We start from the raw sequence: 57,671 nt of genomic DNA, 5'->3' as shown, positions 1-57,671 counted from the left end.
TTGGCGAATTGACGGCGGCATACTTCGACAACGGACGCCGTCGAAAGCCACATTTATCACCAAGGTTACCTCGGAGCATGACCCTATGACCACCCCATCAACCAATTTGGGCGATTTGATCGACCGTTCCCTCCCGCAGGATCGTATCGCCATTGTCGATTTGCGCGATCCGCAAAGCCCGCGCGAATATACCCACCGGCAGATCGATGAGCTGGCGGGCGGCGTCGCGCGCTATCTGCAATCGCAAGGCTATCGGCCCGGCACGGCGATAGCCATTGCCGCCCTCAACCGCGCCGAATATATTGCCGCCTATTTTGGCATCATGCGCGCCGGAATGGTGGCGGTACCGTTAAATATCAAAGTTCCCGAGGAGACGCTGCGCTATTTTCTCAGCGATAGCGATATACGCCTGGCTTTCGTGGATGATGCGCGTTATGCATTATTGAAAGATGATGTTCCGCTTATCAATTTTGACGATCCGGGCGAGCGGGGCTTTGCCAGCGTCATTACCCCAAGCGCCTTCGTGACCGTTGAGCCCACGCCCGACGACATCGCCATGACGCTTTATACCTCGGGCTCCACCGGCCGGCCGAAAGGCGTCCCGCTTACCCATGCCGGGCAACGCTGGGCGCTGCAATCCGCGCTTATGAATGAGGCGGTGAGCGATGTACCGGGTCGTTATCTGGTGGCGCAACCGCTGTTTCATATGAACGGCCTGTTTCTGACAAAACGTGTTTTTGCCGCTAACGGGCTGCTGGTGGTTATGCCGGCCTTTAATGAGCAGCGTTATCTGCGCGCCCTATCCGACTATAAAATCAACTTTGTCACCGTGGTGCCTACCATGTTCGCCAAGCTATTACGCGATAGTCAGTGGCTGGCGCAGCATGATTTCAGCGCGCTTAAGAAGATCGTGTTGAGTTCCGCGCCCACCACGCTAGCGCTGGTGGACAGAATTAAGGCCGCCTTCCCGGGGGTGCAATTGGGCAACAGCTACGGCACCACCGAAGCCGGGCCGACGGTATTCGGCCCTCACCCTCAGGGCATCCCTACCCCGCCTTTGGCGCTGGGCTATCCGCTGCCCCAGAGCGAAGTGGCGCTAGTGGGAGGTGAAAGCGCCGACCAAGGCGTGCTGCGGATGCGCAACCCTGCCGTGACGCCGGGCTATCACCGCCTGCCGGAAAAAAGCGCGCAAGTTCTACAGGATGGCTGGTATGACAGCGGTGACGTCATGCGCCGCGATGCTCAAGGTTTTTACTATTTCGTTGGTCGCGCAGACGACATGTTTATTTGCTCTGGCGAAAACATCTATCCGGTGGAAGTGGAAAAAACGCTGGAGTCTCACCCGCAGGTGCGCCAGGCGTGTGTGGTGCCGCTGCCGGATGAGGAGCGCGGCCAGGTACCGGTGGCGTTTGTGGTGCTGCGGCCGGGCAGTGTTCTGGACGATGCGGCGTTGAAGCAGCATGCCTTGCGCCATGCGCCCGCCTATCAGCATCCGCGACGGATTGCGTTTGTCAGCGAATTGCCTTGGGCCGGCACGAATAAAGTGGACCGTAACGCCCTGCTGGCCCTTGCCCGACAGTTGGAGCTGCAACAGCGTTGGCATCAGCCGGAAGACGGGGTGGTCGAACATGGCTAGCGGACACGTCGCGCGCAGGCGCCAGCGCGCCACGATACCGCGCAGAGATCGCTACCGCGTCGATCGGGGTCGGCTAATGCCCACAGCGCATCGGTGGGTAACGGGGAGAGCGGGCCGATGAGCGATATATCTTTGCTGTCGCGTCTGCGCCAGGCGCGCGCCGGGCGGTTCAGCCACGTCGGACAACCCCTGACGCTGAGCGGCGGAGCGTTGCTGTCATTGGGCGTGCTGGCCTTGCTGGAGGATTTCGCCGCCCGGGCGCACTGGATCAATGAGGTGAAATTTCCACCGGCGGGAGAGATCCTGCTGGAAACCGGGCACCTGCTGCACCAGGGCCAACTCCTGACGCCGCTCGCCGATACATTATCCCATTGGTTGATGGCACTCCTTATCGCCATTGCCTTGGGGTTTGCCCTCGGTGTGGCCATCGGGACCCAACGCTGGTTGTCATTTTGGCTAACGCCGCTCATTGAGTTCATCCGGCCGGTGCCCTCGACGGCGCTGATCCCCCTGGTCATTCTTTCCATCGGCGCCGATGCGGCAGGAGCCGTTTTCCTAACGGTTTTCGGCACCTTATGGCAAGTATTGCCGCTGTTCATCGACGGTAGCCGGCGCCTGGATCCGATGGCGCTGGACGTCGCCCGCGCCTACCGCCTGCCGCGTCTGACGTTCTTTCTGTATATCCGGCTGCCGACGCTTTGGGCTACGTTGAAAACCGCCATCCGTATCGGCGGTGCCGCCGCGCTGGTGCTGTGCATCAGTATGGAATATCTGGCCGGCATTAACGGCATCGGCAAAGAAGTGTCCGTCGCCTACAGCGGTGAAAACTACCTGCGCATGTACGCCTGCGTTGTGGTGACCTTACTGCTGTCGGTGGGAATGAATCTGGCGCTCTCTCTTTGGCGCGCCAAAGGTCAATCGGGAGCGTCATGATGAACCGATTACTGCGTCTTTCCGGCGAAACGGGGGTGATCCTGCTTGCGTTTCTCTTGTGGTGGCGTCTCAGTGACCGCTCGGAAAGCCTGTTTTTCCCGGCGCTGCGGGACATGCTGACCGACGCCTGGTCGTATTGGACCTCCCCGGCGGGCTGGGCGGATATGGCAAGCACGCTGGGCAATATCATCGCCGGCTTCGTCGACGGCCTGGCGGCGGGCATTGGCGGCGCGTTATTGCTGGGACGGTTGCGCGCGCTAATGGTGATGCTGATTCCGCTTATCGAGCTGTTACGCGCGACACCCAACGTGATTTTGTTGCCGATTACCATTTCCATGCTCGGCATCGGCAACGAAATGAAACAGCTCAATATCGCCATTGCCGTGTTCTGCCCGGTGTTCATCACCACCCTTGATGGCTATCGGCACATTCCTTCGCCGTTGCGCGAGACGGCACGGGCGTTTTTACTGCGCCCCTGGATCCAGTTCCTTTATGTGACGCTCCCGGCGCTGCTGCCGGCGATGTTGACCGGTATCCATATCGCTATTCCACTGTCGCTGATTACCAGCATCACCAGCGAAATGGTAGGGGAAACGCGCGGTATCGGTTCGGTGATCCTCAGCGCGCAATACCGTTTCGATATCACACGCATGTGGTCAGGCGTGCTGCTTCTCGCGCTGCTGGGGTTTAGCGTCAATAAGGTTTTCAGCGTCATGAAAACCGCCATTATCAGAAGGCTGCATTGACATGCTCACTGTTGCGCAACTACACAAAGTTTACCCCTCTGCACAGGGAAACCACGAAGCGATACGCGCGATTTCGTTCACCCTGCACGAAGGGGAGTTTCTCAGTATCGTCGGCCCCTCTGGCGCGGGGAAAAGTACGCTGCTGCGCGCCATTACCGGGCTAGAACGCGCCACCCGCGGCGATGTGCTGTATCAGGGCAACGCGGTACGTTCGCCGCAAGCGGATTTCAGTATCGTCTTTCAGGATTACCGACGTTCGCTTTACCCCTGGCTGACGCTTGAAAGTAATATCACGCTGCCGCTGCGCCATCGTGTGCGGTCCAGCGGCGAGCGCAGCGCCATCGCCCACGACATGTTGGCCCGGGTGGGGTTGGCCGGTATGGAAGGACGTTTTCCGGGGCAATTGTCCGGCGGACAGCAGCAACGTGTCGCCATTGCGCGCGCCCTGGCCTGCCGGCCGCGGCTATTGATTTTAGATGAACCCTTCGCCTCGGTGGACGCCCAGACCCGCTTTGAGCTGGAGGACCTTGTCTTGAACCTGAAGCGGGAAAGCGGCGTAAGCGTGATTCTGGTAACGCACGACATTGACGAGGCAACCTATATGAGCGATCGCGTACTGGTGCTCAGCCATGCTCCCGCCACGGTTATTGATGAGGTGGCGGTATCGCTACCGCAGCCGCGACACCAGCTCACCACGCGGGCGCTCGCGGATTTCGCCACGATACGATCCCGGCTGTTGACCCAATTGCTGGTCACGCGGACGGATTTATACCAACGTTAAGCAACCAAGAGAGTCTCAAGATGGCATTACTTCATTTTTCCAGGGTGATAAAAGTCTCGCTGCTGCTCAGCGCCTTTGGCCTGGCCAGCGGCGCACGGGCGGAACAAACCAAAGTCAATGTGGCGATTATTCCCACGCTGGAGGCCGCCCCGCTGGTGATCGCGAAAGAAAAAGGCCTGTTTGCGCATAACGGGTTGGACGTCACGATTCAGATAGGCACCAGCGGCGCGACCATTTTGCCGGGCGTTTTGAGCGGTCAATACGACATTGGCTATGCCAACGTGGTGAGCGATTTGCAGGCGATCGATCGCAAGCTGCCGATCTTGCTTATCCATGCGACCTACAGCCATCCCACCGATGCGGCAAGCGATCCCTATAAGATTTACGTGGCACCGGACAGCAAATTTACCGACCCGCGCCAATTGGCTACGGCGAATATCGGTACGCCCTACATCAATAACATTTCCGAATGGACCACTAAAAAAGCGCTGGAAAATTTACAGGTCACCGATTTTAGCCGCTTGCGCTGGACCAAAGTCTCGGGCGAGGACGCCTATAGCAGCGTGAAGTCAGGCACCATTGATGCCGTTTGGCTGGCGCAGCCGGCGGGGGCGGCCGCGGTGAAAGCAGGATTGAAACCGCTGCTCGCCGTTAATGCCGGCTCCATGCCCGGCGCGGTTGGCGGCTATTTTATTACCAGCCAACGCTATGCCCTGGCTAATCCTGAGGTGATCCGCCGTTTTAACCAGGTTATATCGCAAGCCAACGATTATGTCACCCAGCATCAAAATGAGGGCCGGGATGCCGTTATCACGCATTTTCATTTCGATCGGGACCTGGTTTATGCGGCGCCGTTGAATAACTTTACCAACGATCCCGGCATCGATAATTTACGCATCATCGCCAACGACCTGGCGCGTTATGGTTTAATCAAAAAAGCACCCGACGTGAATAGCGTGTTCTGGCGGAATTGATAACGCGCCGCGCCGCGAATCGCGGCTTGGCTTGGCTTGCCCCGGGCAGAATAAACCCCCTGCGCCGAATTTCCAGCGGGTAAGGCTCAAACAGCGCGACGGCGTGATGGCAGATAACGAGCAACCCGCGCCGAGACGCGAACGGGCGGTGCACCAAGTCCCTATCGCCCGTCGCAAACGACGCCTATGCGCATTAAAGCTGGGCGATTAGCGCCATCGATAACAATACCAGGAGTGAACATGACGGCACCTTATCGGGTGAATGGAGAACGGCTATGGCAAAGCCTGCAAACGCTGGCAACCATCGGCGCGACCCCGGGAGGCGGCGTGACCCGTCTGGCGCTCAGCGCCGAGGACGGCCGCGGGCGCGACCTCCTGCGCGAGTGGGCGCAGGAAGCGGGGTTTAGCTGTGAGGTTGATGAGCTGGGCAATATGTTTATGCGCCGCGCCGGCAACAATCCGGCGCTGGCTCCCGTGCTCACCGGCTCCCACGGCGACTCTCAGCCGCTTGGCGGCAACTACGACGGCATTTACGGCGTCCTGGCCGGACTGGAGGCCCTGCGCACCTTGAACGATCGCCAGATCAGCACCGAACGCGATATTGTGCTGGTCAATTGGACCAACGAGGAAGGCGCACGTTTCGCCCCCGCCATGCTGGGTTCCGGCGTCTGGAGCGGCGTGTTCGAGAAAGATTATGCCTTGACGCGTCAGGACCAGACGGGCGTGAGCGTTGGCGATGCCCTTGCGGCTATCCAATATGCCGGCGCACGCCCGGCAAAGGCTATCTCGCTGCACGCCAGCTATGAAATACACATAGAACAAGGTCCCATTCTCGAAGCGGAACACATCGATATCGGCGTAGTGCATGCCGCGATGGGGCTGCGCTGGTATGACGCCACGATCCGCGGTTTCGCCACCCACGCCGGCACCACCCCCCTATCCGCGCGGCGGGATGCACTTTGCGGCTTTGCGCAACTGACGCTGGCGGTAGAGCAAATAGGACACCGTTTCGCCCCCGATGGCCGCGCAACTGTCGGCATGGCGCAGATAGCCCCCAACTCGCGCAACGTCGTGCCGGGCCAGGTCAACTGTAGCGTGGAATTGCGGCACCCGGATGCGGCGAAGCTGGCAGAGATGGAAACGGCGCTTCGCCTCGCCGTGGAAGGCCTGGCGCAGCGGCAACTGGAGGGCACCCTTGACAAGATTTTCGAGTATACGCCGGTCGCCTTCCACAGCGCCTGCGTGGCGGAAATTGAACGGGCGGCGCAGGCGCTCGGTTACTCGCACCGGCGCATGGTGTCCGGCGCGGGTCACGACGCCTGCTACGTTAATCGGGTAGCGCCAACGGCGATGATCTTCATACCCTGCGAGAAAGGGATTAGCCATAATGAAGCGGAAAATATTTTGCCGGCGTGGGCAGAACGCGGCGCCAATGTGCTGCTGAATACTCTGCTCGCTTCCGCCGGTTGACGCCGATCGAAATGGCTGCCCGCGCGTACGCCGCGGGCTTGATGATCAATGACGGTTAAACACGTCGCTAAAACGGGTTAGAAACGCTTTGGAGGCCTCTCCGCCAATTTCCACATCGCCCCCTTCCGGATTCAAGCTGGCAAGCTTCGGCAAATGGTCGGGCGCATCGGCCGCAGGATGGGTCGGCCAGTAAGCCCCTGCCGCCGCCACCACCTGTTGCCCTTCCACGCTCGCCAGCGTTTCCATTAATAGCTTAGCGCTGGCGGGGTGAGGTGACCCGGCGAACACCCCCACCGGCTGCATCACCAATATGGCGCCCTCATCGAGCACGTAGAAATCGATCGGTTGCCCTTTTTCCCGCGCGGTGATGACATTCTGCGACGATACCATCGGCGACAGCACGCGTTCGCCGGTGGCGATAAGCCGTGCCGAATCCGAGTTGCCGCGGGTAAACAGGATATCCTGACGGGCCAGCCCTTGCAGGGTATCCCAATTCAGCTTGCCGTTATTGAGCAACGCCAGGAAAAACGCCTGGTTGGAGGCCGCGACTTTCGGATCGCCTAATAACATCTTGCCCTTCCATTTAGGATCGGTAAAAGCGGGCAGATTTTTGGGCAATTGCGCTTTGTCAGGAAATGCGTTGGTATTGTACGCCGCGGTCAGCAGACTGACGCCGGTGACATACCAAGCGCCATCAGGATCGCGATATTGCGTTGGGAATTGGTCAAAATCGCTGACTTTATAGGGTGCAAACCAGCCCTTTTTCTTCCATTCGTTAGCCACGAAAGGTTCGTTTATCATGACCACATCCGCCAGGGTTTTGCCGGCGGCCTTTTCCGATTCCACCGTCGGGATCAAATCCAGCGACTGCTTTTGCACGATTTTCAGCGCAATATCGGGGAAATTTTCCCGCCAGTAGCTGACCAGTTTGCGGTTGGTGTCTTGGCGGAAGGTGTTATAGAACACCACTTCTTTTTCCGGCTTTGCCGCCGCGTACAGGGTGGCAAAACGTTGGTTCAGCGGCTCCGCATGGGCGGTGGTCAACGCCAGCGCCCCCAGCATTAACGCCGCGATAAATGTTCGACGATTCGACATAGCTAAATGATTTCCCAGGTTATTTTAGTAAATTTTCATCTAAAGTGGCATGCGGGTCGCGCCGCGCCGCATCCGCCAGCAGCGGTTGCCCTTGAAATTGCGTGCGCCACATGACGCGCCGTTGCTTTTCATCGATAAGCGTGCGGTGGTGCAGACAGTAGCGGTTGTCCCAGACCAAGACATCTCCCGGCGTCCAGCGGTGGGTCCATGTCAGGCTGGCGTCAGTCGCGGCCGCCCACAGTTGGTCCAGTAGGGCTTCGCTGCGCGCCAGGGGCAGCCCTGCGATAAACTGTGAAGGAAACGCCCGGCGACGCCCCAGATACAGCGCGCGGCGGCCGTTCTCAGGATTGCGGATCACCAGCGGATGGAAAGGACCGGGAACCTCTTCCGGGCGCGTCGGTAGTGCAATCCCCGGCCGCAATAAACCAGCGCTATTGCGGCTGGCGTCATGTTTGGCCCATAGGCCGTTAATCTCTTGCCGCAGATCCTCTGGCAGACGCTCCCAGGCCAAATACTGATTGGCGAAAGAGGTGTGGCCGCTGTCCGATGGGGCTTCCAGGGCGTAAAGCATGCTGCCTATCGGCGGCTGTTCTATGTAGGAATTATCGGAATGCCACACCACTTCCAAACTGCCCAAACCGTCGTTTTCCCGCGTGGGTTGACCATCCGGTCCGAGGTTGGTGTTGAGCATAATTTCCGGGTAATCGTCGTCTTGCGCCACGCCCGCGGCGCGAATGTAGCGGCGGTTGGCGCCTTCCTGCGGTTTGCCGAAAATTTCCGCCGCGCGCAAAAACGCCCCCGGCTGTAACGACTGGCCGGGGAACAACAGTACCAGATGCTGCTGCCAGGCCTGGCGCAGCGCCTGCGCAATTGCGCCGTCGATGGGCCGCGATAAATCCACGCCGGTGACGATGGCGCCCAGGGCATTGCCGGTCGGCCGCACCGTCAAACCACCGAGCGTGCCGTTCTGTGCCGGGGGCGCGCCGGCTGAAGTCGAAGCTGCTTGTTGAGTCATTTTGTCTCCCAGGGTGAAAGCCCAGCGGCGTGCGTACCTGCCACCTGGCCGGTGATAAAACATTCGGCCAGGTTGCCCGCGCCGAGATAGAGGTATCCCCAAATACTGCCCAGTTCACCCGCGGTATAGAGGCGGGGTATGGGTTCTTTGAACGGATTGATTACCCGAAGGTGTGCATCGTGCGCCGGACCGCCCTGGGTGTTATTCACCAACGGCCACAGCTGCCCGACATAGAACGGCGGGGTCTTCACCGGCAACATGCTGCTGGCCGGGCGCGCGAAATCGTCATCGCGGCCCTGCTCGCATTGCCGGTTCCAGCGCGCCAGGGTTTCGCGCAGCGCGTCGGGCTCCGCGCCAATCAACGTCGCAAGCGCCTCCACCGACTCCGCGCGTTGCAGGATGCCGTTCTCCACCTCTTTGAGATTATCATCGCTCCAGACATAGGGCTCCGTCGCGCGATCGTTCAGTACCGCCTGGCCGAGGGGGTAACGCTGGCGACCTTCCTCATCTACCACCAAAAAGGCCGGAATATGCGGAAAACGCTGCGTCACCGGATCAAACTGATCCAGCGGGCGGTGCCCGGTGTCCTGCACATAGGGCTGATATTCATTCATGAAACGTTGCCCGCGCCTGTTGAGCACAATCCATGACATCGCCACTTCCGGCGCCGACACCTGCGGTGTCCAGTCGGGGAGGCGTTTGACGCGCAGCGCGTAGGGGTAACTGGCGTCCACGTGGCGAAAGCCGTAAGAGCCGTGGAAATGCCACATATGCCAAAGATCGGCGCCCACCGCCTGCGCCATGCGGATCCCGTCGCCGGTATTAGCGCGCGTAGCCGCCGGCATCACCGGGCGGATTTGCCAGTATTTGCGCTGCATTTCCGGTGCCGCCTCGAAGCCGCCGGTCGCCAATATCACCCCGCGGCGCGCACCGATATGGCGTTGTTCATCCCGCTGATTAACCCTAAGCCCCAGCACGGCCCCGGCCGCATCGGTGATGAGGCGTTCAGCGGCGGTTTCCAGCCAGATGTCGATACCCCGGGCGCGAATATTGTCGTGCAACAGTTTAAACACGTTGGGTCCCAGTAGCCGTCCGCGGGCATGAGGATACTCTTTCCGGGCGTCGAACCCCGGGATGGCCGCCACCTCCACAATCCCCAGCGCATCGTGGCCAGGGAAGGGGTAGTTCCCGCCGCGGTCGCGCAGCTGAATGGTGGCATTATTGATTTTCGCCAGTTCGCGGAAATACGCCTCTAACCCCGCCATACCGTCGGTCATCATATCAATCACATCGTCCGGCACATCCGGCCCTGCGGTCTCACGCAGATAGGCGCGTCCCTGTGCTCTGTCCGTGACCGTGCGTACCCCGCCCCCCGCGCAAATGGAAATACCGCCGGGATCGGGCATTTTTTCAATCAAAAGCACGCGCGCGCCGGCGTCATGGGCGGCCAGCGCGGCGGCGCCCCCGGCAAAACCAAAACCGACCACCACGACATCGTAAAAGGTGTCGAAGGCGGCTGGGCGTGATGGGACGACAGACATAGTAACGTTCACTCTTGGTTATTATTCATGATGGGAAAGCGTACTGCCCGAGGCCTTCCAAACCAGGCCCAGCGCCAGTACGCTGATGGCGACAATCAAGACCGACAAGGTCGCCGCCTGATCGATGGCGCCATCGGAAATGTTTTGCATGATGACCGTCGACATCACCTGCGAATCGGTTTGCGCCAGCATGACCGACATGGAGAGTTCGCGGATACTGAGGGAAAACACCAGCACCCAGCCAATGCCTACCGACGCCTTAAGCAGCGGTAGGGTAATATCCAGCATGATACGCAGCCAGCCCGCTCCCGCGATCCGCGCAGCCTCCTCCAGCTCGACAACGATTTGGCGCAGCGCGGTGCGCACCAGGACGAAGGCGACCGGCAGCTGCTTGGCGGTATAGGCGATGAGCAACAAGGTCAGCGTACCGTACAAGATATTGATGTAGCCCAGCATGATGCCGACGCCGAAGGCAATGGACGGAAAGCCATAGGCGATCATAATCAGCACGGTAATGACGCCCCGCCCGGCGATTTGCGTGCGTTCTACCACCCAGGCGCAAATAACCGCCAGGCTGGCGCACAGGGTGGCGGTCGCGAAGGCCAGCGTCAGGCTGTTTTTCAGCGCCCCGAAGGCGACGTCGCTTTGGTCTAGCAGGTGGCGGTAATTGTCCAGCGCCAGATTGGCCACGTTAATCTCCATGCCCAGCACCTTTATCACCGATAGCAATAGCAGCGCGGCCAGCGGCAGTACCACGCTCACCAGCACTACCAGTACTACAATCCCCATCGTCAGCCAGCGCCAGGGCCCAAGCGCCAATGCCTGCCCCGGGCCCGCTTTGCCATTCAAGGTGCGAAAATCATCGCGGCCGATGAATAGCCGCTGCACCGCCAGGCACAAGAGGGTGTACAGCACGATGGGCACCGCAATCGCCGCCGCCATATTCAGCCGCGGGGGAAAAGACATTAAATCGTAGAGCTTGGTGGTCAGCACCGAGAAATTGGCCATCGTGCCGATCACCGCCGGCGCGCCGAATGAAGACAAGGTATCCAGCATGACCAGGATGGTACTGGCGAGGATCGCCGGCAGCACCAGCGGCAGCGTAATGGTCATGGTACTGCGCCAGCGACCGGCGCCGAGCATCCGCGCCGCCTGCTCATAGCTGGCATCGACGTTATGCAGTGCCGACAACACGGAAAAAAACACCAGCGGATACAGGTGGATGGTCTCAATCAACACCAGTCCGTTAAAACCGATCACGTTAAACGGCGGCGAGCTTAAATGCAGCCACGCCATCAGCAGGCGATTCAAGTAACCCGAATTCGGCGCGGCGAGAAAAATCCAGGCGATAACCGTGATAAAGGTCGGGATGACGAAAGTGATACCCACCGCGCCCACCACCAGATTTCTCCCCGGCGTGTCGGTCCGCGCCACAATCCACGCCAACAGCGTCCCGATGACGGTACTGCACACCACGACGCTTATCACCAGCCGCAGTGAGTTCCAGGCGGCCTCAAGCATGCCCGGTTCAGTGATAACCGTGCGGAACGTCGCCAGCGTAAAATGCCCGTCTTCAGACGTCAGGCTAAATTTAAACAGCCAGGCCAGCGGCCAGGCGACGCTGCCCAGTAGCACAACGATAGCCGCGCCAATGATAAGCCACTTGACGATTTGCGCCGGGGAGCCGTACCCCCGACGTGCGGGCAGCGTTAACAGGGTCTCCATCCGACTCATGGCAGCACCCAAGCACGATCGTCTTCCACCGCCACCGTCAGTCGTCCCGGGTGCGCGGGGGCATCGCGAAACTCCGCCGATACCGGCTCGCCGTCCCATTGCAGCGTCATATCATAATGGTTGCCGAGGAACACGCTATGGGTCACCGGCAATGCGACGCCGTCGTCACGCACGACGAAATCCTGCGGGCGGATCATCAGGCGCCGCGACGTGCCGATCCAGGCGGCGCGCGGGCTACGCTCGTCCACCCGGGCCCAAAAGCGCAACCCCGCCCGTTCTACTTTCACGCGCGGTTGGCGGGCATCCACCTCAATGACTTTGCCCGTTAAGATATTGGCTTTACCGATAAAGCGAGCGACGAATTCACTTTGCGGCCGCTGCCAGATCGCCTGCGGCGTGCCGGTTTGCTCAATCCGGCCGGCGTTCATCACCACAATGCGGTCCGCCAGCACCAGCGCCTCTTCCTGATCATGGGTGACGTGTAACATCGCAACGCCCATGCGCGCCTGCAACGCCCGCAATTCCCCACGCAGCACCTGGCGCATGGCCGCATCAAGATTCGACAGTGGTTCATCCAGCAGCAGCAACGAGGGTTCCGTGACCAACGCGCGCGCCAGCGCCACCCGCTGCTGCTGGCCGCCGCTCAGATCCGCCGGCTTACGCTCGGCATAGCCGCTCAGATTGACCACCGCCAGCATGCGGTTGACGCGCCGCGCGACCTCCTCGCGAGCCAGGCCCGCGATTTGCAGGCCATAAGCCACATTATTAAAAACGGTCTTATGCGGCCAGATCGCATAGTTTTGAAACATCATACCCAGTTGCCGTTTTTCGGGCGGCAGCATAAAACGCGCGCTGGCCGCCAAACGGCCGTTGAGATGAATTTCGCCCGCGTCCGGCTTGAGAAAACCGGCTACCATCCGCAACGTGGTAGTTTTACCGCAACCGCTCGGTCCCAGCAGAACTAAGCGTTCACCGGGGGCAATGGTCAGATCGATACCCGCTACGGCACGATGATCGCCCATGGATTTGGCCAGCCCATGTAACGCCAGCCGTGCGAGCGGGATGTGCTCAACATCCCGTGAAGGGGCTAATACCGCAGTCAACGTTTTACTCCTGACCATAAAAGAGGGTCATACTTGCTAGTTATTACACTCACTATAAGCAAGCTCTTCGTGAGTCCTAACCACCAATACCGGCAAAGGTAAGCCAAAAAACGCATAACGCGGTCAGGAATGCACATCCTGGGTAAACCACTCATCGGGCAGTTCGCGGCCACGGCCGGCAACGCGGGCTTTCTCCAATAGCAGCGCCCCGGCGGCGGCAAACTGATACCCCAGCCCGTGGTAATTGAGAAAAGCGGTCAATTCGCCGTCTCCCGTACGCCCCGCCGCCCGGCCCGACACCAGTTCGGCCAGCGAAGGCGCTGCCGCCAGGGTAGTGGGTAGCGGCGACGTTTTTTCCCGGTGGTCAATACCCTCCGCCACCACCAGGTGATCGTCACGCATATTGCCGCGATCGTGGACCACAACCCGATCAAATGCCGTCAGCGTTCGGGTATCTATTTCCCCCACGCGCAGGGAACCGACATGCATGCCGGGACGCAGCCACTGCGGCGACAACACCGGTTGCAGGCTATTGGTGGCGCACAGTACAATATCCGCGTCCTTCACCGCCTGCTCGGCGCTTGCCGCGGGCTGAACGGGAAGCATTAACTGGCGCTCAAGCTCGCCGGCAAAGGCGGTACGTCTTGCAACATCGGGGCTGTATACCACCAGCCGTTCAACATCACGCGTCGCCGCCAGCGCCTGCGCCTGGGCACCCGCCTGCCAGCCGCTGCCGAGAATGGCAGCGCGGCGCGCGTCCGGTCGCGCCAGGTAACGCACCCCCAAGCCGCTTGTCGCCCCAACCCGCATACGCTGCATCACGCCATCTGGAAACAGCGCCAGCGGCGCGCCGGTGGCGGTATCGAACAGCATCACCAGCCCCACCCAGCGATTTCCCGACGCCGCGGGCACTTTAACTTTGCGCGCCTTCCCCTGAATCACCGGGAAGGACAAAATATCGGAATTAATACGAATAGCGCCGACGGCATAACGCGGTACCACCGCTCCCACCATTTTTAATTGATACACCGCATTTGGATGCGCGGTGGTGGTGATCATGTCCGAACGACGGCCGTTCACGGCGTGCCCTGCCGCCACGTCGCGGTAAGTTTGTTCAAACGTATCAATACAGTCGCGCATCGTCAGCACGGCGTTGATATCGTCATTGGTAAAAAACAGCATGTCGACTCCGTCGTCATAGACGTCTATTGCAGGAAACCCATGACTATCGGGTGCGGAGGCGCGAAAGACAAAGATCATAATTGGCTAAGCTTTGCCGTTTTTCGCATAGGACAGCGGCCGCCGTTCTCGGGATAATGACCGACTTTTATCGCGTTAAAATGACCGGAGAGACCATCATGTCCGTGCGCAATGTTAACGTCGCACTCCCTGCTCCCGGCGGCGCGCTGGCGGAGCAAATCGCCGCCGTGCTGACCCGACCGTGGCCCGTGACCGCCGGCGCGGCCGAAACGGCCGTGAATGACCTGCTGGATATGGCGGGCCTGTGCATCGCCGCACGCCGCAGCGATTACATAACGGCGCTGGTCAACACCGAAGATCAGGCGGGGGACTGTACCGCCTTCGGCCACCCGGGCGGTTTCTCCGCCGCCGGCGCGGCGCTTATCAACGGCACCGCCACCCACGGCGAGGACTTTGACGATACGCTCGAAGGCGCACCTATTCGCGTGGGCGCGATGGTATTACCGGCGGTGCTGGCCGCGGCGGAACGGCACCACCGAACGGGGACGGATGCGCTGCGCGGCATCATCGCCGGATTGGAGATGGTGTGCCGTTTTAATCATGTGGTACCCGGCGCAATCCACAAAGCGGGCTTTCATCCGGTCGGCGTGATAGGCGTGCTAGGCGCCACCGCCGGAGCGGGCGTGGCGCTAGGTCTGAATGCGCAACAACTGACCGATGCCTTTGGTATCGCCGGCAGTTTCGCTTCTGGTCTGGGAGAATTTTTGAGCGAAGGCGCCTGGACCAAGCGCCTGCATCCCGGCTGGGCGGCGCAATCGGGATATCGGGCGGCGCTGCTGGGGCAAGCGGGCTTTAATGGACCGCGCACCATCTTCGAGGGTCCGCGCAACCTGTTCCGGGTTTTTGGACGTGATGCCGCGCCGGATTACGCCCCCCTACTGGCGGGTCTTGGCGAGCAATGGCGCATGGAGCGCATCGCGTTTAAGCCTTATGCCTGCGGTACCATGATACATCCGTATATCGACTGCATATTACAGCTGCGCCGCGAAGGCATTCAGGCGCAGCACATCGTCGCTATCGAATGCGATACCGCTGAAGGGTTGGTGGATCGCCTTTGGGAACCCTTGGCGGCCAAGCAACGACCCACCTCCGGCTATGCCGCCAAGTTCAGTATGCCATTCGCCATGGCAGTTGCCTTTTACGAGGGTGACGCCGGGCTGGCGCAATTCACTGACGTGAAAGTGACGCAGCGGGCGGTGCTGGACCTGGCGAGCAGAATTCACTATCGGATCGATCCGCACAATGATTACCCGCGTAATTACAGCGGCCACCTGCGGGTGACAATGACCGATGGCACCGTGCGCGAATGGCATCAGGGCCACTTTCGCGGCGGGGTTCGCGAGCCGCTGACTCGCGCCGAACTTATTGCCAAATTCAACAGCAATATCGCCTGGGGCGGCCTATCCCCGGAAGCGGGCGAGCAACTACGCCAATTTTGTCTTACGCTTCCCGAGGTGGCGGATATGCAAACGCTGGTGCGGCTCCGTCAGCAGGTTTGACGCGCTGTCTCGCCGAACGGCGGCGGCGAAGCGCGAGTCGCTCTTTCCTCTCCTTTTCGCCGCGGCGCGCCGGCCTCCTTCGCCCCAACGCCGGCATCAAGAGCGCTATTGCGCCCCGCACTGTTCCGCCGCCTTGCCGGTATTAAGGGCGCTATTGCCCGCTGCACTGCTCCGGCACCACGGCGGCTTCACGGCGCTATTGCGCCCCGGGTTCCGTCTGTGAGGCATAGAGGGGAATCGGCTGGCCGGCAATATAGCGCTTGCGCAAGCGGGAGGACATGGCGTCCATCGTCATCACCACCGCCACCAGAATCAGCGTAATAAACATCACCACGTCCCAATTCCACAAACGCATATTTTCAGCATACACCAACCCCACGCCGCCGGCGCCGACAAAACCCAGCACCGCGGCTGAACGGGTATTTGATTCCATCTGGTACAGACTCAATGCGAGCAGGGTCGGGAAGGATTGCGTGAAAATACCAAAGCGATGCTTTTGCAGCGCGCCGGCACCCACCGCCGTCAACCCCCTCCCCGGCGATCGCTCCACCGCTTCATGCCCCTCCGCATAGAGTTTGCCCAATAGGCCAATATCCTGCATGACGATCGCCAACACCCCCGCCAGCGGGCCGAGTCCCACCGCGCGAACAAAAATCAGCCCCCAAATGGCCATATCAATCCCACGCATCACATCCAGCAGACGGCGCATCGCCACGGCCACTGGACGCATCTTGACTTCCGCCATGACGTTGCGCGCCGCCAGAAACGAAAGCGGCAGCGCCACCGCCGTCGCGGTCAGCGTGCCGGCAAAGACAATAGCGAGGGTGATAAAGATCTGCGTGACATAGTAGCCAAGCGGCCAATTTGCTACGTCCCGCCAGACAAACATCCGCAGGAAATAACGGGCCACATCGAAGATGCCTTTATCAAACTGTGCCCAACTGATGCCAAAACGCCAGAAAAAGAACGCATAATAGAGCGCCACCGCTAATGCAATCAGGCCCACGCGCCGTAAATACCTGCCCTGCACGGCAAATAGCGCCAGATGCTGACGGCGCATTGATGCGATTTGTGACGATTCTGCGGCGACAATCATTGCCTCCCCTCCACCACCCGTTTACGGATCATACCGGAAACGTTGTCCAGCAATGCCACCACCACGATAATCAGCAGCAGGGTGAGACTCACCTGATCGTAGCGGTCCAGCTTAATATTATTGATAAGCTCCTGTCCTATCCCCCCCGCCCCGACCAGACCGAGAATGGTGGATTGGCGGAAATTGATTTCCAGGCGCATGAAGCTGTAAGACAGAAAAGCCGGCTTCACCTGCGGCCAAAGACCAAAACGCATGCATTGCCAACGGCTGGCGCCGCAAGCGGCCAAACCGCGCACGGGCTTATACGACGCGCTTTCCAATGATTCATAAAACAACTTGGTTAAACTGCCCACGGTATGCAGCGCCAGCGCGACAAACCCTGGGAAAACGCCCACGCCGAACGCCATCACAAACATCACCGCCCAGGCCAGTTCCGGCATTGTGCGCATAAACGCCACGATCGCGCGCACGCTAAACCGCACGATGGGATGCGAGCCGGTATTGCCCGCCGTCAAAAATGACAGAACGGTGGCGATAGCGACCGACAACACCGTGGCGGCGAGGGCCAGATTCAGCGTTTCCCACACCAACGGCAATTGGTAGTGCAGGCGATAACCCCAATACGCCAGCGAGCCTTCGGTATGGCCGTCGGCAAACAGCAAAGGCCAATGTAATACCGGCAACGTTTCACCGAGATAGTCAAACAGATGCGGAATCGCCTTCCAGACTACCGCGACGCTGAATTCGGCATAATGACCGGCGATGACATAGAGCGCGAGAAGGACAAGCGAGCTTAAAATCGCGTCGCGTTTCTGCCTACCGCGGATCTGCTGATAGTAGCGCTCAAAATGTGCGTGGGACATACAGCCACCTTGTCAACTGCCCTCTCACCGTGTGGGAGAGGGCCGGGAGGGCGTATCAGCGACCGCCTTTCATCAGCTCGCGCTTGAGCGCAATAATATTGTCGTAATCCTTCACGGACGCCGGCGTGATGTGCTGGGCACCGCCCATCGCCTTCACGAAACACCCGTGATCCTCGGTGTCCAATTTGTGAATAGCGGCGATCAATTTGGTTTTGAAGTCCGCAGGCAGCTTATTGCTCACCAAAATGGGACCATTGGGAATCAGCGGCGATTCCCAAATGATGCGGATCTGTTTCATCAGATCGGGATGGTCCATACGCATCAGACGACCAAAGGCGCCGCTGGTGTAACCGGTATTGTAATCACCAATCATGGAAGCCCAGGTTACCGCGCCCTCAAACTGCCCGTTCAACACGCCCAGAATGTCCTGCTCATGCCCGCCAGAAAAGGTCACGCTCGAGAAAAAGCCGTTATATTTGTCATCGGCGCTACCGCCAAACATTTTATGGAAAGTCTGGTTGGGGATGAGATAACCCGAGGTCGAATCGGGATCCGCCAAGCCGAACGATTTTCCTTTCAGGTCTTCCAATTTTTTATAGGGGCTATCCGCTTTGACGATAACGACCGAGTGGTAACCCGTAGACTTATCGGTATCGTCTGTCGCGATACCGACAATATCCACCGCCTGCGGATCTTTTAAATAGACCGACGCAAAGGAGGACGGCGACATGCTCAATACCATATCAACTTTGCCGCCCAGTAGGCCCTGAATGACCCCTGAATAGTCGGACGAATTACGTAATTGCGTATCGGTGCCCAGCTCTTTATCAAAAAAGGTCTTCACGCATTGGTTATCGCCAATTTGCTGTGTCGCATTTTGACCGCCCAGAATACCCAGATTCAATTGTTTTGGCGTTTCGGCCCGAGCGGCGGTGAACATCAATATTCCGCCCATGAGCGCGGCGAACGTTACGAGTGTTTTCATTGCTGCGTCCGTTTCCCGTGAAAGTTAGTTTAGTTAAGTTGGATGATGTCTTCGCCATACAGGGTATGAAGAATGTTTTCGTTAAGCTCGGAAGGATGACCGTCGAACACGATGCGGCCTTTTACAATACCAATGGCGCGCGTGCAGTAGGTTTTCACCAGTTCGACGGAATGGAGGTTGACCATCACGCTAATGCCGTTTTCACTCACCTGGCGCAGCACGTCCATAATGCGATGGGTGTTTTTCGGATCCAGCGAGGCCACCGGTTCGTCCGCCAGCAATATTTTTGGGTTTTGCATCAACGCGCGGCAGATAGCCACGCGCTGCATCTGGCCGCCGGAAAGGGTCTCCGCGCGTTGCAGCGCCTGCGGCAACATGTTTAGCCACTCCAGCAGGCCTATGGTGCGGGCGCGATCCTCATCGGTGAAAACCTTGAAAAAGGACTTCAGCGTGGCGGTTTGGCTGAGGCGGCCCAGCAAGACATTGGTGAGCACGTCGAGGCGGGGAACCAGACAGAAGTCCTGAAAAATCATGCCGCACTCGCTGCGCCACTGGCGCATCTGCCGGGGGCTGAGGGTGAGAATATCCTGTTGGCTGCCATCGTCGCGCAGATGAATGATCTGCCCCGCCGTCGCCGTAATGGTTCCGTTGAGCGTATGCAGCAGCGTGGATTTGCCCGCGCCGGAGCGACCGATGATCGCCACCATCTCGCCGGCGTGCAGATCAAAATGGATTTCGTCCAATACCCGCGCGTGGGCGTTATAGGCTTTGGCCAATCCTTTTACCGCCAGCACCTTTTTTTTCAGTGACCACGCCGGCATGGCCTGCTCGGCGGGGACGGGTCGTAAAATTGCCTGTGCCATAAGTTTTACCGTTGCTCAAAAAAACCCTGTGGTGGTCTTTATTAAGGGCGACGCAGATGAAGCGTTGATGACAAACAGATGATGAAAAAAAGGCGCCGTCAGGTTATGCCAACGTAAGCGTCAGCCCGTCGGAAGCGGCGTGGACGCCCGCAGGTAAAGCATGACGCATCAGCCAGTTATCCACTTCATGGCTGATATGCGTCAGCCAGGTGCGCTGCGGTCGCAGCCTTGCATGAATGCCCAATGCGCGCGTGATATCGTTATGATTACGCGGCATCGCTTCGCGCGGCGCGTAGCTACAGTCCAGCACCACCATTGTCAGCGGCTGCCGCTGTAAAAACTCGGCGGTCTCATCCGGTAATCCCACCGTGTCGGTAAGATAAGCCAGCTGTTGATCGCGATAACGGATGAGATAACCGTAAGTGATCTTTGAATGGATTAGCGGGACGGGCGTCAGGGTAAGCGCTCCCCACGTCAGCGGTACAAACGGCGTCAGGAAGGGCTCGAAGTGCAACAGTCCGGGATGGCGGTAGAGATCGTCACACCCTTGCTCGTCTGGAGGTCCATAAACCGGGATGCGTTGACCTCTCCCCCAGCGCAGCGCAAACAGCCCCTGCACATGATCCATATGATAGTGCGTTAGCAGGATGCGCGTGATCTCCCCCGGCGCGAATCGCTGCTCAAGATGGGTCTGGCCGGCATCCAGTAAGATCAGGTCGTCATCACAGCGAATCAGTGCGCTGGTAGCGGTGCGGCGCAGCGCCGGTTGTTGCCGGGCGCGCAGGCAGGCCGCGCAATCACAGCCAAATACCGGCACTTGCTGCACATCGCCGGTCCCGAGAAACGTCAGTTGCATCGACTTTGCTCCAATACGTAGTGGAACGCCGTCAGGGTGTCGTCAAGCGGCCCATCATTGTTGATCTGATAACACCCTGGCGGTATCGAGGTATCCGCTCTCGTCAGCCGCGCGTTAATGGCCGTCTCATCTTCACGCCCGCGCTGACGCAGGCGCTGCGCCAGTACCGGCCGCGAGACCGTGAGGCAGACCGGCAGCAGCCGGCCAGCATAGCGGGGCGTCAGCGCCGGCAGATGCAGACGCGAACCATTTACCACAACGTCTTGGCCACGGTCGAGCCAGAGATCAATCTCAATCCCCAGCGCATAATGCTGCCGGTGCGCCTGCCAGTGAATGGCAAATAATCCCGCCTTTTGGCGGCGGTGGAATTCCGCTTCGCTCAATGCGATGTGGTTCTCCCCGCCGGCATCCGCCGCGCGGGTAATATAGCGGTGCGCCACCAACAGTCCCGGCGGCGCGCTAGCGCGCAACATGTGCAATAGCGTGTCTTTGCCGGCGCCGGATGCGCCCATCAGCCAGATGAGCCGGGCCATCAATAAACCGCCCGCCCCTGCGCCCAGACGCGTTGCACATGCACATGTTGCCGATGAGCCTTCACCAGCAGCAGGTCGGCTCGCTTGCCTTCGGCCACCACACCGCGATCCTCAAGCCCAATCGCTTGCGCCGGATTGCGCGTCACCAGCGCAACGGCGGCCGGCAGATCGTAAGGATTATCCTCGGCGAAGGCGATGCGGAATGCGGCATCCAACTGGCTGGCCGGGTAGTAATCTGAGGAAAGTATGTCCAGCAGCCCGTGGGCGGCGAGCTCGGCGGCGGCAACGTTACCGGAATGCGATCCGCCGCGCACGATGTTTGGCGCGCCCATTAACACTTTCATGGCGCGTTGGCGCGACGCCGTCGCCGCCTCCAGGGTGGTGGGGAATTCCGCTATCACGCTGCCCACCGCATGGGATTCATCCACATGGGCCTCGGTGGCGTCGTCATGGCTGGCGACCGGAATGCCTTGCGCCCGGCACAATGCGGCAATCGCCAGGCGGTTAGGCTGCGACCAACGTTCGGCCAGCGCCAATTGCTCGTGTTCAAAAGCGATCATCTGCGCCTCGCTCAGGCCGTACTTCCCCTGAAAATAGTCGCGATATTTCTCAAGCGACACATACTGCCGCTGCCCCGGCGAGTGATCCATCAGCGAAACCAGGGCCAGCTCCTCCAGCGTTTTCAACTGTTCAAACAGCCCGAGCGTGGAGTCATGGGGCAATTCACAGCGCAGATGCACCAAATGGTCAGCGCGATTCAGGCCGTGCCGGTTGCTATAGCGGATCGCTTGAAGCATTTTTGCCAGATTTTCCATACGATGACCGCCGTCGCGCACATCGCCGACGCCAATGGCATCGAGCACCGTGGTGATGCCGCTTGAAATCATCAGCGCATCGTGACTGCTCATCGCCGAATGGGCCGGCCAGTCTACCTTCGGCCGCGGGGTGAAAAATTTATCCAGATTATCGGTGTGCAGTTCCACCATTCCCGGCATTAGCCAGCCGCCTTCGCCATCGATGGCCTGCGGAAGTTGACTGCCGGTATCCGAAAACGCCTGTATCACGCCCTGTTGGACCGATAACGAGCCTTTGACGACCTCATCTTTCAGTATCAGCTGGACATTATTGATGATCATACCGCGGCCTCCTGAGCCACTGGCTGTAACACGTATAAACGATTGGCGATACGCTCGCGGACCGCGTTATCATGAAAGATGCCGACAATGGCGGCGCCACGTGCGCGCGCCTCTTCAATGAGGGTTACCACCGCGGCGCTGTTGACGCTGTCAAGGGAGGCGGTGGGTTCATCCAGCAAAAGGATCGGGGACTCGGCAATAAAACCGCGGGCGATATTGACGCGTTGCTGTTCACCGCCGGAAAACGTCGACGGCGCCAGACTCCACAGCCGTTCAGGCACATTCAGTCGCGTCAGCAGCGTCCTGGCCCGCGCATCGCTCTCTTCGCGGTCGACACCGCGTTCTAATAGCGGTTGCATCACAATATCGAGGGCGGAAATGCGCGGAATAACCCGCAGAAATTGGCTAACCCAGCCGACTGTCTCGCGGCGCAGGCGCAAGATCTGACGCGCGGGCGCGGCGACCAAATCGGTCCAATCGCCCCGATCGTTTACCCAGATATGGCCGCTATCGGGGAGATAATTTGCGTACAGCGAGCGCAGCAGGGTCGATTTACCGCTGCCGGAGTGGCCATGCAGCACGACACACTCGCCGGCCGCGACCTCGAAACTGGCGTCCTGCAACACCGGCAGCACCGCGCCGCCCTGATTGTGCAGCACAAAGGTTTTCGACAGATTTCCAACGCGCAACATTGTTTTCATGTGTTTTTCCTGAGCCAGACGGGGTGAGCGTTGCCCCTGAGCGTGTTATCGATGGGCGCTACCCCAATACGGACGACACCAACAGTTGCGTGTACGGATGATGGGGATCGTCCAGCACGCGATCGGTCAGGCCGCTTTCCACCACCACACCCTGCTTCATCACCAGCAGACGATGCGCCAGCAGGCGGGCAACACCCAGGTCGTGAGTCACAATCACCACTGCCAGATCAAGATCGCGCACCAGGCCGCGCAGCAGGTCGAGCAGACGCGCCTGGACGGACACATCCAGACCACCGGTCGGTTCATCCATAAACACCAGTTTGGGGTGGGTAACGAGGTTGCGGGCAATCTGCAAACGTTGCTGCATCCCGCCGGAGAAGGTGCCTGGCAGGTCATCTAACCGCGCCAGCGGGATCTCGACATCCTGCAGCCATTGACCGGCTTTCGCGCGAATCTGCCCGTAATGCCGTTCACCCACCGCCATCAGACGCTCGCCGATGTTGCCGCCGGCGGACACCTGAGCGCGCAGGCCATCCATCGGGTACTGATGCACCACGCCCCATTCGGTGCGCAGCAAACGCCGACGATCGCTTTCGCTCATGGCATAGAGATCGCGACCCTGATAGCAAATGCTCCCCTGCTGAGGCGTCAGCCGCGCCGATATCGCTTTCAGCAGCGTCGTTTTACCGGAGCCCGACTCCCCTACGATGCCCAACACCTCGCCGGGATAGAGATTGAAGGACACATTGCTAAACCCTTTACCCGGCGCATACAGGTGCGTCAGATGATCCACCGTTAGCAGCGGTTGTTCCGTAGTCATGCTTGCTTCGCCTCTTGTTGCTGGTGGCAATAATCGGTATCGGAACAGACAAACAGTCGGGTGCCCTGGTCATCCATCACCACTTCATCAAGGTAGCTCTGGCGTGAGCCGCAGAGCGCGCAGGGCGCTTCCCACCGTTGAACATCGAACGGATGATCGTCAAAATCCAGGCTTTCCACCTTGCAGTAAGGCGGTAGCGCGTAGATACGTTTTTCACGGCCGGCGCCAAACAGTTGCAGCGCGGGCATCATGTGCATTTTGGGATTATCGAATTTCGGAATGGGCGACGGATCCATCACATAGCGGTCGTTAACCTTGACCGGATAGGCATACGTGGTGGCGATATGGCCGAAGCGGGCGATATCTTCATACAGTTTCACCTGCATGATGCCGTACTCTTCCAGCGCATGCATATTGCGGGTTTCGGTTTCCCTGGGTTCGATAAACCGCAGCGGCTCGGGGATCGGTACTTGGAAAATCAGAATTTGATCCTCCGTCAAGGACGTTTCCGGAATGCGATGCCGCGTCTGAATAAGCGTCGCCTGGCGCGTGCTTTCGGTGGTGTTGGCGCCGCTGACCCGCTGGAAAAAGCGTCGGATCGATACCGCATTCGTGGTGTCATCCGCCCCCTGGTCGATAACCTTCAACACATCCTGCTCGCCGATGACGCTCGCGGTGAGCTGGATGCCCCCCGTCCCCCAGCCGTAGGGCATCGGCATTTCCCGCCCGCCAAACGGCACCTGATACCCCGGGATCGCCACCGCTTTAAGGATGGCGCGACGGATAGCGCGTTTGGTTTGTTCATCCAGATAGCCGGGGTTGTAACCACTCAGTTCAGTCACGATCGTTCTCCTGGTACGCCTTGCGCAGCCGCTTGACTAACTCCAGCTCCGCCTGGAAATCGACATAGTGCGGCAACTTTAGGTGCGCAACGAAGCCGGCCGCTTCCACGTTGTCGGCATGGGAGAGGACAAACTCCTCATCCTGCGCCGGACTGGTGATACGCTCCTGGTATTCGCCGGTTTGCAGCGCCCGATCCACCAGCGCCATCGCCATGGCTTTACGCTCGGCGCGGCCGAACACCAGGCCGTAACCGCGGGTGAAGAACGGCGGTTCTTCTTCCGGTGCGGTAAAGCCGTTCACCATTTCACATTCCGTCAGCAATAATTCGCCCACCTCTATCGAAAAGCCCAACTCTTCGGGCGCGATGAGCACGGTGACATAACCGGTGCGGATTTCACCGGCGAAGGGGTGGGTGCGGCCATAGCCCCGCTGGGTGGAGTAGCCCAGCGCTAACAGGAAACCCTCATCGCCGCGCACCAACTGCTGCAATCGCGCGGCGCGCGGCGCCGGATAAGCGGGCGGCTGGCGGGTGATATCGGGCGGTTCGCTACCGTCGTCCTCTTCATGCGCCGCCAATCCTTCCGCCGTCATCAGGTCAAACATATGCGAACAGGCATCCAAGGGTTGCTCAGCCCGCGGCGAGGCGGGCGTCTTCCCTTCCGCCAGCAGAGTAAAGTCGAGTAGACGGTGGCTATAGTCATAGGTAGGGCCCAAGACTTGCCCGCCGGGAAGATCTTTGTAGACGGCGGAGATGCGCCGTTCGAGACGCATTTGCCCGGTGTCGAGAGGCAGGCTGTCTGCCACCCGCGGCAGCGTGGTGCGGTAGGCCCGCAGCAAAAAGATCGCTTCCACCAAATCGCCGCTGGCCTGTTTGATAGCGAGCGCGGCCAGCTCCGGGTCGTAAACGCCGCCCTCCGTCATCACGCGATCGACCGCCAGCCCCAGTTGCTGCGCGATCTGGTCGGTAGCCAATTCCCGTTCACCGGCTTCGCCGCGCCGCAGCGCGGCCTGGAGTGCATGGGCGGCTTCAATGGCTTTTTCCCCTCCTTTTACCGCAACGTACATCAGTGCACCTCCACATGCGTTGTTCGCGGCAGCGCCAGCAATTGGCTACCTGACGTGAGAATGAGATCACTGCCCTGCGGAAAATGCTGCGGCCGATCGAGAAGGTAACTCAACACGCGACTCGGCAACCGCGGCGCGATATTCCGTGTGGTCTGAATACCGGGACCGCTTAGCCGCAGCGTCTCACCGCCGTGCAGGGACGGCAGGTCGAGGATTACCGTGGTACTCTCTTCCGGCGACAGCGCGCTGCCGGCGGAAAAGGCGCTTAGGGGTTGATGATTGTCCACATGCAGCACGGCAAAAGGGGCAGTAAAGGCCGCCGTCACCGCAGCGCCGGTATGAAAACGCAGATTGCTCACGATGTCCTCTTGCTGGAATTCGGGGTCCAACCACAGCGGCGTTTCTCTGTCGACCAATGTCATCAACAACGCCGTGGCGGCGGGCGAAAGGCAGCCCCAGGCGGCGATAGTCGGCAGGGTGACAAGGGTGCCCGGTTCGCTGAGCGCTTTCAGAGCGCGGCGAAAGGTGCTCTGTGCGTCCGCCACCGGGCGGGAAAAACCGGCGAGTAAAGTCACGGGTTTTCCCCCCTGACGAGCGTAAAGAAGTCGACGCGGCTGCTGGCGATTTCGCGGGCGCGCAAACTGCGCTGCTCGGCCTGTTCGGCCGCCAGCGGCGCAATAACCCGGCGGTAAAGCTCTAGGGCGTCGCTCTGCTGCTGCAATAGCCCGTCAATCAGCGCGCAAAGTTCGGCATGATCTTTATCGCGGCCCAGGATGTAGCTATACCCGCAAGTCCCGTCATCCAAACGTATCACCGCCCGCGTTATCGTGGCGTCGCCAAGAACAAAACGTCGACCGGTCCCCCCCATGCGCGCCTGCAAACGGGTCAGTCCTGTTTCCGGCGCGCGCAGCCGTTGGTAGCGCGGTGTGATATTGAGAGGTTGCCAGTGATGACGCAGGCGTTCTGGCCGGCTGTGCGCCAGCACCGACATCCAGCGTTGACGGGCTTCGGGTGCGTCCATTTAATGCTCCAAGGTGAGTTCGATCATGTCGGCACGCGTCAGACTGACGGAATACTCCGCCATCCTCCTGCTGCCGGATAATGTGTTGAGGGTGCGAATGCATAAAAGCGGCGACTGCAACGAAATCGTCAGCAGTTTACTGACCTGCGCATCTGCGCGACGGGCGCTAATACGCGTCTGATGGCGGCTGAGAGAGTGGCCAAGTTCTCGATGAATGAAATCGTGCAGAGACCCTTGATTGAAGCGCTGTAGCGCGGGCCACCAGCTGAGATCGGGGAGATAATGGTTAATAACGCAGACCGGGATACCGTTAACGCAGCGCAGCGTGCGCAGGTGTATGACGTTCTCCCCCTCTTTGCAAGCCAGCGCGGCGGCGACATCGGCATGGCAGGGGCGCAGCACCGCCAGAAGGCGCTCGCTGGTGGGATGACTCCCCTGCTCCAACAAATTTTGGCTAAAGCGGGCCTGTGCGTGCAGCGGATAATTATACGGGCGCATCAACACCAAGATGCCGACGCCCTGCCGGCGCTGAACGAGGCCTTTGTTCACCAACTCTTCGATAGCTCGGCGCAGCGTGTGCCGGTTAACGGCGAAACGCGCGGCAAGCTGCGATTCCGAAGGCAGATATTCGCCGCAGCGGTAATGGCTATGTAATTCGTTTTCAAGTTGGCTGGCAATAGCTTGGTAACGTGTGGTCGGATGTCTAGATAAGTTCATCATAAAAAAATTCCCGCCGCCTTGAGCAAGGGACGCCGGTCATTTTCCCGGCGCCTAGAACTGTGCCTCAGCATGGCCTGGGTTTATGACGGCGCAATGACGGTTGGGTGATGAAGGGATGAAACGACATCGTAGGCGACAACAGCCCCTAAAAGCATAATGCGCATTTTCGGTGTCCATCGCCAAGATTGCTTCGGGGGGATGAAACGCGCCTGAGATACGCTATTAATGGATATCAGCAAAAGCGACGGTATTTTATTAATTAAGAAATCAAGAAATTATAATACATAAAATGAATCAGAATAAATTTATGAAATATGATTTCTCAATTCCCCTTATTATCTCTCAATAGCGTTTTTTAAATTCGCTCAATTAACGTCGAATGAGAGAATGCCAACAATAAATCTCGGCAAAAAGACTTATAATATCGGCTTCGCTCGATAAACGCGATCGCACCGAATTTCTCGCCCACTCAGCCATAACAGAGAGAAGCCTCTTCCTGGTGCGCGTTAATATCGTATTTCTCAAGCAGGCCCTATTGACGTTGAGGGTCACTCAGGGACGAACAAAGTTATTTCCCGACTGAGGGGGCCATTCCTGGCGCCCCCGCCAACAGGAGTTAAACATGCATATTATTCATTCTTATATCGTTAAGCCATTTAATCGAGCCATAAGGTCGGACTGGGCAAATCCAATGCTTTATCGTGAGTGGAGAACGTGGGAACAACGCGGCCAAGGCACGGGGGAAGAACGGGGGATTGCGGTCAAGAGACTGATAGAATGTCTAAGGACTGACGCCGAGGAGTTGGATTTAACGTCTCTGTCACTCACGAGCTTACCGGAGAAATTGCCGCCTAACATCACGTCGTTGCAGATAAGCTATAACCAACTGACCCAGCTGCCGCAAAATCTGCCGCTCAAGATCGACCAGCTGGATGCCAGCAATAACAGTTTGTCCTCTCTGCCGAAAAAACTTCCCCCTCAACTCGCCCTGCTGAATATCAGCTATAATTCGCTCACTTCCCTGCCGAAAGATCTCACCCCCTCACTGAAAGTGCTGGATGTCAGTAATAACCAGCTGACTCGTCTGCCGGAGACTCTACCGCCGGAGCTCTGCTCGCTGATTGCCAGCGAAAATAGGCTGACGAGTTTGCCGAAGAAACTACCGCCCGCATTACGATCGCTAATCGTCAATGATAACCAACTGAAGCAGCTTCCCGCCAGCCTGCCATCAACGCTGACCAAGCTGAGTGCCAATCAAAATTCACTTACTTCCCTGCCAACAACGCTGCCGTCTACACTCTATACGCTCAGCGTTAGCTGCAACAGGCTGACTCATCTACCGGAGACGCTGCCGCCACGACTGGAGGCTTTGGAAGTTAGCGCTAACCCGCTGACGCAACTGCCAGAGAACCTGCCGCCCTCGCTATACCGCTTGAACGTCGGCGGCACGCAGCTGTGCCAACTGCCGCAAAAGTGGCCACCCAAGCTAGACTCGCTGGATATTGGCGATACCCTATTGACCGAATTACCGGAAAACTTGCCCCAACAGCTCACCTCCTTAGATATTAGTTGCAACCCGCGCGCCACATTGCCGAAAAATTGGCCGCCTAATCTTACCTACCTGGGCGCCAGCGAGATGGCATTAACGACGCTGCCCGAAAACTTGCCGCAGTCGTTGAATGAGCTGCTGGTGCAATACAATCAACTTACCCACCTTCCAGAACGCTTACCGCTGGCGCTAGCCACTCTCTCAGTCAATAATAATCAGCTAACCTGTCTGTCGGAAAATCTGCCGCCCTTGCTCTTGCGGTTGAATGCCGGTCATAACCGGATCCGCCATTTACCGGTCAATCTGCCGCCCAGCTTGCTACTTCTTGACGTGTCGCACAATCAATTAACTCGTTTATCAGCAGGGTTGGAAACGCTGCCACGCCAAACCTGTTTGGATGTGAGAGATAATTTTTTCTCTTTAGAGGAGCTGTATCGGCTTACGCAAATACATAACGCGAAAGATTACCGAGGGCCGCGGATTGTGTTTTCCATGACAACCACACTTCCGGAGTACCCTATCCGTACGCTGCGTGAATGCGTTTCTACGTGGGGGGCGCAGGCAGTTGAACGCTGGGATGTGATCGAAGCAGAACCGGGCGCCCGCGCGTTCGCTCTTTTCTTGGATCGCTTATCCCGCACCGTTAACTATGGCAATCCCGACTTTAAGCAGGCCATATCGGCCTGGCTGGTTCAGTTGGCAGGCGAAGACCGCCAGGCATTACGCATCCTCACATTCCAAATTGCCGAAGAAGCGGCGCTCAGCTGTGAAGACCGGGTGTCGCTAGCCTACAATGAAATGAAAATGCTGATGTTGTCTAATGAAGTCGAAACGGGACGTTATGATGAACACCTACCCGAATTGATTGAACGGGCTAAGGGGCTGTTCAGATTGGAGAGCCTCAATATTATCGCCAGGGAAAAAGCACGCTCTTTAAACTTCGTGGATGAAATTGAAGTCTACCTGGCCTATCAAATAAAGCTTCGCGACGCGTTATCCCTGCCGCTGGACACTCAGGATATGCGTTTTTTTGAGGTCTCCTGGGTTACGGAAGCAGATTTGGCAAGCGCGAAGGAACGGGTTAAACGCCACGAGGAGAAAGATTTTTTCCATTATCTTTCGACGGAGTGGCAACCGTGGCAGGCCGTGCTTGAACGACTGGATCCCACGCATTATCAAGAAGCGCGTGACAAGCTACAGGCGGCCATGGGCGATGAATTCCACCGGACGCTGGAAGCACGGTTAAACGCTGTTGATTTGGCAGACGATGACGACGCATCGCGCCAATATGGCATTGAGATCAAACGCAACCTTGAACGAGACATCATGGGCCAGCTCACAACGGCATTCCTTGAGCGCCAAGGCCTGTCTTTGGCCTAAGGCGTGTGGAGCGCGCTCCATACTCGCACCTCCCTTAAAATGCGCGGAATGTGACTTAACGAGCGTTAGCGGGGACATACCAAGCGCAATTGTAGTTCGAGCGCAACGCTTGGCGAAAAATCCTCGACTTCCTTGCCTTACTTTCCCCGCATGGCGACAGGTTTCGGACTGGCTAACCTCTTTACGCGGCATGCCGCCTTCCTTTAACCGCTCAACGCGTTGAGCGGTTTTCCGCTTTATATCGCACAGGGACTCATGTTTTTACCCTATTTGCATGCAAATTCGATAGCCCGCACACACGCGAGTGACAATGCGCGTATCTTCTTACACATGGCATTACACCAATGAGGAGGTAATAACATCGACAATAAATAGCGTCTACGCTGCTGTATTGGCAGACAGCATCGCGACAGCATTGAGAGAAATACGCTAACCCGGATGATAAAACCAAAGGTTGCAGAACAGCCGAAGGGTCCCTATGGGTTTAAGAAGCGCAACCCGCGCCGCTTAAAGATTATTTTTTATGATAAGCAATGTATGCAATTTGGAAGGGTTTCATCGCAAATTAATTCTGATGAGGGCATACGACATGGCAATGCTGATTAAAAGTGAGACTTATTCGTCGATATATAGAACGATTAGCGATGCAAGGATAAATCATATCAAGACAGCAAAAACCAAAGCCGACGCCACGGCAATGGGCTTATGGGATAAAATCAAAGACTGGTTTTGTGGCACCAGAAAAGCAGAAGCGCTATCCCACCTTTACGATCTAATTCATCATGATGATACCTCTGAGCCGCAAAAAGTACTGCAAAAGATAAAAGCTTTCCACCACCTGAGCACCATGGCAGGAAAAGCGTATCAAGACAATTTTCAAGCCGTCATCACTGAGAATCCCAACGGCAGTTGGAACATTGCCTTCACCATTGCGGAGATACTGCAAACAACGTGTTCTCTTGGAAAAATACTGAACGGTGAGGTCACGCCTGCTAACATAACAGCCGGTGAGCAGCAGACAGGAAACTTAGCTTACGGTAAGCCTGGACACCTTAATGGGTTGTTTTTTGCTGACCTGCAAGTCTTTTTAGCACAACAAAACATCGCCCATCCTGGCACCACACTACATAATTCGGCGATGGTCAGATTGGCAAATTTGGCGAGATTTAAGGTCAATGCGGTCATTGAATGTGCAACCTTCACACAGATTGCGCATGCAATTCCGCCCAAGACCCCAGACACGGCTATTCTGGTTTTGCAAGATACACCCTCAGGCCATCCTATCTTTACGTTTGCGGATAAACATCAGCTTCATCACTCAGCGCAGATGCGGCAAAACGCCGCCAAAGCAGCCGCCTATTTACACGGCCTTGCGGAAATCAAAGGCTATGTAACATCCCATCCCGAGGTTGATTTGGCTGACGACGTCCTAACGGCGGGGAACATAAAAACAGTCAGTTCCCATCTCCTTACTAATTTGATAGAAAAGTACAGGAAGGCGCCGCCAACGACGATCAATCTTGAGGAGACCTATAAAACGCCCACCGAGGTCTCATTTCTGTGGATGGGCTTTTTGCGCCACGCTGCTGGCCAGTTAACCTATAATTTAAGGCTGTTGGTTAAGCAGTTGCTTTACCAACACCAAGAGCGCTATTTACATCACAAGGAACTTACGCTTCGTTCAACACGTGCTTCGTTGATAAACGACAGTCGGATACTGCGCCATGCAGGATTGGCGGCCCTAGCCGATAAAGCTGCTACAAAACGCAAAGGCGGCACCCCATGCTTATTGGACCAGCTGCCAAAATCGGAGGCGGGTCTGCATGCCACCCGTCTGCATGACAATATTTATGGCCGGGTGTTTGACACAAACTGGATAGCACAACTTGTCGTTAACCCCCCTGCTGAAGTCGTCGCCGCCATGACGACCATAGCACGGTATTATTCTTCCTATCTTGAGCATTTACTCCCCGATCAGCAGCAGACGGTACTGAAAAAGCTGCATAACCAAATCGTGCAAGATAGACGATTTTGGTTCAAAACCTTTCCCGCCATGGAACATTTATCTCACCCGGCGTTTGCATGGCCGGCATACGTTGAAGAAGTGCAAAAGATACTTCGCTCTGAAATCAAAACGGGTGAGCACTGCATTGCCATTCCCTACTTAACGGTAAAACTTTTCAACGCCACTAACGATCTTCCCATAGCAGAGCATAAACCTTGGCAGATTATGACAAATTTAAGCTACCGCTGGTATATCAAGCCACGTACTGGCCGCACGGTTGAAGATAGGGCCTGCGCCGAAGCCAACGTTCTTCCCACACCCGCCGCGGGCATAACCCTGCGTTATCAGCCTCCTGCGGTCAGCGACGCGGAGAAAATGACGGCCGAACGTCGACCCTGTAATCACTATCGTATTCCCGCAAGTCGCCTGCTCGCCAAGTACCCTGCGGTGAAAACGGCTTTGCGCCATGGATTACCTTACTCCGGTGGCGTTTCCGGTTCTACCGGCATTATGCTTTCAGTGATCAAAGAACTGATCAAAAAAAAGGAAAATATTGATTTACGCATGGGTTTGCTTGGCACAATTATGTTTATGAATTATGACGGCGGCCACTCCATTCACGAAGCCCTTTGGGTAGCCAATTTAAAAGGGATTAAGGTCGGAAACGCTAATGATAATAAAAGCCACTTGAACGGGTTTATTTCCGATTACGAAGCGTTTAGAGCTCTTTACCAGGGTACCGAATGCGGAAAGGCCCTTGATAACGCCTTAGCAATCGCTTGGGAAAAAACTAACGGCTACCTCACCGCGAATAGTGTTTACTACCAAACGATAGTGCCACCGCAAAAGAAAAAACAGGGCGGTTGAAACGAGCCAATATGCCTTCCGGTCGACAGCATCAGGATTAAGGTATCCTAACAAGCACGCCTTGGATCCTTTCCTTGCCCAATGAGGAGGGCAAGAAGGGGATCCGGTAGGTGGGCTAAAAGTTTACCAATCGAGGAAATGCATTGGCCGTTCAGGCAGAGCAGCGCCCCGAAAATCAGCGACCTAGCCGTTTTGGCCTGCAAACATCTCTCGAATACGGCCGGCAATGTGCAACGCATGCGTCTCAAGCGCGAAATGCCCGGTGTCCAATAGTTCCACTTGCGCGTTGGGGTTATCGCGTTTATAAGCCTCTGCACCGGCCGGAATAAAAAAGGGATCATGCTTACCCCAGATAATTAGCGCCGGTAGCTGCGTTTGACGAAAGAAAGCCTGAAACGCCGGATAAAGGGTCAGATTGTTCGCATAATCCAGAAAGAGATCCAACTGGATATCCTTATTACCCGGACGTTCCAACAGTAATGCATCAAGGTAATACGACTCAGGCGCCACGGCGAGCGGATCCGGTACGCCATGCAGATACTGCCAGCGCGTCCCCTCCAGATTTACCACGGCATCGCTGACCACCCGACGATTTTCGGCTGAGGGACAAGCCCAATAAGCGCGAACGGGATCCCAGGCGTCGCCCAGACCATCAAGATAAGCATTACCGTTTTGCGAGATGAATCCCGTGACCCGTTCGGGATAAGCGAGCGCCAGACGCAGGCCGGTTGGAGCGCCATAGTCAAATACATACATCGCATAACGTTGAAGTCCTAATTTATCGACGAAATCGGTCAGCGTTTTGCCAAGCGCATCAAAAGTGTAGCGGTACTGGCGCGCCTCGGGCACGTCGGTAAAACCAAAACCGGGAAAGTCAGGCGCGATCAGATGAAATTTATCGGCAAGTCGCGCTATGAGTTCACGAAACTGGTGAGACGAGCTGGGATAACCGTGCAGTAGCAGCAGGGTCGGATTGGCCGGATCACCCGCTTCACGATAAAACACGCGGACACCATCGGCGTCAGCATAAGCATAACGTAGTGTTGGGGACGCTTGCAGGGGCATAGACTCACTCCTATTGTAACTGTTAATAACAAAAATAAAGGTTACATAGGTTTAAGTATGCCTCGTTTATGTAACTTGTCAAACGACTTAAAGAGGTTACAAAAAACCGAGCTGTGATAGCTAATTGACCAAAACAAGTCATGATGAATGGCAAAACTTGCAGCAGTAAGAGGCCGAACAGGGTCAGTTGGCGCGTTTTCTGCGTGAGCAGAAAGTGATTTTATTTGAAATTGTAACTTGAAAAATCACATTTATCCGGTTACCTTTAGAAAAAAATTAGGTATGGAGGGCTTGATATGACCGACCGCTCCTCGTCCCATCCGGAAAACGCACAGTTATTTCTGGCCGATCACCCGGTATTGGATTTTCTCAATACCGTGGCACTATCTGAAGGAAAGCCACGGGATTTACTACAGTCAGACGATGACGTTTTACACTGGTTAATGCAAGCAGGATTGTATTTCGGCGATGACAACGCGCGATTTGCCGCCGGTGACCTATTGCATGAAGCTCGTCATTTGCGTGATATCGTGCGCAGTCTGGTGCAGCGGAAAAAACAAGCCTTGCCCCTTGACGTCACGGCGATGAATCATTTCCTGGCGTCGTGCAGCAACTACACGCAATTATTTATACCGGCAGACCATCGCCTAGCCAGCCGGCGTATTTATCCCGTACCCTCCCCTGCGGTATTATTGGCGCCCCTGGCGGAGCAAGCAGTAGCGTTACTGACAGACGGTAATTTTGCGTTGGTAAGGAAATGTGAGCATCCGGACTGTATTCTCTGGTTTTATGACAGAACCAAAGGACATCGCCGCAGATGGTGCAGCATGGCGCTCTGCGGCAATCGGGCAAAAGTCGCTAAATTCCGTCATCTTCGCAAACAGGTGCATTGATTCGTTAGTCCCTTTTAACAGTTGGAGCGGTAACAGCTCCACCGCGACTTATCCTTATAATTTTCAACAATCTGTTCCTGGCGCGCGGCTGACGCCTGTTATAAACGGCAAGCGTAGCAGCGGAAGGAGCAGCTGAGGGGGTTCGGGCTATTGGTCAAATAAGCAGGTGTATAATGAGCGCAATTAATTCCGGGTTGTTCGCAATAAATTAATTAAAACGTGTAGACGCGGGGTTGACCTGTGCAAGCCTATTATCATTACCGGTAGACGGTGCTTTCGTTTACCTTACCTCGAAAGACACGTCGCTGAATCCACCGTGAAATTGACGATGACTGATTGGGCTAAATATTATGTAACATAGTGATTTTTAATATTTTATAAAAAAAAGACGTATATTGAGGCTAATGATGACTAACCGCATCGCAATTGTCGTGATCACTGGCGCTATCGTTTTATCGCCCGTTCATGCCGGCGTTGATTTCAAATCCGCCTGTTTAAATTGGAGCGGGAATAGATATGAACAATTCGCCAAAATAAAAAGAGTCAACGCTATACATATAGCCAAAGGATTCAAGAAAACGGTTAAAATAGGCATCTATCATTATTCTATCCATGATGATAACCCTTATATTTTTGATGTTGCTAAAGCAGCTCATTTGACCAATGCATTTGTTAGCGTGTGTTTACGTTCCAATAGCGCAACCGGGGACGAGTTAGTGGGTATCGAGCTAGGCACTCAATAGGCTAACGATTAACCATGAAAATTACGGCACTGTTGTTAGTATTTATCGTCATGCACAGTCATGCGGTCAATATCCACCCAATCGTTTATCGCGCCGACAGCCGTAAAATCGCCGATATTTCTGCAGCGGGAGGGATGTTCCCTTGGGGACTCGACCATCTCGACCCCGACACCGACCTTATTCATCATTTTGAGGGGGAATCCCTGGAAGAAAGAGGAAGCGTGTTCGTATCCACATCCTCATCGTTGGCGCAGGTTATTCAGCACGCGTCATCCCTGGCTCGGCCAAACAGTGAGGAACCCTATGATCACTCCTTTGTAACCTATATCTATGCTATCAGGCCCACGCAGGATTTTTATGACGTAGAAGCATCCATCCTAAACCGACGAAACGCCCTCCCCAATGAATCCCCTTTACGCACCCGGCTCGACAGGCTGCTCCATGATTATGGCGGTATGGAAGAACTGGTCGCCGTCAATGGCATCCCCTTTGATCGCATCATCGGCTTTATCAGGATAGATGGAAATATGTTGAACCGGTATGGCGTCTCACCCGGCTCGCCCTTATTGTCGGAGACGCATTGGAGCAATCGCTGGGAAAGGGCAGGCACCCGGTACGAAACGCGTTATAATATACAGGGCAGCTCTCCTCAGCCCTACCCTATTGTCGCAGTCAACGCCGAACCAACGGGTAGCCGCCGCGTGGTACGAAATGGGACCGAACGCGACGTTCCCCTTTCTTTTTCCTGTAAAGGCGTCGGAGAGCACGGTGCAAAACGCAGCAAACGCGCTTTGGCACGCGCATGCCGCGATCACCAAACTTTGACACTGTCTAGCGAGATTTACGACCGAGGATTATTTTTAGCCCTAACCGATACCGTGCCCTGACCCTTGCGCCATGGTGCGCTCCCACTGGCGGGACCCGGGCAAACGGGACAACCCTAACCCCTATCCCCGGTCCTTGTTAGCCTGAGCCCCCTCCCCGATAGCGCTTAGCGTTACGGCCTAGCCGCGGTACCGTCCGGCAAACGGGCGTTAGTCCATTGCGGGATACCCCCGGAGACAGGGTATTTCGCCGCCTCGCTTTCATTGATATCTACGCCAAGGCCGGGTTTATCGGTCAGATAAGCATAGCCACGCTGTACCTCCGCACAGCCGGGAAACACATCACGCAGGGCATCGTTAATGGGGGTATATTCCTGAATGCCGAGATTGGCCACGCTCATATCCAGATGCAAATTTGCCGCCACGCCTACCGGTGAGATATCACCCGGCCCATGCCAAGCCGTCCGGACGCCATAAAGCTCAGCGAATGTCGCGAGTTTTTTTGCCGGCGTGATACCGCCGAGGGTACTCACGTGGCAACGGATATAATCAATCAACTGATGCTCAATCAGCGGTTTCCATTCATTGATTTGGGTGAACAGCTCGCCCATCGCCACCGGCGTACTGGTTTGCGCGCGCAGTTTACTTAGCCAGTCAATATTTTCGGGCGCGACCGGATCCTCTAGAAAGAAAAGCTGATACGGTTCGAGAGACTTCGCCAACTGCACGGCAGCGATGGGCGTAATACGCTCATGAACGTCATGAATAAATTCTACGCCGAAACCAATTTTATTACGCAGGTGCTCAAACAACCGCGGTACCGCGCGGGCATAAGCGTCGGGGTCAAAATAGATCCCCGGAGTTTGAGTGCGAGGAGATACTTTTGGCTGGATATTGCGGGCCTTTGCCAATTTACCGGCTATCAGACGCAAATCTTCCGTACCGGCTCCGCCATACATCCCCATCTGGCAGCGGACATATTGATATCCCTCCTCCATACGGGCGCGGATGGCGTCTTCAACTTCACTTTCATCCGCCCCATCGCAATGCCGGTACAGCGCGACGCCATCACGACATTTGCCGCCGAGCAGATCGTAGACGGGCATATTCGCGAGTTTGCCCTTCAGATCCCACAACGCCATATCGATACCGGACAATGCGTTATTCATAACCGGCCCGTTGCGCCAGTAGCCGCTAACCGCCGCTGATTGCCAAATATCTTCGATACGGGCAGGATCTTTACCGATGAGGAAAGGCTTCATATAGTTATCGATAGCGGCGGCGACGGCGAAAATACGCTGGGTAAAGGTCGCGCAACCCAGGCCATAAAGCCCCGGTTCGCTGGTTTCCACCTTCACAACCACCAGGTCAATACCGCCGGGGGCCGTCAAAATGGTTTTCACGTCGGTGATAGTAAGCTTGCTCATTCATATCTCCTATAGTCAAACCTAACCTGTATGATGTCCTACAAGTATGTAGTTCGGTCTTTTCTCTACTCTCATTCCCTTAAGGGTGTCGTGCGTCCTCAAGTGCCTGTACGTTGTGCGTCATAGCCGCATTCAATGTTTCGGTCGCCGCCTGCGCATCGCGGTTTTTCAGCGCCATAAACACTTTGATATGCGCTTCAACACTCTCAAGCGTAATGCCAAGCACCCGGTTGAGCTCTTCCAGGTAGTGAATATAGATGCCTTTGAGCGATTCCATGACGTGAATAAAGATTTTATTGTGCGAAGCTTTGACGATGGCCAAATGGAAATCGAAGTCGGCCTGGGAATACTTTTTATAGTCATCCTTATTGACTAACATGCGGTTCAACGCCTGTTCCAGCTCTTTAATATTATCTTCAGTGGCATTTTTCACCGCCAGCGCCATACAGCGGAATTCGACCGTCTGACGAAATACATACATATCATCGAATTCTTCTCGCGACAGGTGCAGTATCGGTTGGTTATCGCTGAAGACATCATAGCGCGCGACGTCACGCGTCACGTAGGTGCCCTTGCCCTGGTGGGTTACCACAACGCCCAGATCGCGCAACTTTTGCACGGCGCTTCTGACGCTGACGCGGCTGACCTGAAAAGTCTGGGTAAGCTCCGCCTCAGAAGGCAGCTTACATCCTGGCTCCCAGGTTCCATCCTGAATATGCTTCTTCATTTGCTGATAGATGACGTCAACGACATTCTGCTTCTGTACGCTTTCAATTCCCACTGCCATGGCTTCCGCTTGTCCTACATGTTAACGCCTGTTTTATCCTGTGGCGGTACCCCTGGCAAGTGATTATTTTTTGCGGCGCAACGCTAAGGACGGAAAACGTTGAAAAAACGCCATATTAATAAGACAGATACCGCAACTTAACGGTAAAACTTACCCGCCCATCAATTCGCCAATTTTGTGAAACGTGCAGCATTTTAGCAATAGAGTCATTGCCGTTCCTTATCGCCTCAAGTAGAAAGAAACACACAACTTGTTAGTCATGTTACATGTGTGGCATTATGCTACCACTCTTCGATCTATCCGGTAAAACTGCGCTTATCACCGGGTCAACGCGCGGTTTGGGTTTTGCCTACGCGGAAGGCCTGGCCAAGGCAGGGGCGAGCATCATTTTAAACGGCACGCGGGAAGAAACGCTGGTGCAAGCGTTGGCGCGGTTGCAAGAAAAAGCCATCGACGCGCGCGGCTTCCTGTTTGATGTCGCCGACGAACATGCAATTGAAGAGACTTTCCGCCAGTTGGACCAGGAAGGCGTACAGGTGGATATCGTTATCAATAACGCCGGCATTCAATTTCGGCAACCTTTGTTGGATCTGGCGCTTAGCGATTGGCAGCGCGTGATCGATACCAACCTGACCAGCGCCTTTTTAGTGGCGCGTGCGGCGGCAAAGCGCATGGTGGCGCGCAACCGCGGAGGAAAAATCATCAACATCGGCTCACTCACCAGCGAAGCCGCACGCGCGACGGTGGCACCCTACACCGCCGCCAAAGGCGGTATCAAACTGCTGACAAAAGCGATGGCCGCCGAATGGGCGCCGTTTAATATTCAGTCCAACGGCATCGGGCCGGGCTATATCCTCACCGATATGAACAAAGCACTGGTCGAAAACCAGGCGTTCAACAGCTGGGTTTGCAGCAGCAACCCCGCCGGCCGTTGGGGCAGACCGGAGGAGTTGGTCGGAACGGCGGTCTATCTTGCCTCAAGCGCCTCCGATTATGTTAACGGGCAAATGATATATGTCGACGGCGGTTGGCTGGCGACACTGTGAACACGGGCCGTCCCCCGTTCGCCTAGAACAATGCCCACAAACGGTTAAAGGCAGATGCTGATTATGAAACCTACCCGCACTCGACTGACTATATTAACGATGTTATTTGTGGTTACCGCCATTAACTATATGGACCGGGCAAACCTATCCGTCGCCGGTTCGCATATCCAGGGCGAACTTTCCCTCTCCGCAACGCAGCTCGGCTTACTGTTTTCTATGTTTACCTGGTTTTATGCCATGAGCCAGATTCCGGTTGGCTATCTCCTGGATCGCATTGGTTCACGCTGGCTGTACGGGAGCGCTATCGTGCTCTGGAGCATCTTCACGCTATTGATGGGATTCGCCTCGCACAATCTCTTCACCACCGCCACCGCTTCATTTATGATGCTCTTGGTATGCCGAGCGTTGATCGGCGTGGCGGAAGCACCTTCTTTTCCATCCAACACCAAAATTATCGCTACCTGGTTTCCAGACCACGAACGCGCCCGAGCGACCGCGACCTATTCCAGCGCGCAATATATCGGCCTGGCGTTGCTGACCCCGCTATTGTCGTTTATCGTCAGTCGATGGGGATGGGAGATGTCGTTTTACCTTTCGGGCGCGGTGGGTATCGTCTTTGGGATTTACTGGCTCATTGCCTACCGTGATCCACCACACAGCCGCAGCGTTAATCAGGGGGAACTCGATATCATTCGGGCGGGCGGCGGTTATGGCGCCAATGGTCAACGCCGCGCAAGCGAGGATATTAATTGGCGCGCCATCAAATATATTTTACGCCAGCGCATCACCTGGGGCCTGTTTGTCGCTCAATTCGCTGCCTCATCCACCCTCTATTTCTTTCTAACGTGGTTCATTGTTTACTTGGAAAAAGGGTTAAACATGCCCATTGATAAGGCGGGTGTGGGCGCCATGTTTCCTTATTTGATGGCGATGGCGGGCGTGTTGTGCGGCGGAACGTTAAGTGATTTGCTGCTCAAACGAGGTTTTTCGCGTACGTTCGCCCGTAAAGTACCCGTTATGTCCGGCATGCTGTTGACGTGTTCCATCGTGTTGGTCAACTTTTTCCAATCAAGTCCAGCGATTGCTATCACCATCTTGTCGATTGCTTTTTTCGCCAATGCCTTTTCAAATCTCGGATGGGTGGTATGCAGCGATGTAATACCGCGCCATCTCATCGGCACTATTGGCGGCTTTTTGAATATCTTCGGTAATTTGTCCGGCATTGTTAGTCCCATCGTGATTGGCGTAATTTTACAAAGAACGCAAAACTTTCAATACGCCATGTGGTATATCGCAGCGGTGGCGCTGGCGGGCTTCTTGGCTTATGTATTTTTGGTCGGAAAAATAGAGGTGCTGACGCCGCCTGAAAGGTCCTCAGGGCCTAACCCAAACGAAAAATCCGAATCGCCTTACAACGCTTAAGTGAGAAACCGATGCAAAAGAAACAGGTTAATGCCGTCGTCGTTAATGCCCCGCACGACGTAAAAAAAGAAATACGCCAGGTAGAATGGAATGACGACCAAGTCCTGATTAAAGTCGAGCGCGGCGGCATCTGCGGCTCAGATATCCATTACTTCCTGCATGGTCGTGCCGGGATGTCGATATTGAAAACGCCGATGATTTTAGGACACGAGTTTGTTGGCACGGTTGAACAGGCTTCTGCCGAAAGTGGACTGACGGCGGGACAACGTGTCGCCGTCAATCCTTCCCAACCCTGTCAGACCTGTCGATACTGCCGGGAAGGTAAACAAAACCTCTGTCGCGCCATGCGTTTTATGGGCAGTGCGCAATTCTTTCCCCATGTAAACGGCGGTTTCGCCGACTATGTAGCGGTGCTGCCGTATCAATGCGTTCCTTATGCATCGCACGCCGATCCTAAAGTCATTGCCTTCGCCGAACCGCTGGCCGTCTGTATCCACGCGGTGCGCCAGGCAGGCGATCTGATAGGGAAAAAGGTGCTCGTCACCGGCGCGGGTCCCATCGGCTGTCTGGTTATCGCCGCCGTGCTTGCCGCCGGCGCGACAGAGGTCATCGCAACCGATATCAGCGAACGCTGCAGGGCGCTGGCGCTTGAAATGGGGGCTCGCGAAGCGGCCGATCCCCGTGATGATACCCTACTCACGCAATGGCAGGCGGACGGCGGAAGATTCGATGTGTGTTTCGAGGCGTCAGGCGCCACGGCGGCTGTTGCTTCAACCGTAGCCTTGACCCGTCCCGGCGGGACGATCGTCCAGCTTGGTATGGGCTCACCGTCGGTGGATTACCCTATAGGCCCACTACTTGTCAAAGAAATCCAATTAAGAGGTTCGTTCCGCTTTAACGGCGAATTCGATACGGCAGTGCGCTGGCTCGAAAGCGGCAGAATCAATCCTCTGCCGCTACTCACCGCAGAAATGCCGATGGCAGATGCCGCCGCCGCGTTGGCGCTTGCCGCCGATAAGGAGCGGGCGGCGAAAATCCAACTGGTTTTCTGAAGTAACCTATTTATGGCGAGGCATATCAGGCGGCGGCAGGCCACGCCGCCTGATATTCTGCTTTTTCAGGGACAAGGGGCAGCCAACGACATAAATCCACACGGTGCCGCCAACCGCAATCTCAAGGTTATAACCAAAAATCGATGTGGATTAGGGGAGTTAAACGGGCAGTGCCGAGCCTTGAACCGCAGATAACAGGATCAGTGACGCAATTGTTGCAAATCATCGTCGGACAGACCGGTCATTTCCCCGACAGACGCCCTATCAATCCCACGCAGAATCATAGATCGGGCAATTTTGAGGGTAGCTTCGCGCTCGCCTTTCTCAATCCCGCGTTGTTCACCAAGTTCCATGCCTTCGGCTCGCCCTTTCTCGATACCTTTCTCGATACCTTTCTCGATACCTTTCTCGATACCTTTCTCGATACCGATTTGTTCAAGCTGTTGTGCGATGGTCATCAGTTGATCCCCGTGTTGCGGCACTCGCTGTGCCAGGTCGCGTACAAAGGCTTCGGCATTTGAAGATTCGCCGGCCTGCAATAGATAGTATACCAGCGAAATCACCTGCGGCGAAGCCAGCCAGTCTTCCATCAGCAGCGTCGCCAGTCTGTCGGTCAGCTCCGCGAGGTCGCGCTGGTGAATATTTTTTTGCAGCAGGGTCAGCGCCGCCATACTGCGATGGGTCATTATTTCATCATCCGGGATAACCGTCACGTCAACCAGCGGAAAATCACTACTATAGAGCTTACCGGCCAATTCAGGGTCGTCAAACTCCCGTAGCCAGTTTGTGGAATACGGATACGGACTGCGTCGGCCAGTATAAAACAGAACCGGGATCACTAACGGTAGCGATTTGTGTCCAGCTTCCAGGTGGCGCTGCATAGCCGCTACCGCATAGTGTAGTAACCTGAACGCCATGTGTTTATCCGGTGTCGACTGATGCTCAATCAACACATGGACGTAAGCATCACCTGTGGTGGTCTTTAAACTATACAAAACGTCACTGAAATACTGACGCAGATCCTCCTCGACAAAACTTCCGGATTCTAGTTTTAGCGTGTTTAGATCACATATTGCCCGCAGTTCTGCGGGCAGATGAATTTCCATAAAATCGCGGGCAATGGCCGGCTGGGTCAAGAACTGCCTGAAGGTAGCATCATGGGGTGTAGGTGTACCGTTTTTCTTTTTTGTCATCTGAAATGTCGCTGCATAATTTCAACGGACAAACTCTACCATAAAGTGAGGGCGAACGCTGACGTAGGCACATTTCCCCTTTTTGCCTATACCCCTATCCGAATAATAACTTTCGCCACGACGACGAAAAGCGCCAGCGCGAAACGACGTAGTGCCTTCCCCCTGCTTATTCATAAAGCGGGGAGAGTGGAAGCTCAACAAACGGCGGTCGTGACTCAGATTTTCTGATAGTGGTGGATGGTCATATACCATCCAATGATCTTGTCATGCATCGTTTCTGATTTTGAAAAGCAAATGGTTTTACGAGCAAGACGTTTGATGTGGGTACGTAAATTCGAGTTATGCCGCTCTATCCGCTGGGTATATTTTTTGCTTACTACATGACTGGCTGAGTCCAACAAGACCTTATAAACGGGCCATGCATCCGTCATGTAGAAAGCTATATAAAATTTTCTTAACAGTGTTAATAATTTCTGTAGCGTCTTTGCATTTCTCGGTCCAAAAACATGAGCGAGGGCTCGTTTTCTTATGCGATCATAAGCATAAAACAGCCAGCGAGGATTGTCCTTGTGCCGTACATAAGACCATTGTTCGTCTGCTTCACAGCAGATAACGACTTCAGCATTAGGCCCTATTATGCTATCAGCAACCTGCTTTGGCGTAATTTTTTTAAATGCATCAGAACAGTATTTAGGCTAATTCCCAATACCCGTGCAGTATCCCTGCATCCAGAACCATTCATTGCCATATCGACGATAGCCTTGTGTGTGTCTGGTTGAGCTCCTCGATAGCGAAAATTAAGCTGAAACGTTTTCAAACACAGCTTGCAGATGTAGCGTTGAGCGCCCGATACCGAATGACCATTACATTGAACTCCATCGGCTTCACTACAACGAGGGCAGATAACATCAATTTTTGCCATATGCATTTTCAAAAATATAGAGTATAGCGAATCAATAAATCTGAGTCACGACCATATATTGATTAAATGAGGACAATATTTAAGCTTGTGTTTGTATATAAATTTAGTAAGATTGCAAGTCGACGTTTTTATTATGGATAGTGAGGAAAAATAAATGATTAAATTTCCAATAGTCAACAATTATACAAATCACCAGATTATGCATGTTATTACTTGTAAAAATAATACCATTATTGAGGATAAAGAAAAACCAGATTATATAAACACATTGATTAATATAAGCAATTTTAGTTTTGTTAATTCATCAAAAAAAAGAGACGATAAACATAAAATATTTAAGCCTCTACTTTATGTAAATAATTTAAAGGTAAATAAAGAAAATTTAAATATATTCATATTTTTAAAAAAATATGATCCACAATTCATGGTTTATGCCGGTTATGTTTCTCCAAAGATTTTGGTTAATGGAGTTATTAGTTTTTTGATAAAAAACCCCAAAAATGGGACTGAAATAATTGCTAAAAATATTTTGATAAACTCAAATAAGTATGGTGAAGAAGAAGGAGAAAAATTAACTAAAAGCCGACAAAAAAAGATTTTAAATAATTGGATTTGTTACAATGTTTTGAATATGAATTTACATGATTGGTTTTTAAAAGAAATAGTAAAAATAAAAAAAATCAAGGAAGTCATATAGTATGAAGAGCATTCACCATATACTTAGCAAAGAAATAAAAGCGAGCCATAATAAAAACAACACTCTTACGAATGAAGCAAGGATGTATTTTTTTTCACATGTAGTTGGGGATGAGATACCATCATTGGCGTTGAATAAAAAAAACAACCATCTATTAAATAATAAAAACATAATTCTTAATGATATTAGTTGGGGCTTTCTTCATGCTGGTATGTTGTTTGCTCGTGATGTTAATATAAACACGCAAGATTGGAGTGAGAATGATATTATTACGCTTGGGCAATACGTGCTGAATTTTCTTCAAGAAAGCGTAGCTCCAGAATTGTTTATCGGTTACTTTTTATTACCAGCACAGGTGAATAGATTGATTGAAGTAGAAACACCGCATATTCATTTTGCATTAAATGAAGTAACCTCAGTCATGAGTGATAAGTGTGTTGCTGAATATATTTTTAATAGATACTTAGATAATATATCTAAAGAAGAAGACATTTTTAGTAAATTAGACAATGAAATAAATAGTTATCAGAATAGAACAGAAATCGCAAGAAAAATATTAAAAGAACATGGATTAGACGATGAATCACTTACTAGCTACATGAATGGTCATATCGTATTTAGTCGATTTTATAAGCATGCAACGTTACCTGATTTAAATGATGTTTTTTCAAAGCAAAATAAGAGAATTGGAGAAAGTTTCGCCAAAGTTGATCGCTTTTTAATGACACTTTTTTGGAATGACATAGTAGATAAAAAACAAAAAGAATTCATTGCTTCTGCTGAGGTAGAAGACTTAGAGGCATACTATGATAATTATAAATATTTAGTACGTCATTTCCATCAATCCACCCTCCACTCTTTTAATCCGTTACATAAAACGATGTTAGCAGATCCGAGAATTGATCTTTTTAGGGCCAGTAATGGATATGACACAAGACATTATATGTTCTACCTTAATGAAGGTGTCTATAAATTGATGGTGGTTGGGGAATTAGAAAATCATGCATCTACATTTATGAGTGAAAAACAATATAGAGAAGCACAAAGCGACGATAGTTATAAACTAACAATTCGTCGTACTGGTAAAAAGAAAAAATCTAATGAATCCATAGAGGATTTTATCTCATTATTAACCAATAAACATAAAGATTATCTTATTAAAAGTCTATATGTACAGGGTTATGATAAGACAAAAGAAGAAAAAGTTCTAGATTTTTTTCTTGATCTTATCCCTTTTTACACATGTATAACTAAAAGTCTAGAAGGTAATAAAGATGAAAGTCTTCAGTCATGCGTTATGGATTCTGTGATGTTTTTATTGACGCTAGAAACTGGTAATTTATCAAACATTGCGAGAAAATTGTCATATTCAATCGAAAAATCCGCACTTCTATCCATTCGTCATGCACTCATAAAAAAAAGCATTACTAGTGGTTTTAAACATTTATTTTCCCAAAAATCATTAATGCCTTCAGCAGCAGGAATTAAAAAAAATGATATAATTGGTGTAGGGGTAGACATGTTGCGCTCACTCGATCCTGGAGTGGAAATAATAACATGTATCTCTAGAGGAGGTATAAAAAAATTGGTACAACTTACCGATTTTATAAAAAACGATTTCTCCAAAAAAATAAGTTCATCATTAAATAAAATTGATTTTTTAGAATTTTCTTCAAGTGAACATAAAGTAGAAAAGGTTTTTTTCAAAGAGACTAAAGAAATAAAGTATTTAATTCCCATAGATAAAGAAGGAAATACATTAGTTAGTGTTAATCCTTATACTGGAGAAAAGTTTGGCTATAAATACATTAAAAGAAATGGTCAATTAATAAAAATTGATGATGTGTTATATCAACGAAATACAAAAAAACATAATGCTCTTTTCATGGAACAAGATAACTTTAATCACCAACATGAAATACAAAATGTTAATTTTCAAAATGCAGCGATTGATATCACTCGTTTTCACAACTTACCTGCATTTATTGAACCAATGACTTATTGGCGTGCGAACTTCGGAGTTGAAATTAGAGATAGAACTGAAGAATTATTAACTTTAGCTAAAGAAGGTTATAAAAACCCAAGCACTTACCTGCATAACATAAATGATGCCATTGATACCATTCCTATGAATTATGAATTTCTGAGAACTAATTTATACCATTTCAATATTCAAATTAATGCTGCATATAACGAGGCCAGAGTCGCGCTAAAAAAAATAAAGAGCCACACAAGATTTAATGCCGCTGGAAAACTTACATATGCAGAAAAAAACCCAATTAAATCATATATTTCAACTGTACTAAATACTAAAAATGATGATATCATTAGAGAATCAATTACTAGGCTGCATTATCATACTGAACGGATAGTGAATTATTTTAACAAACCAGATAGAAATATTATTTTTGCAACTTGCACAACACGTAATCAGCCTTATATATATAGAGAAGAATGCCCTTTGGGATTTACACTTCCAGCCGATTCAAAAGAAAACGTGGTTATTATGGTTGATAACTACCATACGGCACCAAATCCTAGTACGCAAATGCATCTTACTGCACTGCATGAAGCATCTCATATTTCTGGCACCTTAGATTTTTTAATTGCTCCATCAAGAAGATATGTGGGAGATGCTAGTGAATTCATGGAAGCATTTGATGATGCAATAAATTTTAGGAACGGAGAAGCTATTTCATTTGATCCACTTTTTTTTCCAGCATATGGTAGACACCAAAATGCTGAAATTTTAAATGGATTTAATTTTTTTCCTAATCAAGCATCTGAGCTTATAAGTAGAGATCCGATGTTAAAAGCTAACATCTTTTTAGAAAATGCTGATTTTATAGCAAGGATGATATCTGATATTGCAATGGGAAGAAAAGCAAATGTTGATTATCGTAGAACAAGAGATATAAACGAAAGGACATTAAATGAAGACAAATTTGGAGATATTAAGTATCTACTTCTAAAACTTGCTATGTCATCAAGTATTCCATCTGAAAACGATAAAAAACATTTTATAAAATGTTAGGGCCTGTCATCGATTTAATATTTGTCACCACCGGTTTAAAACTGATCCACCATGCTAATTAAATCACTATTCTTTTACGAGGAAATTAACCAAAATAATCTTGGATATTTGAAAACCATAAGACAGTTCGACAAGTGACCATAAGCGCGATACTCTACACCGCCAAAAAACGCCAAGTAGGGCGCTGACGCGGTTTCCGGGGCTATGCAAGCAGAACTTCGCTTCGCTCACGTATCGGCGCGCAGGAGCTTCAGAGCACGTTTATAAGTACTTTTCGCGCCTCGCATGCCTTCGGCATAATGGCGTATTTATAACCACTGATTTTAACAAGAAAACCTATTTTACTTAGCAGGCTGGATCACTTTTCAATTGGTAGTGACAAATATTTTAAAGCGTCACTATAATAATTTGATATTTAATAAATATTCATGATATAGTAACAATGCCTGCCGAGTGTTTTTTTTATACTAAAATGCATTAAATCACGACGTTCCTTTATGAGATACCATGGGGGGCATCGCAGAAAGGTATTTTTTGTACAGTTTTATGGCTTTGTTGAATAAACAGATTTTATGCTGCCCCTCCAGTGCAACTGCTGATTCTGGCAACGTAAAATCATGCATTTAGGCCGCGTAAGGAAACGTCACACCTAGGGTGACAAGCATTTTACGCCAAAACAAGTATGGTAAAACAGCACGATTTACAATTATTCAACAAAGCCCAGTTAAGGCTACTTAAGCTGGGCTTGGTACTTTAAGCAAAGCATTCGGTATTGAGGTGGGTAACACTTCCTTATTTGGTAAAGACCTTTCTCAAATGGTCAATAAACTAGGGTCAAGCAGAGGGGACTGTCCCCCACTATAGAGCCGTATCGTCTACCGGATAGAGTCAAGTCCCCATCGTGAGCATGGTGGCACGGTCGTTGACCGCGCCACCCGCATGCTGAACTTAGGTGTGGTCTAACTTTTTAAGGGTTGTGTTACTTTGCTAACTGTTCTGCGGCATGTTGTGCGACCTGTGAGTATGCGAGATCATGCTTCATAGAATTCAGCAGCTCCTGCATTCGTTTCTTTCTTTCGTCTTCACGGCGCTTATTAATAGGCTCCCAGTTCATTAAAAGGCTACTGCCGGGCTGGCTCCTGATAGTTTCGTAACGCGACAAACACTGCAACAGCCAACAGAGCTATCATGCCTGTGGCTGTCAATAACACGATAGCATGCGAACTGGAAAATGCGGCACGTCCAGCCTCTATTAAGGCGATGCCGGTTGCCCCCAGATGTTCTGCCACAACCATCGTGTCGCTAATGGAACTGGCCGCTCTGGAATGAAGGCTGGCCGGCAGATCAGCGGGCAAATTGATGGTCTTCGAGTAGGCTGTCGAAAGTAGCACCCCAAAAAAAGTGATTCCGAGTCCGGCGCCAAGTTCATAGCCTGTCACTTCCAGCGAACCGGCCGCACCGGCTTTATCCGATGGTGCGCTGTTCATAATGGCAATGGATGACGCTGTCAAACCGATACTGAGTGCTATGCCCAATACCAGCAGCAAAGTGATAATCATAATATTGGGGTGATGGAAGTCGCTTACGCTTAGTCCGGCGAGACACGCAGCCGCTGCCAGCAGTGAGGCGGCGGCAACATTGCGAAGTCCGCATAAACCTGTAGCATAACCAGCCAGAGGTCCACCCAGTGCTGAGCCTATAGCCAGCGGTACCATAAACAGACCTGCCTGTAGCGGAGAATAACCTACCACGAACTGCAGTTCCTGAGCCAACGTCAATTCCACACCCGTAAGCGCAGCGCAGGCAACCAGAGCCATTAAAATGCCAACGCAGATAGTAGGCTTGCTAAATAAGGAAAGATCCAGCATGGGGTCCGCGCTGGAAAGTTGCTGGCGAACGAACCAGGTAAGCAGACCAAGTCCTGCCACCAACATCAGGCAGGTGATAAGTGGATCGCTTTCTACTTTGAATCCGGATTTCACGGCGTAGACAGTGGCTATCAGACCGGCAATTAGCACCAAAGCCTGTCCTATAGCCCAGCTTCCCTTTACCGTTGGCGTATGGCGTGGCAAGCTCAAATAAGCGATTGGCAGGACGACCAAAATGACCGGCACGTTGATCAGGAAAACTGATCCCCACCAAAAATGTTCGAGCAGTGCTCCCCCCCCTAGCGGGCCGAGAGCCGCGCCGGCCGAGCCGATGGTTCCCCAAAGCCCAAGAGCAATGCCTCGCTCTTTGGGATCATCGAAGGTATGTCTGATAATAGCGAGGACATTAGGCATCACCATGGCCCCACCCACAGCCAGTAGGCTACGGGCGGTAATGAGAAAACCTGCTGTAGGCGAGAAAGCGGCTGCCAGCGAGGCGAGCATAAAGATCAACAAACCTGCCAACAGCATACGTCGATGTCCGATGCGGTCCGACAATGTCCCCATAGGAACCAATAATCCAGCCATTATTAGCGGATAGATGTCGATGATCCACAAGACCTTGTTTCCGCTGGCGCTCAATGCCAAGGTAACGGAAGGAACGGCGATGTGCAGAATGGTCATATCGACTATGATGGGCAAAAATGCCAAAAGAACCGATAGCAATACTAACCAGCGATTACGATGGAACAACATTTTAAAACCTCTATGTGCTTAGGCACCATTGCATTGAAATAAAACAAGTATTAATATATATCCGTCCAGACGGTTTTAAAAAGGGTATAGCATGGGGCGAAACAAAACAATAGATCAAGAGGCATTACTTGACGCTGCGGAAGCTGTGGTGATGCGCGGTGGGGCAGGTAATCTGACTTTTGATGCCGTGGCCAGACAGGCAGGCGTCAGCAAAGGGGGGGTGCTATATGCCTTTGCAACCAAGGATGCGTTGATAGATGCAATGTTGCGCCGGGTCGTAGCCAATTACGATCGCATCCTTGAAGATTTTTTGGCTATGAGGGGAGACAGCCCGGAAACCCGTATTCATGCTTATGTTGAGGCCAACCGGAAAGAAGATGCCGAAGTGATTACGCGCGCGGTCGCCCTAATGGCGAGCTTTATGCGAGCACCGGCCTTCCAGGCCGAAACGAACACCTTTTATAAAGACCTGTTTGCGATGTTTGATATAACAAATCTAGCGGGCCGTCGCCTGCGGTTGGCCTTGCTGGCAACAGAAGGGGCTTTTGCTCTGCGTGGTTTCAAATTTTACGCATTCAGCGATCGTGAATGGCAGGCCATTCACGATGATATTATCAACATTCTGCTTTCTTGATAACACCCAGACTGTCGATTTCACAGACTAATCCCCACTACTTCAGTGGCTGCCACTTTTTTCGGAAAAACTTGAACACCCGAAAAGAAACGTTGCTAAACTCATTGACTTTCTGCCTCCGAGAGCGCTAACGGATAAGATTCTGGCGGCAACCCCCTGCCCTAGACAAATAAGCAATGGCGTGGATTGATAGAGAAAATACGGCCTTTTATCAGGGGAATGGGGGCAATTCTACGCGGAGTGCAGCCTGAAAATTACGCCCGAGGATTTTTTCTATGTTGGTCCTGGCCGCAAAGTCTGCTATATCTCTCAAGTATAATGCCAAACAATCCGCATTGCCCAGCATAACGTTAGCTTTAAAGAGTGAGCTCCTCTTTATATTATTAATATTCTTTTTATTGAATAGTAAATTATTAACCTGGCAAATCTCTTTAATGTTGCTTAGAAAATTTGAATGCAATTTATCATCTTTAATGATATTATAAAAAGTCATGATGGCTTTTTCTAATGCAGGCAACTTACCGTTTTCTTCAAGGGCAATATAAAACCAATCATCAACTCTGCCTCTCAGAATGACATGCATTACTTCGTGGAATATAGTTTCAACGACATCATGGAACGGGATTCTTTTAATTACATCCGGACATGAGAGATCTGGTATATAAGTGGTATCTGCAAGAAAGATAATACTTGGCTCTCCTTTATCATTAAGGACAGACTCGGCCAGGGCCAGTTCCTTAAAGTTTTCCGTACTGTTAATCAATGGAGAGACATAGTAATCTCCCGATGGTGAAATTTTAGCAATTTGCTCTGAAGAACAGATATAAACATTTTTTAGTTTTGTATCAATTTGCTTTTTTAAAAATCCTACGGCATCGCGGACCATATTCTTGAATATTTCAATCACCGTGTTCAAATGCTTTTCAGCTATGAAAGATGAGAAATATCTAATAATATAATTACTTAATGAAGAGTTAACCTCTAATTTCTCTAACATACCATATAACTCATTAAGCATTGCAAAAGCGCGCGCAAATCCCTCCTTAACTATCTCAAATGTTTCAATCATATAGGAAGGGATATATTTAACGGGACCCATTTCCTCTATAGCTTTCATAGTGTGTATATGATAACTATCCTGGCCGGCGAAAATCTTATTAAGTGATGCGTCCATTGGAGCAAGATCTTTTTTCTTCAACGCCGCGTAATTCAGCGTTTCAGCCGCAGCGGTGTCCAGTAAACTCGTTCTACCGGCAGTATCCTCCGCTGTAGCGGAGACAAGCCTTCCACTGGTTATCGTCGCTTCGCCAATGTCCGAATCGGTAATGTCAGCGCCGGCAAGTTTTAAGTCCATCGATTTAGCAACAAAAAAGAATGTTGATGGCGCATCTATGCTGCCATCAGCATTCATTATCTTTAATTTATTTGCTATTCGAAGCATTGTTAGTAACTTAGCTAAAGTCATGCCCCTTACCACTTTTTGTGTGATAGCAAGACCTATAATGCGCATTAATGCCAACACAACGAAATTAGCATACTCTGGTGCCTTCAAAACCAATACCCGTTCTGTTTCCTCATCAAGGACAACCTTTTCATCCTTCTGAGGTACGGACGATACATCTGATTTTATATTGAAACCCGGCACATATTCCCGCACCATATCTAATGACTTAGAACACAGGCAGCGTCTGCGCTCAAAATGATCTTCTGCAAACCTGAGCGCAACGAAGTCGTTTTCTTTGTAGCTTTCATTATCATTCAGAAGAAAAAAATGTGTGGATAGCTTTGCATTATTTTTTAAATTGGCATAGACAATATTAAATTCTTTATCGCCAGAATCACCATTTTTGATAAATTGTATATATAACGTATCACCATCAACGAACTCGTGTTTTTCGCTACCGGTAGAGATTGGGGGAAGTTTGCTTTTAATGCTTGACAAATAATCGCACACGATTGAGATAGCAGTGCCCATATTTTTGTCACCTTTTTATAGAATATATTTCGCCATTTCTGCCTATAGGGCAGCATAAAGAAAGACAGCCATTAGCAAACGTTTTATCACCATTCTGTCATCATCCCCTCCAGGCCCAGGTTATTAGCGAAGCGCCATCGTTCAGTGTTGCAATATTCTTTATGAGCTAGCGCTAAAAATTAAACCAAGAAAGAGGAATTTACTTTTTGAGCATGTTTTCTACAGGCATCACACTTTCAACGCCGGACGAAACAGATTATCAAATAGCCCCGGGTGCAATAATTTCAACGATTTCCTCACCCTCTTCCAGTATGGGCTCCCAATCACCCTGATCGCCCTCCTGGGGGTCAAACTCTGCATCCATGCCTAATCGCATAACACATCGAGCCACAACTTCCTTGAAATCATCAGGCAAATCATCAAGCCCGAATGGCTGAGGGAGGTCATGCAGCCCGAAGCGGCCAGGATTTTCAGCTATCTCATTCAATAGGACCCGGATTCGTTCAGGATAATCCATCACTATCAATTCATTATGCCGAGCTACTATCAACCGATTAAACTCTTCCAGCGCATTTGGGGCACCGCTTCTTTTCATCATTTCATTGTCCTTTTTTTTAACCGTTATGAGAATCTAGGATGTTCATTAATATAATGGGGACTCACTCACTCATAGCTAAACGCACGTAGTGCTTCGGCCGACTCAACACCCTATTCATAATCGAACTTTTTGCGTAGAGTCTTTTACTCATTTGACCCTAATCATCAAAACCTGGTGCACCTAATTTTATGTACTTCTCTCTGATAATAAGGCACAAGACAGTTAATTAAGATCTCGCCCATAAAAAAATTATTTATGACATGAATTGACTGAGGGGTGTTTGGTCTTACTCCCTTGAACAGGAGCCTCTGGCGAATATTTTAATCTACTCCTCTTATATCATTTTTAAAGAAACGAACCTCTTCACATCAACCATCACATTGCTCATAGCGTGACGTTATAAATCATAGAGTTATGTCAATGCTTAGCTTGAGAACTCATTTTTTGATGACAATAGTTGTAGCCGGATTGCAGAGAAGAGAAATAAAAAATCAATGCCGGCTTACTTTATCTTATTATTTCATGCCTCGGCAATAAATAGAGTTAAACACAAAGAGTATAATGTACGCGTTATACTTAAACCAAGCTACTATCGGATACTAACTCTCTATTTTACCTTTAGGCGAGTTAAGTCAGGATGCTGAAATTTCTGCTATTTTGGAATAGCTTTATTGATGTGATCAAAAGAATCTCATTTAAGACATTCTATTTTCGACTCAACAAACATGGTAAGTTTATTTGTATTTTCACATTACGAAAGCACTATTAACCCTATCCCTTATCATAAAATAATGTTTGTCTAAGTTCACTATTTCTGCACAATAATATGATTTATAAGCAGTTTTTATGATTTCGCTTTGAGATCAACTTTTACTACATGACATGTCAGTTGGCATGTTGAAAATAGAAACAATAAATCTACAATTATACGTCTTATTTGAAGTTGTATATATCACCATACATTTTATGAGTAAATGGAGCTATCTTTAGCTTCTCTCCAACCAACATAATTCAAGGCAGCAACATGATAAGTAATTTACTTGAAGAAACACCTCATAATGAGAGTGAACTGAAAAACGCATGTTCAAGGTCAATCTTAAGCCCCTCCTTTCGTTTATTACTCGAAGCAAAAAAAGCAGCTAGTTCCCTATATGAATTTTTCCCCATCGACCATAGCACTCAGGCCAACCATTGTGTTTATTTGGGTGCTGTTACTTCGATAAATACAGCCTTACAGAAATCCATAATGCATTACAAACTGGCAGAAGAATTATTACAAAGATCATTCAGCCCATTAAATCTTAACGAGCTAGAGAAATTAATCAGCACTGCAAAAAATGAAAGTAACATCTCATACATTCTATCATCGTTTGTCACTTTTATGCCAACCTGTATAGAGAGACTTGCTACTAACGTCTTCTATGCTGAAACATCAGAAATGCGATTAGATAAGTTCATATCACAAAACATTAAGGACGAAATTATAGTTTTTGTCAAAAAGACTTATAACAACATATTGAATGATGAAATTAGAAATGAAATACAATCAATAAAGAATGCTGTAGAAACATCAATACGCTTATCAGTACAGCAAATTGAATATAATGCGAAAGAAATTCAAACTCTGTCACAGCCTGGCAGCCACAATGGGTTTTTAGAAACTGCCGGTGACAAAGACAGCATTGAAAAGACTGTTACTGGTACAGTTGGGCATTGGGCAAACTAAACCAAACAAAGGATAGTCAGGAACAACCGTGTAGTGGTTAACGCAGCCAACCACTCAATGTTCGCGAAAAGGTGAAAAACGCATTGCAGCCCGGATGACAAATGATGTCACTTGCACGGGTCTAAAATCATTGAATTCAATTATATAGGTCCAGCGTTTACCGGTATGGCCGGCAAAAGTTGGGCACGAGCGCATATATAGCGTTATAGCCGCGCTTTATTCACCTTCTGGTTTTTTAAGGTAACTTATGTGTAAACATCCGCCGTTCGCGGCGGATAACAAAGATCTGTACTTACATCAATTATGATGATAACAAGATTTATGATGTTATCATTCGGTCAGCACCAACAGAGTGTTTTGTTATTAAAGACTTTTTTACCTCGTATCTACAGAACATTTTTTTGGTTCGGGATCTGCGCTTTCCTCCTACAGAAGACTCTAAATGACCATTTATATGTGTCTTTATTCTTCTGTAAGACTATGAGTATGCGCAGTGCCAACATCCGTTCACCGTAAATTACCCCTTCACTAGACTGTCTAATGGGATCCACAGGATTAGTTAATACTTTATAAATTTTCTCCCCTTACTAGATTTTGGTCAATGCTTGATATGGTTATGTCTTGCAAATGCGGCATACGGTATAGCAAGAGTCCATTCCCATTACACACCAATGATGTCATTACCCCTCCCCTCCCCCTTCCTTACAAGCTTGCAAGGTACTAACGAGTGGAGTGCTGTATTGAAAAATCTCTCCCTTTGGGCCCGCAATAATTTGCAGAATTCACGTAGCGCAACTTCCGTATTTGGCACATGTTCAACTAAACTTATTCAGATAGTAAGCTCTTGTCGCCCATCGATAGGCATCAAGCTACCTTCTTGCGTTTGCAACGGCTATAAGAGGTGTTATGACCCATTTGTGACAACCACCTTTCTTCATTATCCTATTCAATGCTTCATTATTGAGCAATGAGACGGATCCAACATAACCAGCCAACGGACTGTGGCCAACGGTCGCTCGATCCATTCGAGAACGGATAAAATTTTTTTGTTAGACCGAGCTACGGACGCCGGCGTAATTGAATGTACTCTCGTTGAAGAACCGTCTCAGACATGGGCGAGCTATAAGCAGGTCGCACGCAAGTATCTATCGAGATACAGCTTGCATCAAATATATCGTAGGTCTGAAATTATCTTGGGTGCCGCGAATTTGGCTGCGCATAGTGGTGTGGAAGATTTGTTTCTACTACTAATCAATGGGATAGTTGACTAACGTTATGCATTAGTGCATGGTAGCATGTGTTAAGTGTTAAGTGTTAAGTGTTAAGTGTTAACATACCTATTATTTATGAAGTATGATAAAAAATCAAGTTCTTTAAACACCAGTAATAATGCATATTACCTGATATTTGTCATAATCTGCCCAATCAGCTTGTTGAATCAGAGCCCTCAGCCTCAACTAAGATTACCTTGATTCTTAGGGAGACAATGATGTGCTTGATTGGCTGCATCTGCAATACATAAATGCAGATCATGAATAAGTAGCACCTCATACTCAATACATAATAGGTATGACGTATGAAGAAATTTTTTTTCTCATACGTATGACTTATGAAGTATTTTCAATGGGTATTTGATTTGGGACTCGACAGCTAAAATGAAGCATATCGCCCTGCCGCAATGCTCACATTCGACGAGCAGGCCTGACCTAACTCATTAGGTAAAAACGGTCTTCGCTAAAACTACTTATTGCCTTTACCATGTCGCTGTCGTTTCTAGCCTAGAGGGTATGCATATGACTTAATGACAACTATAGCATACGACTTGTGACTTAATCGTTGTTACTTCATACTTCATCAGTATTACTTATCTGTTATGAGTTATGACTTTACTCATCATAACTTAACCTCGCCAAGATATA

General features: G+C 52.1%; 47 protein-coding genes. 19 read left to right on the top strand and 28 right to left on the bottom strand.

Annotated features, from left to right (window positions below):
• Positions 1-85: 85 nt before the first annotated feature.
• The 6 genes from SANT_RS21170 (at position 86) to SANT_RS21145 (ending at position 6,540) form a co-directional block, all read left to right on the top strand.
• On the top strand, positions 86-1,636 hold the full coding sequence (locus tag SANT_RS21170) for a class I adenylate-forming enzyme family protein (RefSeq protein WP_025424219.1): 1,551 nt from the start codon (positions 86-88) through the stop codon (positions 1,634-1,636).
• A gap of 117 nt (positions 1,637-1,753) precedes the next feature.
• Positions 1,754-2,569, top strand: coding sequence for an ABC transporter permease (locus SANT_RS21165; protein ID WP_025424218.1), 816 nt, complete (start codon positions 1,754-1,756; stop codon positions 2,567-2,569).
• Entirely contained in the window at positions 2,566-3,315 is a 750-nt protein-coding gene (locus SANT_RS21160) for an ABC transporter permease (protein ID WP_081730525.1), read from the top strand. The genes SANT_RS21165 and SANT_RS21160 overlap by 4 nt, the downstream gene beginning before the upstream one ends.
• A 1-nt stretch (position 3,316) precedes the next feature.
• Entirely contained in the window at positions 3,317-4,096 is a 780-nt protein-coding gene (locus tag SANT_RS21155) for an ABC transporter ATP-binding protein (protein WP_025424216.1), read from the top strand.
• A gap of 20 nt (positions 4,097-4,116) precedes the next feature.
• On the top strand, positions 4,117-5,070 hold the full coding sequence (locus SANT_RS21150) for an ABC transporter substrate-binding protein (protein ID WP_025424215.1): 954 nt from the start codon (positions 4,117-4,119) through the stop codon (positions 5,068-5,070).
• Between the two features lie 240 nt (positions 5,071-5,310).
• The gene (locus tag SANT_RS21145; RefSeq protein WP_025424214.1) at positions 5,311-6,540 is read left to right on the top strand and encodes a Zn-dependent hydrolase; all 1,230 of its coding nucleotides are present in this window, start codon (positions 5,311-5,313) and stop codon (positions 6,538-6,540) included.
• 45 nt (positions 6,541-6,585) lie between these two features.
• Here the strand turns inward: SANT_RS21145 and SANT_RS21140 are convergent, their stop codons facing one another.
• From SANT_RS21140 to SANT_RS21115, 6 genes are all read right to left on the bottom strand, one after another.
• The gene (locus tag SANT_RS21140; RefSeq protein WP_025424213.1) at positions 6,586-7,635 is read right to left on the bottom strand and encodes an ABC transporter substrate-binding protein; all 1,050 of its coding nucleotides are present in this window, start codon (positions 7,633-7,635) and stop codon (positions 6,586-6,588) included.
• Between the two features lie 19 nt (positions 7,636-7,654).
• Entirely contained in the window at positions 7,655-8,650 is a 996-nt protein-coding gene (locus tag SANT_RS21135) for a TauD/TfdA dioxygenase family protein (RefSeq protein WP_025424212.1), read from the bottom strand.
• Positions 8,647-10,191 (bottom strand): FAD-dependent oxidoreductase, encoded by a 1,545-nt coding sequence (locus SANT_RS21130; RefSeq protein ID WP_025424211.1) that lies wholly within the window; start codon positions 10,189-10,191, stop codon positions 8,647-8,649. The genes SANT_RS21135 and SANT_RS21130 overlap by 4 nt, the downstream gene beginning before the upstream one ends.
• 21 nt (positions 10,192-10,212) lie before the next feature.
• Positions 10,213-11,916, bottom strand: coding sequence for an ABC transporter permease (locus SANT_RS21125; RefSeq protein ID WP_025424210.1), 1,704 nt, complete (start codon positions 11,914-11,916; stop codon positions 10,213-10,215).
• Between the two features lie 5 nt (positions 11,917-11,921).
• On the bottom strand, positions 11,922-13,028 hold the full coding sequence (locus SANT_RS21120; protein ID WP_237234711.1) for an ABC transporter ATP-binding protein: 1,107 nt from the start codon (positions 13,026-13,028) through the stop codon (positions 11,922-11,924).
• A 123-nt stretch (positions 13,029-13,151) separates the two neighbouring features.
• A complete protein-coding gene (locus SANT_RS21115; RefSeq protein WP_025424208.1) occupies positions 13,152-14,210 on the bottom strand; it encodes an ornithine cyclodeaminase family protein in 1,059 nt (352 codons plus the stop codon).
• Positions 14,211-14,386: 176 nt separating this feature from the next.
• On the opposite strand from SANT_RS21115, the gene SANT_RS21110 reads away from it, so the two are divergent.
• On the top strand, positions 14,387-15,787 hold the full coding sequence (locus tag SANT_RS21110) for an MmgE/PrpD family protein (protein WP_040133582.1): 1,401 nt from the start codon (positions 14,387-14,389) through the stop codon (positions 15,785-15,787).
• Between the two features lie 196 nt (positions 15,788-15,983).
• Here SANT_RS21110 and phnE (SANT_RS21105) read toward each other — a convergent pair whose 3' ends face one another.
• The 14 genes from phnE (SANT_RS21105) to phnF all read right to left on the bottom strand — a co-directional run bounded on the left by phnE (SANT_RS21105) (position 15,984) and on the right by phnF (position 27,289).
• Complete coding sequence (gene phnE, locus SANT_RS21105) at positions 15,984-16,883, bottom strand: phosphonate ABC transporter, permease protein PhnE (RefSeq protein ID WP_025424206.1); 900 nt, start codon at positions 16,881-16,883, stop codon at positions 15,984-15,986.
• A complete protein-coding gene (gene phnE / locus SANT_RS21100; protein WP_025424205.1) occupies positions 16,880-17,746 on the bottom strand; it encodes a phosphonate ABC transporter, permease protein PhnE in 867 nt (288 codons plus the stop codon). Before phnE (SANT_RS21100) ends, phnE (SANT_RS21105) begins: the two co-directional genes overlap by 4 nt.
• 55 nt (positions 17,747-17,801) lie before the next feature.
• Positions 17,802-18,731: a phosphonate ABC transporter substrate-binding protein gene (gene phnD, locus SANT_RS21095; RefSeq protein ID WP_025424204.1), complete on the bottom strand. Its 930-nt coding sequence runs from the start codon at positions 18,729-18,731 to the stop codon at positions 17,802-17,804.
• A 29-nt stretch (positions 18,732-18,760) separates the two neighbouring features.
• Positions 18,761-19,594 (bottom strand): phosphonate ABC transporter ATP-binding protein, encoded by an 834-nt coding sequence (phnC, locus tag SANT_RS21090; protein WP_025424203.1) that lies wholly within the window; start codon positions 19,592-19,594, stop codon positions 18,761-18,763.
• Positions 19,595-19,697: 103 nt separating this feature from the next.
• Positions 19,698-20,450 carry a phosphonate metabolism protein PhnP gene (phnP, locus tag SANT_RS21085; protein ID WP_025424202.1) on the bottom strand — a complete coding sequence of 251 codons (753 nt, stop codon included), beginning with the start codon at positions 20,448-20,450 and terminating at the stop codon, positions 19,698-19,700.
• Positions 20,441-20,983 carry a ribose 1,5-bisphosphokinase gene (phnN, locus tag SANT_RS21080; protein WP_025424201.1) on the bottom strand — a complete coding sequence of 181 codons (543 nt, stop codon included), beginning with the start codon at positions 20,981-20,983 and terminating at the stop codon, positions 20,441-20,443. The genes phnP and phnN overlap by 10 nt, the downstream gene beginning before the upstream one ends.
• Positions 20,983-22,119 carry an alpha-D-ribose 1-methylphosphonate 5-triphosphate diphosphatase gene (gene phnM, locus SANT_RS21075; RefSeq protein WP_025424200.1) on the bottom strand — a complete coding sequence of 379 codons (1,137 nt, stop codon included), beginning with the start codon at positions 22,117-22,119 and terminating at the stop codon, positions 20,983-20,985. The genes phnN and phnM overlap by 1 nt, the downstream gene beginning before the upstream one ends.
• On the bottom strand, positions 22,116-22,820 hold the full coding sequence (phnL, locus tag SANT_RS21070) for a phosphonate C-P lyase system protein PhnL (RefSeq protein WP_025424199.1): 705 nt from the start codon (positions 22,818-22,820) through the stop codon (positions 22,116-22,118). Before phnL ends, phnM begins: the two co-directional genes overlap by 4 nt.
• A 58-nt stretch (positions 22,821-22,878) precedes the next feature.
• Positions 22,879-23,640 carry a phosphonate C-P lyase system protein PhnK gene (phnK, locus tag SANT_RS21065; RefSeq protein WP_025424198.1) on the bottom strand — a complete coding sequence of 254 codons (762 nt, stop codon included), beginning with the start codon at positions 23,638-23,640 and terminating at the stop codon, positions 22,879-22,881.
• Complete coding sequence (locus tag SANT_RS21060) at positions 23,637-24,482, bottom strand: alpha-D-ribose 1-methylphosphonate 5-phosphate C-P-lyase PhnJ (protein WP_025424197.1); 846 nt, start codon at positions 24,480-24,482, stop codon at positions 23,637-23,639. The genes phnK and SANT_RS21060 overlap by 4 nt, the downstream gene beginning before the upstream one ends.
• Complete coding sequence (locus SANT_RS21055) at positions 24,475-25,548, bottom strand: carbon-phosphorus lyase complex subunit PhnI (RefSeq protein ID WP_025424196.1); 1,074 nt, start codon at positions 25,546-25,548, stop codon at positions 24,475-24,477. The genes SANT_RS21060 and SANT_RS21055 overlap by 8 nt, the downstream gene beginning before the upstream one ends.
• Positions 25,548-26,123: a phosphonate C-P lyase system protein PhnH gene (gene phnH, locus SANT_RS21050; protein ID WP_025424195.1), complete on the bottom strand. Its 576-nt coding sequence runs from the start codon at positions 26,121-26,123 to the stop codon at positions 25,548-25,550. Before phnH ends, SANT_RS21055 begins: the two co-directional genes overlap by 1 nt.
• Positions 26,120-26,569, bottom strand: coding sequence for a phosphonate C-P lyase system protein PhnG (gene phnG / locus SANT_RS21045; RefSeq protein WP_025424194.1), 450 nt, complete (start codon positions 26,567-26,569; stop codon positions 26,120-26,122). Before phnG ends, phnH begins: the two co-directional genes overlap by 4 nt.
• Positions 26,570-27,289 (bottom strand): phosphonate metabolism transcriptional regulator PhnF, encoded by a 720-nt coding sequence (gene phnF, locus SANT_RS21040; protein ID WP_025424193.1) that lies wholly within the window; start codon positions 27,287-27,289, stop codon positions 26,570-26,572.
• Between the two features lie 622 nt (positions 27,290-27,911).
• Here phnF and SANT_RS23095 point away from each other — a divergent pair.
• A complete protein-coding gene (locus SANT_RS23095; RefSeq protein ID WP_081730524.1) occupies positions 27,912-30,218 on the top strand; it encodes an NEL-type E3 ubiquitin ligase domain-containing protein in 2,307 nt (768 codons plus the stop codon).
• Positions 30,219-30,807: 589 nt separating this feature from the next.
• On the top strand, positions 30,808-33,090 hold the full coding sequence (locus SANT_RS21030) for a hypothetical protein (protein ID WP_158500176.1): 2,283 nt from the start codon (positions 30,808-30,810) through the stop codon (positions 33,088-33,090).
• Between the two features lie 183 nt (positions 33,091-33,273).
• On the opposite strand, the gene SANT_RS21025 is transcribed toward SANT_RS21030, so the two are convergent.
• Complete coding sequence (locus SANT_RS21025; protein ID WP_025424190.1) at positions 33,274-34,155, bottom strand: alpha/beta fold hydrolase; 882 nt, start codon at positions 34,153-34,155, stop codon at positions 33,274-33,276.
• Between the two features lie 296 nt (positions 34,156-34,451).
• Here SANT_RS21025 and SANT_RS21020 point away from each other — a divergent pair, with 296 nt between their 5' ends.
• The 3 genes from SANT_RS21020 (at position 34,452) to SANT_RS21010 (ending at position 36,678) form a co-directional block, all read left to right on the top strand.
• On the top strand, positions 34,452-35,048 hold the full coding sequence (locus SANT_RS21020; RefSeq protein WP_025424189.1) for a CGNR zinc finger domain-containing protein: 597 nt from the start codon (positions 34,452-34,454) through the stop codon (positions 35,046-35,048).
• Between the two features lie 404 nt (positions 35,049-35,452).
• A complete protein-coding gene (locus tag SANT_RS21015) occupies positions 35,453-35,791 on the top strand; it encodes a hypothetical protein (RefSeq protein ID WP_148296369.1) in 339 nt (112 codons plus the stop codon).
• A gap of 14 nt (positions 35,792-35,805) precedes the next feature.
• Positions 35,806-36,678 carry a hypothetical protein gene (locus tag SANT_RS21010; RefSeq protein ID WP_025424187.1) on the top strand — a complete coding sequence of 291 codons (873 nt, stop codon included), beginning with the start codon at positions 35,806-35,808 and terminating at the stop codon, positions 36,676-36,678.
• Between the two features lie 110 nt (positions 36,679-36,788).
• Here the strand turns inward: SANT_RS21010 and SANT_RS21005 are convergent, their stop codons facing one another.
• The gene (locus SANT_RS21005) at positions 36,789-38,042 is read right to left on the bottom strand and encodes an enolase C-terminal domain-like protein (protein ID WP_025424186.1); all 1,254 of its coding nucleotides are present in this window, start codon (positions 38,040-38,042) and stop codon (positions 36,789-36,791) included.
• Positions 38,043-38,121: 79 nt separating this feature from the next.
• Positions 38,122-38,823: a FadR/GntR family transcriptional regulator gene (locus SANT_RS21000; protein ID WP_025424185.1), complete on the bottom strand. Its 702-nt coding sequence runs from the start codon at positions 38,821-38,823 to the stop codon at positions 38,122-38,124.
• Positions 38,824-39,107: 284 nt separating this feature from the next.
• On the opposite strand from SANT_RS21000, the gene SANT_RS20995 reads away from it, so the two are divergent.
• The 3 genes from SANT_RS20995 to idnD all read left to right on the top strand — a co-directional run bounded on the left by SANT_RS20995 (position 39,108) and on the right by idnD (position 42,349).
• The gene (locus SANT_RS20995; protein ID WP_025424184.1) at positions 39,108-39,875 is read left to right on the top strand and encodes an SDR family oxidoreductase; all 768 of its coding nucleotides are present in this window, start codon (positions 39,108-39,110) and stop codon (positions 39,873-39,875) included.
• Between the two features lie 63 nt (positions 39,876-39,938).
• Positions 39,939-41,297 carry an MFS transporter gene (locus SANT_RS20990; RefSeq protein ID WP_025424183.1) on the top strand — a complete coding sequence of 453 codons (1,359 nt, stop codon included), beginning with the start codon at positions 39,939-39,941 and terminating at the stop codon, positions 41,295-41,297.
• A gap of 11 nt (positions 41,298-41,308) precedes the next feature.
• Positions 41,309-42,349: an L-idonate 5-dehydrogenase gene (gene idnD, locus SANT_RS20985; RefSeq protein WP_025424182.1), complete on the top strand. Its 1,041-nt coding sequence runs from the start codon at positions 41,309-41,311 to the stop codon at positions 42,347-42,349.
• 200 nt (positions 42,350-42,549) lie between these two features.
• On the opposite strand, the gene SANT_RS20980 is transcribed toward idnD, so the two are convergent.
• Positions 42,550-43,542, bottom strand: coding sequence for an Rpn family recombination-promoting nuclease/putative transposase (locus tag SANT_RS20980; protein WP_025424181.1), 993 nt, complete (start codon positions 43,540-43,542; stop codon positions 42,550-42,552).
• Positions 43,543-43,757: 215 nt separating this feature from the next.
• Positions 43,758-44,464 (bottom strand): IS1 family transposase gene (locus SANT_RS23950; RefSeq protein WP_237234710.1). Its coding sequence is split into 2 segments (ribosomal slippage): positions 43,758-44,198 and positions 44,201-44,464, totalling 705 coding nucleotides; the frame shifts between segments, so codons are not numbered across the junction.
• A 154-nt stretch (positions 44,465-44,618) separates the two neighbouring features.
• Between SANT_RS23950 and SANT_RS20975 the strand changes: the two genes are divergently transcribed.
• Both SANT_RS20975 and SANT_RS20970 read left to right on the top strand, forming a co-directional pair.
• Positions 44,619-45,161 (top strand): hypothetical protein, encoded by a 543-nt coding sequence (locus SANT_RS20975; RefSeq protein WP_025424180.1) that lies wholly within the window; start codon positions 44,619-44,621, stop codon positions 45,159-45,161.
• A gap of 1 nt (position 45,162) precedes the next feature.
• Entirely contained in the window at positions 45,163-48,195 is a 3,033-nt protein-coding gene (locus SANT_RS20970) for a hypothetical protein (protein ID WP_025424179.1), read from the top strand.
• Positions 48,196-49,316: 1,121 nt separating this feature from the next.
• Here the strand turns inward: SANT_RS20970 and SANT_RS20965 are convergent.
• Entirely contained in the window at positions 49,317-50,819 is a 1,503-nt protein-coding gene (locus SANT_RS20965; protein WP_025424178.1) for an MFS transporter, read from the bottom strand.
• Positions 50,820-50,910: 91 nt separating this feature from the next.
• Between SANT_RS20965 and SANT_RS20960 the strand changes: the two genes are divergently transcribed.
• Positions 50,911-51,453, top strand: coding sequence for a TetR/AcrR family transcriptional regulator (locus SANT_RS20960; RefSeq protein WP_025424177.1), 543 nt, complete (start codon positions 50,911-50,913; stop codon positions 51,451-51,453).
• Positions 51,454-51,664: 211 nt separating this feature from the next.
• Here SANT_RS20960 and SANT_RS20955 read toward each other — a convergent pair whose 3' ends face one another.
• Positions 51,665-53,428, bottom strand: a complete 1,764-nt coding sequence (locus SANT_RS20955) for a hypothetical protein (protein WP_025424176.1) — start codon at positions 53,426-53,428, stop codon at positions 51,665-51,667.
• Between the two features lie 259 nt (positions 53,429-53,687).
• Positions 53,688-54,026, bottom strand: a complete 339-nt coding sequence (locus SANT_RS20950; protein WP_025424175.1) for a hypothetical protein — start codon at positions 54,024-54,026, stop codon at positions 53,688-53,690.
• A 1,024-nt stretch (positions 54,027-55,050) separates the two neighbouring features.
• Between SANT_RS20950 and SANT_RS20945 the strand changes: the two genes are divergently transcribed.
• Complete coding sequence (locus SANT_RS20945; RefSeq protein ID WP_040133566.1) at positions 55,051-55,752, top strand: hypothetical protein; 702 nt, start codon at positions 55,051-55,053, stop codon at positions 55,750-55,752.
• The last annotated feature ends 1,919 nt before the right edge of the window (positions 55,753-57,671 follow it).

Source organism: Sodalis praecaptivus, assembly GCF_000517425.1.
In the GTDB taxonomy this organism is placed as follows: Bacteria; Pseudomonadota; Gammaproteobacteria; order Enterobacterales; family Enterobacteriaceae; genus Sodalis_A; species Sodalis_A praecaptivus.
The sequence above is the reverse complement of the archived record's forward strand: the minus strand, read 5'-3'. Positions and strand labels throughout refer to the sequence as shown.

Excerpts from the sequence above, each read along its gene's own strand:
- SANT_RS20980 (WP_025424181.1), bottom strand. The coding sequence starts at position 43,542 with ATGACAAAAAAGAAAAACGGTACACCTACACCCCATGATGCTACCTTC.
- SANT_RS21015 (WP_148296369.1), top strand. The coding sequence starts at position 35,453 with ATGATGACTAACCGCATCGCAATTGTCGTGATCACTGGCGCTATCGTT.
- SANT_RS21130 (WP_025424211.1), bottom strand. The coding sequence starts at position 10,191 with ATGTCTGTCGTCCCATCACGCCCAGCCGCCTTCGACACCTTTTACGAT.
- SANT_RS20975 (WP_025424180.1), top strand. The coding sequence starts at position 44,619 with ATGATTAAATTTCCAATAGTCAACAATTATACAAATCACCAGATTATG.
- SANT_RS20965 (WP_025424178.1), bottom strand. The coding sequence starts at position 50,819 with ATGTTGTTCCATCGTAATCGCTGGTTAGTATTGCTATCGGTTCTTTTG.
- SANT_RS21145 (WP_025424214.1), top strand. The coding sequence starts at position 5,311 with ATGACGGCACCTTATCGGGTGAATGGAGAACGGCTATGGCAAAGCCTG.
- SANT_RS23095 (WP_081730524.1), top strand. The coding sequence starts at position 27,912 with ATGCATATTATTCATTCTTATATCGTTAAGCCATTTAATCGAGCCATA.
- SANT_RS21030 (WP_158500176.1), top strand. The coding sequence starts at position 30,808 with ATGGCAATGCTGATTAAAAGTGAGACTTATTCGTCGATATATAGAACG.
- SANT_RS21005 (WP_025424186.1), bottom strand. The coding sequence starts at position 38,042 with ATGAGCAAGCTTACTATCACCGACGTGAAAACCATTTTGACGGCCCCC.
- SANT_RS21125 (WP_025424210.1), bottom strand. The coding sequence starts at position 11,916 with ATGGAGACCCTGTTAACGCTGCCCGCACGTCGGGGGTACGGCTCCCCG.
- SANT_RS20990 (WP_025424183.1), top strand. The coding sequence starts at position 39,939 with ATGAAACCTACCCGCACTCGACTGACTATATTAACGATGTTATTTGTG.
- SANT_RS21115 (WP_025424208.1), bottom strand. The coding sequence starts at position 14,210 with ATGCTGTTTTTTACCAATGACGATATCAACGCCGTGCTGACGATGCGC.
- phnN (WP_025424201.1), bottom strand. The coding sequence starts at position 20,983 with ATGGCCCGGCTCATCTGGCTGATGGGCGCATCCGGCGCCGGCAAAGAC.
- SANT_RS20995 (WP_025424184.1), top strand. The coding sequence starts at position 39,108 with ATGCTACCACTCTTCGATCTATCCGGTAAAACTGCGCTTATCACCGGG.
- phnG (WP_025424194.1), bottom strand. The coding sequence starts at position 26,569 with ATGGACGCACCCGAAGCCCGTCAACGCTGGATGTCGGTGCTGGCGCAC.
- SANT_RS21135 (WP_025424212.1), bottom strand. The coding sequence starts at position 8,650 with ATGACTCAACAAGCAGCTTCGACTTCAGCCGGCGCGCCCCCGGCACAG.
- SANT_RS21110 (WP_040133582.1), top strand. The coding sequence starts at position 14,387 with ATGTCCGTGCGCAATGTTAACGTCGCACTCCCTGCTCCCGGCGGCGCG.
- SANT_RS21160 (WP_081730525.1), top strand. The coding sequence starts at position 2,566 with ATGATGAACCGATTACTGCGTCTTTCCGGCGAAACGGGGGTGATCCTG.
- phnK (WP_025424198.1), bottom strand. The coding sequence starts at position 23,640 with ATGACTACGGAACAACCGCTGCTAACGGTGGATCATCTGACGCACCTG.
- SANT_RS21055 (WP_025424196.1), bottom strand. The coding sequence starts at position 25,548 with ATGTACGTTGCGGTAAAAGGAGGGGAAAAAGCCATTGAAGCCGCCCAT.
- SANT_RS20955 (WP_025424176.1), bottom strand. The coding sequence starts at position 53,428 with ATGGGCACTGCTATCTCAATCGTGTGCGATTATTTGTCAAGCATTAAA.
- SANT_RS21155 (WP_025424216.1), top strand. The coding sequence starts at position 3,317 with ATGCTCACTGTTGCGCAACTACACAAAGTTTACCCCTCTGCACAGGGA.
- SANT_RS21010 (WP_025424187.1), top strand. The coding sequence starts at position 35,806 with ATGAAAATTACGGCACTGTTGTTAGTATTTATCGTCATGCACAGTCAT.
- SANT_RS21150 (WP_025424215.1), top strand. The coding sequence starts at position 4,117 with ATGGCATTACTTCATTTTTCCAGGGTGATAAAAGTCTCGCTGCTGCTC.
- SANT_RS21025 (WP_025424190.1), bottom strand. The coding sequence starts at position 34,155 with ATGCCCCTGCAAGCGTCCCCAACACTACGTTATGCTTATGCTGACGCC.
- phnP (WP_025424202.1), bottom strand. The coding sequence starts at position 20,450 with ATGCAACTGACGTTTCTCGGGACCGGCGATGTGCAGCAAGTGCCGGTA.
- phnE (WP_025424206.1), bottom strand. The coding sequence starts at position 16,883 with ATGATTGTCGCCGCAGAATCGTCACAAATCGCATCAATGCGCCGTCAG.
- SANT_RS21020 (WP_025424189.1), top strand. The coding sequence starts at position 34,452 with ATGACCGACCGCTCCTCGTCCCATCCGGAAAACGCACAGTTATTTCTG.
- SANT_RS21140 (WP_025424213.1), bottom strand. The coding sequence starts at position 7,635 with ATGTCGAATCGTCGAACATTTATCGCGGCGTTAATGCTGGGGGCGCTG.
- SANT_RS20970 (WP_025424179.1), top strand. The coding sequence starts at position 45,163 with ATGAAGAGCATTCACCATATACTTAGCAAAGAAATAAAAGCGAGCCAT.
- SANT_RS20960 (WP_025424177.1), top strand. The coding sequence starts at position 50,911 with ATGGGGCGAAACAAAACAATAGATCAAGAGGCATTACTTGACGCTGCG.
- phnM (WP_025424200.1), bottom strand. The coding sequence starts at position 22,119 with ATGATCATCAATAATGTCCAGCTGATACTGAAAGATGAGGTCGTCAAA.
- phnC (WP_025424203.1), bottom strand. The coding sequence starts at position 19,594 with ATGGCACAGGCAATTTTACGACCCGTCCCCGCCGAGCAGGCCATGCCG.
- SANT_RS21165 (WP_025424218.1), top strand. The coding sequence starts at position 1,754 with ATGAGCGATATATCTTTGCTGTCGCGTCTGCGCCAGGCGCGCGCCGGG.
- SANT_RS21170 (WP_025424219.1), top strand. The coding sequence starts at position 86 with ATGACCACCCCATCAACCAATTTGGGCGATTTGATCGACCGTTCCCTC.
- phnF (WP_025424193.1), bottom strand. The coding sequence starts at position 27,289 with ATGATGAACTTATCTAGACATCCGACCACACGTTACCAAGCTATTGCC.
- idnD (WP_025424182.1), top strand. The coding sequence starts at position 41,309 with ATGCAAAAGAAACAGGTTAATGCCGTCGTCGTTAATGCCCCGCACGAC.
- SANT_RS20945 (WP_040133566.1), top strand. The coding sequence starts at position 55,051 with ATGATAAGTAATTTACTTGAAGAAACACCTCATAATGAGAGTGAACTG.
- phnL (WP_025424199.1), bottom strand. The coding sequence starts at position 22,820 with ATGAAAACAATGTTGCGCGTTGGAAATCTGTCGAAAACCTTTGTGCTG.
- SANT_RS20950 (WP_025424175.1), bottom strand. The coding sequence starts at position 54,026 with ATGATGAAAAGAAGCGGTGCCCCAAATGCGCTGGAAGAGTTTAATCGG.
- phnD (WP_025424204.1), bottom strand. The coding sequence starts at position 18,731 with ATGAAAACACTCGTAACGTTCGCCGCGCTCATGGGCGGAATATTGATG.
- phnE (WP_025424205.1), bottom strand. The coding sequence starts at position 17,746 with ATGTCCCACGCACATTTTGAGCGCTACTATCAGCAGATCCGCGGTAGG.